At 69.0% G+C, this 55,946-nt stretch carries 59 protein-coding genes (2 of these 59 running past the window's edge); 33 read left to right on the top strand and 26 right to left on the bottom strand.

Annotated elements, in window-relative coordinates:
* From ABT313_RS05745 to ABT313_RS05735, 3 genes are all read left to right on the top strand, one after another.
* On the top strand, positions 1-733 hold the 3' end of the coding sequence (locus tag ABT313_RS05745) for an amino acid permease (protein ID WP_350849072.1). The gene continues 770 nt to the left of window position 1, outside the view; the window shows 733 of its 1,503 coding nt (coding positions 771-1,503); its start codon lies off the left edge, out of view; its stop codon occupies positions 731-733.
* Positions 734-958: 225 nt separating this feature from the next.
* Positions 959-3,721, top strand: coding sequence for a helix-turn-helix transcriptional regulator (locus tag ABT313_RS05740; protein WP_350849070.1), 2,763 nt, complete (start codon positions 959-961; stop codon positions 3,719-3,721).
* A complete protein-coding gene (locus ABT313_RS05735; RefSeq protein ID WP_350849068.1) occupies positions 3,722-3,952 on the top strand; it encodes an SCO4848 family membrane protein in 231 nt (76 codons plus the stop codon).
* On the opposite strand, the gene ABT313_RS05730 is transcribed toward ABT313_RS05735, so the two are convergent.
* Positions 3,924-4,718, bottom strand: coding sequence for a helix-turn-helix transcriptional regulator (locus ABT313_RS05730; protein WP_350849066.1), 795 nt, complete (start codon positions 4,716-4,718; stop codon positions 3,924-3,926). The genes ABT313_RS05735 and ABT313_RS05730 overlap by 29 nt on opposite strands.
* A 23-nt stretch (positions 4,719-4,741) precedes the next feature.
* Between ABT313_RS05730 and ABT313_RS05725 the strand changes: the two genes are divergently transcribed.
* Positions 4,742-5,569 (top strand): M55 family metallopeptidase, encoded by an 828-nt coding sequence (locus tag ABT313_RS05725; RefSeq protein ID WP_350849064.1) that lies wholly within the window; start codon positions 4,742-4,744, stop codon positions 5,567-5,569.
* Here the strand turns inward: ABT313_RS05725 and ABT313_RS05720 are convergent.
* Positions 5,544-6,278, bottom strand: coding sequence for an alpha/beta fold hydrolase (locus ABT313_RS05720; RefSeq protein ID WP_350849062.1), 735 nt, complete (start codon positions 6,276-6,278; stop codon positions 5,544-5,546). The genes ABT313_RS05725 and ABT313_RS05720 overlap by 26 nt on opposite strands.
* 54 nt (positions 6,279-6,332) lie before the next feature.
* Here ABT313_RS05720 and ABT313_RS05715 point away from each other — a divergent pair, with 54 nt between their 5' ends.
* Positions 6,333-6,743 (top strand): MarR family winged helix-turn-helix transcriptional regulator, encoded by a 411-nt coding sequence (locus ABT313_RS05715; protein ID WP_350849060.1) that lies wholly within the window; start codon positions 6,333-6,335, stop codon positions 6,741-6,743.
* Positions 6,744-6,787: 44 nt separating this feature from the next.
* Positions 6,788-7,210 carry a DUF2000 family protein gene (locus tag ABT313_RS05710; RefSeq protein WP_350849058.1) on the top strand — a complete coding sequence of 141 codons (423 nt, stop codon included), beginning with the start codon at positions 6,788-6,790 and terminating at the stop codon, positions 7,208-7,210.
* A 17-nt stretch (positions 7,211-7,227) separates the two neighbouring features.
* On the opposite strand, the gene ABT313_RS05705 is transcribed toward ABT313_RS05710, so the two are convergent.
* The 5 genes from ABT313_RS05705 to sdhC form a co-directional block, all read right to left on the bottom strand.
* Positions 7,228-8,391: a WD40/YVTN/BNR-like repeat-containing protein gene (locus ABT313_RS05705; RefSeq protein ID WP_350849056.1), complete on the bottom strand. Its 1,164-nt coding sequence runs from the start codon at positions 8,389-8,391 to the stop codon at positions 7,228-7,230.
* Between the two features lie 105 nt (positions 8,392-8,496).
* Positions 8,497-9,201: a succinate dehydrogenase iron-sulfur subunit gene (locus ABT313_RS05700; RefSeq protein ID WP_134105327.1), complete on the bottom strand. Its 705-nt coding sequence runs from the start codon at positions 9,199-9,201 to the stop codon at positions 8,497-8,499.
* Complete coding sequence (gene sdhA / locus ABT313_RS05695; protein WP_350849053.1) at positions 9,201-10,943, bottom strand: succinate dehydrogenase flavoprotein subunit; 1,743 nt, start codon at positions 10,941-10,943, stop codon at positions 9,201-9,203. The genes ABT313_RS05700 and sdhA overlap by 1 nt, the downstream gene beginning before the upstream one ends.
* A 7-nt stretch (positions 10,944-10,950) precedes the next feature.
* Positions 10,951-11,406, bottom strand: a complete 456-nt coding sequence (locus ABT313_RS05690) for a succinate dehydrogenase hydrophobic membrane anchor subunit (protein ID WP_350849051.1) — start codon at positions 11,404-11,406, stop codon at positions 10,951-10,953.
* Position 11,407: 1 nt separating this feature from the next.
* The gene (sdhC, locus tag ABT313_RS05685; RefSeq protein WP_134105324.1) at positions 11,408-11,785 is read right to left on the bottom strand and encodes a succinate dehydrogenase, cytochrome b556 subunit; all 378 of its coding nucleotides are present in this window, start codon (positions 11,783-11,785) and stop codon (positions 11,408-11,410) included.
* Positions 11,786-11,966: 181 nt separating this feature from the next.
* Between sdhC and ABT313_RS05680 the strand changes: the two genes are divergently transcribed.
* Positions 11,967-12,776, top strand: coding sequence for an MBL fold metallo-hydrolase (locus ABT313_RS05680; protein ID WP_350849049.1), 810 nt, complete (start codon positions 11,967-11,969; stop codon positions 12,774-12,776).
* A gap of 481 nt (positions 12,777-13,257) precedes the next feature.
* Here ABT313_RS05680 and ABT313_RS05675 read toward each other — a convergent pair whose 3' ends face one another.
* The 4 genes from ABT313_RS05675 to ABT313_RS05660 all read right to left on the bottom strand — a co-directional run bounded on the left by ABT313_RS05675 (position 13,258) and on the right by ABT313_RS05660 (position 16,472).
* Positions 13,258-14,487 carry a glycosyltransferase gene (locus ABT313_RS05675; RefSeq protein ID WP_350849047.1) on the bottom strand — a complete coding sequence of 410 codons (1,230 nt, stop codon included), beginning with the start codon at positions 14,485-14,487 and terminating at the stop codon, positions 13,258-13,260.
* Positions 14,484-15,596, bottom strand: coding sequence for a glycosyltransferase family 4 protein (locus tag ABT313_RS05670; RefSeq protein WP_350849045.1), 1,113 nt, complete (start codon positions 15,594-15,596; stop codon positions 14,484-14,486). Before ABT313_RS05670 ends, ABT313_RS05675 begins: the two co-directional genes overlap by 4 nt.
* Before the next feature lie 224 nt (positions 15,597-15,820).
* Positions 15,821-16,255, bottom strand: a complete 435-nt coding sequence (locus ABT313_RS05665; RefSeq protein WP_350849043.1) for a type II toxin-antitoxin system VapC family toxin — start codon at positions 16,253-16,255, stop codon at positions 15,821-15,823.
* A complete protein-coding gene (locus ABT313_RS05660) occupies positions 16,242-16,472 on the bottom strand; it encodes an AbrB/MazE/SpoVT family DNA-binding domain-containing protein (RefSeq protein ID WP_350849041.1) in 231 nt (76 codons plus the stop codon). The genes ABT313_RS05665 and ABT313_RS05660 overlap by 14 nt, the downstream gene beginning before the upstream one ends.
* A gap of 121 nt (positions 16,473-16,593) precedes the next feature.
* On the opposite strand from ABT313_RS05660, the gene ABT313_RS05655 reads away from it, so the two are divergent.
* A complete protein-coding gene (locus ABT313_RS05655) occupies positions 16,594-18,168 on the top strand; it encodes an acyl-CoA mutase large subunit family protein (RefSeq protein ID WP_350849039.1) in 1,575 nt (524 codons plus the stop codon).
* On the opposite strand, the gene ABT313_RS05650 is transcribed toward ABT313_RS05655, so the two are convergent.
* Together ABT313_RS05650 and ABT313_RS05645 are read right to left on the bottom strand one after the other, a co-directional pair.
* Positions 18,165-18,815, bottom strand: coding sequence for a GNAT family N-acetyltransferase (locus ABT313_RS05650; RefSeq protein WP_350849037.1), 651 nt, complete (start codon positions 18,813-18,815; stop codon positions 18,165-18,167). The two genes, ABT313_RS05655 and ABT313_RS05650, sit on opposite strands and share 4 nt — an antisense overlap.
* A 3-nt stretch (positions 18,816-18,818) precedes the next feature.
* Complete coding sequence (locus ABT313_RS05645) at positions 18,819-20,000, bottom strand: amidohydrolase (RefSeq protein ID WP_350849035.1); 1,182 nt, start codon at positions 19,998-20,000, stop codon at positions 18,819-18,821.
* 273 nt (positions 20,001-20,273) lie between these two features.
* On the opposite strand from ABT313_RS05645, the gene ABT313_RS05640 reads away from it, so the two are divergent.
* From ABT313_RS05640 to ABT313_RS05615, 6 genes are all read left to right on the top strand, one after another.
* Positions 20,274-21,353 (top strand): BMP family lipoprotein, encoded by a 1,080-nt coding sequence (locus ABT313_RS05640; protein ID WP_350849033.1) that lies wholly within the window; start codon positions 20,274-20,276, stop codon positions 21,351-21,353.
* Between the two features lie 118 nt (positions 21,354-21,471).
* Positions 21,472-23,022 carry an ABC transporter ATP-binding protein gene (locus ABT313_RS05635; RefSeq protein WP_350849031.1) on the top strand — a complete coding sequence of 517 codons (1,551 nt, stop codon included), beginning with the start codon at positions 21,472-21,474 and terminating at the stop codon, positions 23,020-23,022.
* Positions 23,023-24,228: an ABC transporter permease gene (locus tag ABT313_RS05630; RefSeq protein ID WP_350849028.1), complete on the top strand. Its 1,206-nt coding sequence runs from the start codon at positions 23,023-23,025 to the stop codon at positions 24,226-24,228.
* On the top strand, positions 24,225-25,514 hold the full coding sequence (locus ABT313_RS05625; protein ID WP_350849026.1) for an ABC transporter permease: 1,290 nt from the start codon (positions 24,225-24,227) through the stop codon (positions 25,512-25,514). Before ABT313_RS05630 ends, ABT313_RS05625 begins: the two co-directional genes overlap by 4 nt.
* Complete coding sequence (locus ABT313_RS05620) at positions 25,489-25,899, top strand: cytidine deaminase (RefSeq protein ID WP_350849024.1); 411 nt, start codon at positions 25,489-25,491, stop codon at positions 25,897-25,899. Before ABT313_RS05625 ends, ABT313_RS05620 begins: the two co-directional genes overlap by 26 nt.
* Positions 25,899-27,173, top strand: coding sequence for a thymidine phosphorylase (locus tag ABT313_RS05615; RefSeq protein ID WP_350849022.1), 1,275 nt, complete (start codon positions 25,899-25,901; stop codon positions 27,171-27,173). Before ABT313_RS05620 ends, ABT313_RS05615 begins: the two co-directional genes overlap by 1 nt.
* Here the strand turns inward: ABT313_RS05615 and ABT313_RS05610 are convergent.
* Together ABT313_RS05610 and ABT313_RS05605 are read right to left on the bottom strand one after the other, a co-directional pair.
* A complete protein-coding gene (locus ABT313_RS05610; RefSeq protein ID WP_350849020.1) occupies positions 27,170-27,841 on the bottom strand; it encodes a hypothetical protein in 672 nt (223 codons plus the stop codon). The genes ABT313_RS05615 and ABT313_RS05610 overlap by 4 nt on opposite strands.
* A 97-nt stretch (positions 27,842-27,938) precedes the next feature.
* Entirely contained in the window at positions 27,939-28,538 is a 600-nt protein-coding gene (locus tag ABT313_RS05605; protein WP_350849018.1) for a uridine kinase family protein, read from the bottom strand.
* A gap of 60 nt (positions 28,539-28,598) precedes the next feature.
* Between ABT313_RS05605 and ABT313_RS05600 the strand changes: the two genes are divergently transcribed.
* Entirely contained in the window at positions 28,599-29,027 is a 429-nt protein-coding gene (locus ABT313_RS05600) for a hypothetical protein (protein WP_350849016.1), read from the top strand.
* On the opposite strand, the gene ABT313_RS05595 is transcribed toward ABT313_RS05600, so the two are convergent.
* Positions 28,987-29,778, bottom strand: a complete 792-nt coding sequence (locus ABT313_RS05595; RefSeq protein ID WP_350849014.1) for a phosphotransferase — start codon at positions 29,776-29,778, stop codon at positions 28,987-28,989. The genes ABT313_RS05600 and ABT313_RS05595 overlap by 41 nt on opposite strands.
* A 6-nt stretch (positions 29,779-29,784) precedes the next feature.
* On the bottom strand, positions 29,785-30,750 hold the full coding sequence (locus tag ABT313_RS05590; RefSeq protein WP_350849012.1) for a sugar-binding transcriptional regulator: 966 nt from the start codon (positions 30,748-30,750) through the stop codon (positions 29,785-29,787).
* 91 nt (positions 30,751-30,841) lie between these two features.
* Here ABT313_RS05590 and ABT313_RS05585 point away from each other — a divergent pair, with 91 nt between their 5' ends.
* From ABT313_RS05585 to ABT313_RS05565, 5 genes are read left to right on the top strand one after another with little or no spacing between them, the layout of a single operon-like run.
* A complete protein-coding gene (locus tag ABT313_RS05585) occupies positions 30,842-32,221 on the top strand; it encodes an ABC transporter substrate-binding protein (protein WP_350849011.1) in 1,380 nt (459 codons plus the stop codon).
* A 12-nt stretch (positions 32,222-32,233) separates the two neighbouring features.
* On the top strand, positions 32,234-33,196 hold the full coding sequence (locus tag ABT313_RS05580) for a carbohydrate ABC transporter permease (RefSeq protein ID WP_350849009.1): 963 nt from the start codon (positions 32,234-32,236) through the stop codon (positions 33,194-33,196).
* Entirely contained in the window at positions 33,193-34,038 is an 846-nt protein-coding gene (locus tag ABT313_RS05575) for a carbohydrate ABC transporter permease (RefSeq protein WP_350849007.1), read from the top strand. The genes ABT313_RS05580 and ABT313_RS05575 overlap by 4 nt, the downstream gene beginning before the upstream one ends.
* A 44-nt stretch (positions 34,039-34,082) precedes the next feature.
* Positions 34,083-35,498: a mannitol dehydrogenase family protein gene (locus ABT313_RS05570; protein ID WP_350849005.1), complete on the top strand. Its 1,416-nt coding sequence runs from the start codon at positions 34,083-34,085 to the stop codon at positions 35,496-35,498.
* Between the two features lie 9 nt (positions 35,499-35,507).
* Positions 35,508-36,962: an FGGY family carbohydrate kinase gene (locus ABT313_RS05565; protein WP_350849003.1), complete on the top strand. Its 1,455-nt coding sequence runs from the start codon at positions 35,508-35,510 to the stop codon at positions 36,960-36,962.
* Between the two features lie 13 nt (positions 36,963-36,975).
* Here the strand turns inward: ABT313_RS05565 and ABT313_RS05560 are convergent, their stop codons facing one another.
* Positions 36,976-38,229: a sensor histidine kinase gene (locus ABT313_RS05560; RefSeq protein WP_350849001.1), complete on the bottom strand. Its 1,254-nt coding sequence runs from the start codon at positions 38,227-38,229 to the stop codon at positions 36,976-36,978.
* Entirely contained in the window at positions 38,226-38,918 is a 693-nt protein-coding gene (locus ABT313_RS05555; protein ID WP_350848999.1) for a response regulator transcription factor, read from the bottom strand. Before ABT313_RS05555 ends, ABT313_RS05560 begins: the two co-directional genes overlap by 4 nt.
* 125 nt (positions 38,919-39,043) lie before the next feature.
* On the opposite strand from ABT313_RS05555, the gene ABT313_RS05550 reads away from it, so the two are divergent.
* The 6 genes from ABT313_RS05550 to ABT313_RS05525 all read left to right on the top strand — a co-directional run bounded on the left by ABT313_RS05550 (position 39,044) and on the right by ABT313_RS05525 (position 43,506).
* Positions 39,044-39,241, top strand: coding sequence for a hypothetical protein (locus tag ABT313_RS05550; RefSeq protein WP_350848997.1), 198 nt, complete (start codon positions 39,044-39,046; stop codon positions 39,239-39,241).
* Complete coding sequence (locus tag ABT313_RS05545; RefSeq protein WP_350848995.1) at positions 39,238-40,221, top strand: AAA family ATPase; 984 nt, start codon at positions 39,238-39,240, stop codon at positions 40,219-40,221. Before ABT313_RS05550 ends, ABT313_RS05545 begins: the two co-directional genes overlap by 4 nt.
* Positions 40,218-41,141: a DUF58 domain-containing protein gene (locus ABT313_RS05540; protein ID WP_350848993.1), complete on the top strand. Its 924-nt coding sequence runs from the start codon at positions 40,218-40,220 to the stop codon at positions 41,139-41,141. The genes ABT313_RS05545 and ABT313_RS05540 overlap by 4 nt, the downstream gene beginning before the upstream one ends.
* The gene (locus ABT313_RS05535; protein ID WP_350848989.1) at positions 41,138-42,076 is read left to right on the top strand and encodes a VWA domain-containing protein; all 939 of its coding nucleotides are present in this window, start codon (positions 41,138-41,140) and stop codon (positions 42,074-42,076) included. The genes ABT313_RS05540 and ABT313_RS05535 overlap by 4 nt, the downstream gene beginning before the upstream one ends.
* A gap of 180 nt (positions 42,077-42,256) precedes the next feature.
* Positions 42,257-42,973 (top strand): S1C family serine protease, encoded by a 717-nt coding sequence (locus ABT313_RS05530; RefSeq protein WP_350848987.1) that lies wholly within the window; start codon positions 42,257-42,259, stop codon positions 42,971-42,973.
* Between the two features lie 35 nt (positions 42,974-43,008).
* Positions 43,009-43,506 (top strand): YkvA family protein, encoded by a 498-nt coding sequence (locus ABT313_RS05525; protein ID WP_350848985.1) that lies wholly within the window; start codon positions 43,009-43,011, stop codon positions 43,504-43,506.
* Between the two features lie 225 nt (positions 43,507-43,731).
* On the opposite strand, the gene ABT313_RS05520 is transcribed toward ABT313_RS05525, so the two are convergent.
* A complete protein-coding gene (locus ABT313_RS05520) occupies positions 43,732-44,475 on the bottom strand; it encodes a sulfite exporter TauE/SafE family protein (protein WP_350848983.1) in 744 nt (247 codons plus the stop codon).
* 82 nt (positions 44,476-44,557) lie between these two features.
* On the opposite strand from ABT313_RS05520, the gene ABT313_RS05515 reads away from it, so the two are divergent.
* Positions 44,558-45,433: a LysR family transcriptional regulator gene (locus ABT313_RS05515; protein WP_350848981.1), complete on the top strand. Its 876-nt coding sequence runs from the start codon at positions 44,558-44,560 to the stop codon at positions 45,431-45,433.
* On the opposite strand, the gene ABT313_RS05510 is transcribed toward ABT313_RS05515, so the two are convergent.
* The gene (locus ABT313_RS05510; protein WP_350848979.1) at positions 45,430-46,128 is read right to left on the bottom strand and encodes a TetR/AcrR family transcriptional regulator; all 699 of its coding nucleotides are present in this window, start codon (positions 46,126-46,128) and stop codon (positions 45,430-45,432) included. The two genes, ABT313_RS05515 and ABT313_RS05510, sit on opposite strands and share 4 nt — an antisense overlap.
* Positions 46,129-46,212: 84 nt before the next feature.
* Between ABT313_RS05510 and ABT313_RS05505 the strand changes: the two genes are divergently transcribed.
* The 4 genes from ABT313_RS05505 to pepN are packed head-to-tail and all read left to right on the top strand — an operon-like array spanning position 46,213 to position 50,125.
* Positions 46,213-46,749 carry an FAD-dependent oxidoreductase gene (locus ABT313_RS05505; protein ID WP_350848977.1) on the top strand — a complete coding sequence of 179 codons (537 nt, stop codon included), beginning with the start codon at positions 46,213-46,215 and terminating at the stop codon, positions 46,747-46,749.
* On the top strand, positions 46,647-47,288 hold the full coding sequence (locus ABT313_RS05500; RefSeq protein WP_350848975.1) for an FAD-dependent oxidoreductase: 642 nt from the start codon (positions 46,647-46,649) through the stop codon (positions 47,286-47,288). Before ABT313_RS05505 ends, ABT313_RS05500 begins: the two co-directional genes overlap by 103 nt.
* Positions 47,289-47,297: 9 nt before the next feature.
* Complete coding sequence (locus ABT313_RS05495; RefSeq protein WP_350848973.1) at positions 47,298-47,663, top strand: hypothetical protein; 366 nt, start codon at positions 47,298-47,300, stop codon at positions 47,661-47,663.
* A 29-nt stretch (positions 47,664-47,692) separates the two neighbouring features.
* The gene (gene pepN / locus ABT313_RS05490) at positions 47,693-50,125 is read left to right on the top strand and encodes an aminopeptidase N (RefSeq protein ID WP_350848971.1); all 2,433 of its coding nucleotides are present in this window, start codon (positions 47,693-47,695) and stop codon (positions 50,123-50,125) included.
* Between the two features lie 3 nt (positions 50,126-50,128).
* On the opposite strand, the gene ABT313_RS05485 is transcribed toward pepN, so the two are convergent.
* Complete coding sequence (locus tag ABT313_RS05485; RefSeq protein ID WP_350848969.1) at positions 50,129-50,668, bottom strand: RNA polymerase sigma factor; 540 nt, start codon at positions 50,666-50,668, stop codon at positions 50,129-50,131.
* Between the two features lie 52 nt (positions 50,669-50,720).
* Between ABT313_RS05485 and ABT313_RS05480 the strand changes: the two genes are divergently transcribed.
* The gene (locus tag ABT313_RS05480) at positions 50,721-51,731 is read left to right on the top strand and encodes a serine/threonine-protein kinase (protein ID WP_350848965.1); all 1,011 of its coding nucleotides are present in this window, start codon (positions 50,721-50,723) and stop codon (positions 51,729-51,731) included.
* 17 nt (positions 51,732-51,748) lie between these two features.
* Positions 51,749-52,342: a hypothetical protein gene (locus tag ABT313_RS05475; protein WP_350848963.1), complete on the top strand. Its 594-nt coding sequence runs from the start codon at positions 51,749-51,751 to the stop codon at positions 52,340-52,342.
* Positions 52,343-52,347: 5 nt separating this feature from the next.
* On the opposite strand, the gene ABT313_RS05470 is transcribed toward ABT313_RS05475, so the two are convergent.
* The 4 genes in view from ABT313_RS05470 to deoC are tightly spaced (at most 19 nt apart) and all read right to left on the bottom strand, a layout consistent with a single transcriptional unit that may run on beyond the window.
* Positions 52,348-53,361 (bottom strand): S66 family peptidase, encoded by a 1,014-nt coding sequence (locus ABT313_RS05470; protein WP_350848961.1) that lies wholly within the window; start codon positions 53,359-53,361, stop codon positions 52,348-52,350.
* Positions 53,362-53,364: 3 nt separating this feature from the next.
* On the bottom strand, positions 53,365-54,210 hold the full coding sequence (locus tag ABT313_RS05465; protein WP_350848959.1) for an aldehyde dehydrogenase family protein: 846 nt from the start codon (positions 54,208-54,210) through the stop codon (positions 53,365-53,367).
* 19 nt (positions 54,211-54,229) lie between these two features.
* A complete protein-coding gene (locus tag ABT313_RS05460) occupies positions 54,230-55,666 on the bottom strand; it encodes an aldehyde dehydrogenase family protein (RefSeq protein ID WP_350848957.1) in 1,437 nt (478 codons plus the stop codon).
* Positions 55,667-55,671: 5 nt separating this feature from the next.
* Positions 55,672-55,946, bottom strand: the end of a protein-coding gene (deoC, locus tag ABT313_RS05455) for a deoxyribose-phosphate aldolase (RefSeq protein ID WP_350848955.1). The gene runs 682 nt beyond the window's last position; the window shows 275 of its 957 coding nt (coding positions 683-957); its start codon lies beyond the right edge, outside the window; the stop codon is at positions 55,672-55,674.

The raw sequence follows: 55,946 nt of genomic DNA, 5'->3' as shown, positions 1-55,946 counted from the left end.
GTCGATCCTCGTGTCGTTGGCGGCCGGCTGGGTGCTGCTGATCGGCCTGACCTTCGCGATCCAGAACTACGACGGCGCGCTGCACAGCTCCACCGGGGTGCCGCCGGCGCAGATCTTCATCGACGCGGTCGGTGCGGTGACCGGCAAGATCCTGTTGCTGGTCGTGATCGGGGCGCAGCTGTTCTGCGGGATGTCGTCGGTGACGGCGAACTCGCGGATGATCTACGCGTTCTCCCGCGACGGCGCGCTGCCGGGCTCGAAGTTCTGGCACAAGATCAACCACCGCACCCGGACGCCTACCAACGCGATCTGGCTCGCCGCGGCCGGTGCGTTCGTCCTCGGCCTGCCGTACCTGTGGAACGCGACGGCGTACGCCGCCGTCACGTCGATCGCGGTGATCGGCCTCTACATCGCTTATGTCCTGCCCACGCTGCTTCGGCTCCTCCAGGGAGACCGCTTCCAGCCGGGTCCGTGGAACCTCGGCCGTTGGAGCCGGCCGATCGGCATCGTGGCGATCGTGTGGGTCGCGTTCATCACGGTCCTGTTCATGCTGCCGCAGGTCAGCCCGGTCACCGGTAGCACGTTCAACTACACGCCGATCGCGGTCCTGGTCGTGCTCGGCTTCGCGGCGGCGTACTGGTTCCTGTCCGCCCGCACCTGGTTCACCGGCCCCAAGGTCCAAGGCAGCGAGGAAGAACTGGCCGCCATCGAACGAGATCTCGAGTCCATCTAGTCCTGCTTTCAACCGCCTGTCGCGCAAGATCGCGGCAGGCGGTTGAACTTTGTCTACAAGCGCAGACCATCCGGTGCCGGGGCACGATCGTGCCGTTCTGACTGCTCGGATCTGGGCAAGAGTCGGTGACAGGATGGTGACCATCAACTTTCCGCATGTGACACTTGCCGTGTCGAACGGTCGTTTCCTGTGATAATCAACGAGGGGAATCCTTCGGGGAGCTAGATGACTGACGACGAACTGGTCGGGCGAGCAGGACTGGTTGAGCGTGCTACCAAGCAGCTCGAGACCAGCGGCAGTGTGCTGCTGTACGGTCCGACCGGTATCGGCAAGTCAGCTCTCGGCCGTGCCCTGGTCGCGGACCGCGGCCGAAAGGGCTGCCGGATTCTCAGCGCGGCCCCGTCCAACTCCGAGGCCGGCCTCCCGTACGTCACGCTCCTCGACCTGCTGTCCAACCAGCTCGAGTTCGCCTGGCAGGTGCTGCCGGACCACCTCCGCCAGCCGCTGGAGGTCGCGCTCCTGAAGGCGAGCGCGCCCGACACGGTGCGGGACGAGCTCGCCGTACGTCTCGCCGTACTGCACGTGCTTCGCCGGCTGGCCACGACCGGGCCGGTGCTCCTGGTCGTGGACGACATCCAGTGGGTGGACCCGTCCAGCCTTGAGGTGCTCACGTTCTGCGCGCGCCGGCTGTCCGAAGGAGTGCATCTGCTCGCGACCGAGCAGGTGGCCGACGGCGATCTGCCGATCATGGTCGACGCGTGCCCGGAGCCCGTGCTGCAGCTCGAGGTCCCGCCGTTGACCGAGCCGGACGTCCTCGCGCTGCTCCGCCAGCGCCTGTCGAGCCCGCTCCCGGTCCGCACCGCCCGCCGCATCTTCACCGCGAGCGCCGGCAACCCGTTCATGGCCCTCGAGCTCGGCCGCGCCGTACTGCGGCATCCGAAGAGCGTCTCGCCCAACGACCCGCTCCCCGTGTCGAGTCGCCTCAAGACGCTGCTCGGCGACCGCCTGTCCACGCTCGAGCCTGCCGCGCACGAGCTGCTCCTGCACGCCGCGTCGTCGCCGCGCCCGACTACCACCCAGCTCGCCCGGTCCCTCGACCGGCCGATCGAGGCCGACCTGGCCGAGGCCGAATCCCTCGGCCTGATCGACATCTCGGCCGAGCGGCTGCGCTTTACCCACCCGTTGCTCCGCGAGTTCGTGTACGCCGAGGCGACGTCGGCCGCCCGTCGTCAGGCGCACGCCCAGCTCGCCGCCGTGGTCGACGAGCCCGTCGAGAACGCGACCCACCGCGCTCTGGCCACCCAGGAGGCCGACCCGGAGCTGGCCGCCGCGATCGAAGAGGCCGCCACCGTCGCGGCCGGCCGTGGCGCGCCCGGTGCCGCCGCGACCCTGTGGCGGTTGAGCGCGGAGCGTACGCCGATCACGCGGCCGGACGACCGCGCCCGCCGTCTGACCCGGGCCTCCGACGACGCTGCAGCCGCTGGTCATCTGGCCGAGTCGGCCGACATGGCGCAGTTCGCCGTACAGGCCGCGACGAAGCCGGAGACGAAGGTGCCGGCGCTGTTGCTGAGCGCGGACGCGGTCTGGCCGGAGCGCGACCGCCGGGTCGAGCTGCTTGCGGAGGCCTTCGCCGCGGCGCAGGGCGACAAGCGGCTCGAGGCGCGGGTGCGGATCGAGCGCAGCCACAGTCATTACTTCGACCGCAGTCTGGACGACGCGCAGGAGGACGCCCGAGTCGCCGAGGCGCTGGCGCGTGAGGCTGGTGACACCGAGGCGATCGTCGACGCGCTGAGCGCCGCGAGCTCGGTGTTGTTCGCGCGTGATGCCGAGGAGTCCGCGGACGCCGTGCTCGAGCAGGCCGCCGAGTTGGCGAAGGGGCTGCCGCTCACCAAGACCGTGGTGAACGCGCTGCAGATGGCTGCGATGCGGGAGCTGTTCCGCGGGCGGACGGACGAGGCGATCGCCCGGATCACCGCGCTGGTCGACGACGTCCGCGACCACGGGGCGATGCGCTGGCTGGCGTCTGCGCTGATCTCGGCGACCGCGATCTACGAACGCAGCGGGCGCGGCGCGGACGCGCTGGCGGCCGGGCACGAGTGCTACCAGCTGATGCAGGACATCGGTGACGAGGCCGAGGTCGGCATGGTCATCGCCAGCCGCGCCGAGTGGGTCGGCGGTTCGGCGACCATGGGCCGGCAGCTCGCCGAGGCCGCGCTGGAAGGCGTGCGCCTGGTCGGGAACGACGAGTGGACCGGCCCGGCGCTCGCGAGCATCGGGCTGATGGCCGTGCTGACCGGCGATCCGCAGCGGGCAGTCGAGTCCTTCGACGCGATCGCGGAGTCGGGCGAGGCCGCGATGCCGTACGACCCGGCCGTGATCCCGTGGCACGCGGACTACGCGGAGGCGCTGGTCGCGGCCGGCCGGCTGGACGACGCGGCCGCACTGATCGCCGAGATCCGGACCCGCGCCGAGAACCTCGACCGTGAAGTGATCATGATCGGCCTGGCCCGCTCCGAGGCCCTGCTGATCGCCAAGCAGGGCGACCCGGCCGCGGCCCTGGACCTGCTGGAGAAGACGATCAGTACGGCGGGCGACCGGGTCTACCCGCTCGACCTCGCCCGCTGCGAGCTCACCCGCGGCCGGGTCGCCCGGCAGGCTCGTCGCCGCTCGGTCGCGCGGACCGCTTTTCTGGACGCGATCGAGCAGTTCGAGGCGTACGGCGCTCCCGCCTGGCGCGAGGTGGCCGAGACCGAGCTGGCCCGCCTCGACGTACCGAGCCGGAGCCGGCAGCCGTCGGAGCTGACGGACAACGAGCAGCAGATCGTCTCGATGGTCCGCGACGGCTCGACGAACCGCGAGATCGCCGCGGCGCTGTACCTGTCGGTGAAGGCGGTCGAGTCCCAGCTGACCCGCCTGTACCGGCGCTTCGGGGTCGCCAACCGCACCCAGCTGCTCCGGACGGTGGACCGCCCTGGTCACAATGGCTAGGTGAAACTCGAACGGAAACATGCGTTGGTCCTGCTCGCGATCGCGGCCTGGAACGTCATCACCTATCTGCGGTTCATCAAGGCGCTGATCGACACCGAGGGTCGCCCGACCGGGTACTACGTGGCGCACACGATCCTGGTCATCGTGAACCTGCTGATCGCCGTAATGCTCGGCACCTGGGGTGTGCGCGCGTACAAGGCGGCTAAGGCTTCACAAAGCTCGCCGGTGTGACACCGAGCAGTTTCCGGAAGTGCCGGTTGAGATGTGACTGGTCGTAGAACCCGGCCAGCGTCGCCACCTCGGCGGCCGGATGCCCGTCGAGCAGGTACCGCCGGGCGAGATCGACCCGCCTGCCGGTGAGGTACCGGTGCGGCGGCATGCCGTACTCGCGGCTGAACGCCCGCACCAGATGCGCCGGATGCGCATGGACCACCTTGGCCGCGTCCTCCAGCGTGATCCCGTCGGTCACCTTCGAGTCCAGCAGTTCACGCAGCTTGGCGGCCACGCCGGAGTCGGAGCGATCCGGTGGAGCGACCACGCTGCGCAGTAGGTGCTGCGACAGCCGTTCCTCGATCAGCGTCAGCCGGCTCTGCGCCTCCAGATCCTCCTTGCCGTCACGGAGCACTCCGTGCAGTTGATGGATCCGATGCCTGAGCAGCGGGTCGACGTACTCCGGTTGATCGACGGCCGCGCCGATCAGATGGTCGCCGCCGAGCCGATCAGGCGCCAGATACAGGACCCGCTTCCGGAACCCCTGCGGCAGGACCGACCGCCCGTCGTGCGGTACATGCGGCGGCAACAGCGAGACCTGCGCCTGGGCCAGACCGTGCTCCCGGTGGTCCAGGTCGTACCGGACCGCGCCTTCGTCGACGATCAGCACCGTCCACGCATCGTGGGTGTGCGTCGGGTACGCATGCGACGGGAAATGGGCATGCAACACCTCGACGACCCCGGCCAGCCCAGGCCGCCACGCCCGGACCACGGCGCCGCTGCTCATAGTCAGAACATACGCTTCTGGGCGTGAAGGTTTATGTCAGTGCGGATATGGAAGGCATCACCGGGCTGGTTGACGCGGAGGACGTGCAGCCGCCGGGGCGGGACTACGAACGTAGCCGGGTGATGATGACGGAGGACGTGAACGCGGCCATCCGTGGTGCGTACGCCGCCGGCGCGACCGCCGTGCTGGTCAACGACGCGCACGGCCCGATGCGCAATCTGCTCCCGGACCTTCTCGATCCGCGCGCCCGCCTGATCAAGGGTCGTCCGAAGCCGATGGGCATGATCGAGGGCCTGTCGCCTGAGTACGACGCCGTGCTGTGCATCGGCTTCCACGCTCGCGCCGGTGTGCTCGGCGTACTGAGCCACAGCTTCATGGGGCACGAGATCGAGGACATCTGGCTCGACGACCGCCCGACCGGCGAGATCGGCCTGCTGCACGCGGCGGCAGCGGCGTACGGCGTACCCGTTGCTCTGCTGACCGGTGACGACGCTGCCTGCGACGAGACGAAGGCGTGGGACCCGACGGTCGCCACCGTCCCGGTCAAGTTCGCCAAGGACCGCTTCGCGGCTCAACTGGTCCCGGTTGCCGAGGCGCGCGAGGCCATCGAGACCACCGCGACGCAGGCTCTGGCCAACCTGCCGGCACCGTCCGACGACCACGCAGGCCACCGCCTGACGGTCCGCTGGCAGTCGGCGTCCGTTGCTCTGCACCTGGCCGCCATCCCGGGCGTCGAGCGACACGACGACCGCACGGTGACCGTCCAAGGCGACATGATCCAGCTCTACCGCCTCTTCAACCTGTTCCTGCGCGTCTGCACAGCCGTCACCTCGAACCCGCCGTACTGCTGAGGACCTTCAGGAGGAGGTCGGGGCTCTCCAGCTGGGGGAGGTGGCCGGTGTTCTCGAGGAGTTCGAAGGTGGCGCCGGGGATGGCATCGGCGTAAGCGCGGCCGTAGGTGGGATCACCGATGCGGTCGCTGTCGCCCCAGATGACCGTGGTCGGGATGGTGATCGCGGCCAGGCGGGCCTCGAGCGTGGGGTCCTCCATCGTTGCGGCATAGACGGCCAGGGCCGCTCGGTTGCCGGCTAGTTGAGCCTGGGCTTCCGGGGGCAAGGCGCTCGGATCGATGCGGAAGGCGTCGGGGTTGTAGTAGCTGAGATCAGCCAGTTCGGGGAACGTCAACGAGAAGAAGTCGGCGACCGGATGGCCGGGGACCTGCAGGCCGACGCCGTCGACGATCACCAGCTCGGTGACCCGGGGCGAGTCGAGCAGGGCGAGCTCGGCCGCGATCCAGCCGCCGATCGAGTTGCCGATCACCAGCACGTTCTCGAGCCCGAGCCGGTCGAGCAGGCCGGCGTACGCCGCGGCAAGTCCGGCGATCGTGGTGAGGTCGTCGGGCCGCGGGGTCCCGCCGAAGCCGGGATGGGTGGGTACGACGACGTGGGCGGGCAGCTCGGCCGCCAGGCGGACGCCGAAGGGCGCGACGGTCTGCGGACCGCCACCCCCGTGAAGTAACAGGACTGGCCGGCCGCTGCCGTGCTCCTCGAAGATCTGCATATAAGGAACCTTAGATCAGTATCCTTATATAAACAACCTGCTATTGTGACCGCCGTGGAGCCTTCCGTGCAGGACATCGGGATCGCGGTCAAGCGGTTGCAGTGGCGTCATCACACCGAGGCGAGCAAGCGGCTCGCCGAGCTCGACGTCTCGCTGCCGCAATGGGACGTGCTCCGCCGGCTGCACGAGGCCCCGGACGCGTCGCTCCACGACCTCGCCCAGCGCACGTTCCAGACCGATCAGTCGATGGGCTCGCTGGCCACCCGGATGATCGCCCGCGGCCTGATCGAGCGCGTCGATGGCCGCGGCCGCGCCGTACGCCACGCGCTGACCCCGGAGGGCGAGCGCATCCGCCGAGCCGGCGGCAAGATCCTCGAGTCCGTCCTCACCGAGTCGCTCAGCCCGTTGAGTGCGGCCGAGCGGGCGACCCTGCACAAACTGCTGACGAAGGCCGGAGAGGCTTAAAACCTACAAGACCGTCGGCGCGGTCGCGGGTGAGGATCGGTTCTGTGGATGAGCCGATCAGATTTGATACGAAGATCGCCGTGCTGTTGCGCGACGATCTGGCGGTGTGGCAGCGGTTGAACGTGACCGCGTTCCTGGTCAGCGGGATCGCGGCGACGCACCCGGAGGTCGTGGGTGAGCCCTACGAAGATGCCGACGGGACCGGCTACCTGCCGATGTTCCGGCAGCCGGTGCTGGTGTTCGAGGGCAGCAAGGAGTTCATGGCGACGGCCCACGAGCGCGCGCTCCGCCGCGAGATCGAGCACACGGTCTTCACCCAGGATTTGTTTGCCACAGGCAATGACCGCGACAATCGCGCGGCGGTGAAGGCGGTGTCGACCGCTGATCTCGACCTGGTCGGGATAGCCTGCTACGGGCCGAAGAACGCGGTCGACAAGGTGCTCAAGGGCGCCGCCATGCACCACTGAGATACCGCACAGCTCGACTAGCGAGGCGCGAACTTCGTCCAGGTGGCGCCCTCGTCGGTGCTCAGCACTACCTCCGTCGTACGCCGCTTCGGCACTTCGAACCCGTACATCAAGTGCTCGTCCCCGGCGAGATCCGCCAGGTCACCCGGGTACCCGCGGTCGAGATCGGCCGCGCCGTCCCGCACCCGGTACAGCCGCGGCCGGTCGTTCAGCCGGCCACCGAGCATCATCGCCGTACCGTCGTCGAACGCGAGCGGCGGCGTGTTCAGGCTCTGCGGCGGGTGCTGGACGAGCGTCCAGGTCGCCCCGCGGTCGTTCGAGATGCGCATCTTCGAGACCGCCTGCCCGCTGTCGCCGACGATGACCGACGTCGTCACCACGGTTTGCCCGTCCGGGCTGACCGCGAGCTTCCCGAGTTGGTTGCGGTTGTCGAGCGCCTGCGACTGCCAGCTCTTCCCGCCGTTGTCGGTCCACAGGATGTCGGTCCGCCCGACCCCGGACAGCACCCAGCACCGCCCGCTCGTGTCGCAGACCGGCGACCGGGTGCCACGGGTGTCGAGCATCCGGACCGAGGACTCCTTGGGGTTCACCACCACGATCCGCCCCGGCACGACCTGGTCGGTCAGGATCTCGCCGGGCTCGAACGTCGACGTGGACAGCCGGTACCGCAGCCGGGTGAGCACCGGGCCGTCGTACGTCATCCGGAACATCATCGTGGTGTCCCCGGTGAGCGTGCCCTCGCGCGGCGGGGCGACCGCGATCGCGTCGTCGCCGGTCGACAGCGTCGCGTACGGGACCGGCCACTCCGGCGAGGTCGCGCGGGCGCCGTCGCGATCGAGTACGGCGGCGTACCGGCAGTTCGGGCCGCTCGCACAGTCGGACCAGCCGGCCGCCCAGCGGTTCCGCGTCACCATCGTCATCGACAGCACCTGCGCCCGCTCGGCGTTCACTACGGCCGTCCCGGGCCGCCCGGCGGACGCGGGCTCGATGGCCACCGGCCCCGAGTTGGCGTCGATCCGGTGTGAGACCCAGAGCACGCTCGTCGCGACCACGGACAGCACGGCGGCCAGTACGCCGAGCACAAGCAGCGGCGGCCTGCTCCGGGGGATGCCGCAGCGCTCCAACGCGTCGACCAGCCGGGGGTAGTAGCGGTCGACGTACTCACGAACGCGCTGCTGCACAATCACCCCCCGGGCTGACGAGCAGCCTCTGTCCTCGCGAGGGCAGAGGCTGCGTGGCTCTCGAATTGGCCGGGTCAGAGTTTATGCGACCGCCGGGGCGACCGATCACACCCGGCGGAAGATGAGTGCGCGCTTCACTTCCTGGATGGCCTTGGTGACCTCGATGCCGCGGGGGCAGGCGTCGGTGCAGTTGAAGGTGGTCCGGCAGCGCCAGACGCCTTCCTTGTCGTTGAGGATCTCCAGCCGCTGCTCGGTGCCCTCGTCACGGCTGTCGAAGATGAACCGGTGCGCGCCGACGATCGCCTGCGGGCCGAAGTACTGGCCGTCGGACCAGAACACCGGGCAGGACGTCGTGCACGCGGCGCACAGGATGCACTTCGTGGTGTCGTCGAACCGGTCCCGGTCGGCCTGGGACTGGATCCGCTCCCGGGTCGGCTCGTGACCGCTGGTGACCAGGAACGGCATCACCGCGCGGTACGCCTCGAAGAACGGGTCCATGTCGACGACCAGGTCCTTGAGCACCGTCAGGCCCTTGATCGGCTCGACGGTGATCTCCTTGTCCGGGTTCAGGTCCTTGATCAGCGTCTTGCAGGCCAGCCGGTTCCGGCCGTTGATCCGCATCGCATCCGAGCCGCACACCCCGTGCGCGCAGGACCGGCGGAACGTCAGCGTGCCGTCCTGCTCCCACTTGATCTTGTGCAGCGCGTCCAGCACCCGGTCGGTCGGCTGCAGCGTGACCGAGTACGTCTTCCACTCGGCCTCGTCGACGACCTCGGGGTTGTACCGCAGGATCTTGACCTTGACGTCCATCAGTACTTGCGCTCCATCGGCTTGTAACGGGTCTGGACGACCGGTTTGTAGTCGAGCCGGATCGTCTCGTTGCCGTCGGCATCTACCTCGCGGTACGCCATCGTGTGCCGCATGAAGTTGACGTCGTCGCGGGTCGCGTAGTCCTCGCGGAAGTGCCCGCCGCGGGACTCCTTGCGCTCCAGCGCCGACACCACCAGGACCTCGGCCAGATCGATCAGGAAGCCGAGCTCGACCGCCTCGAGCAGGTCGGTGTTGAACCGCTTGCCCTTGTCCTGGACGGCGACGTTCGCGAACCGCAGCTTGAGCGCCTCGATGTCGACCAGCGCCTGCTTGAGCGAGCCCTCGGTCCGGTACACCTGCGCGTTCAGGTCCATCGTCGCCTGCAGGTCGGACCGGATCGCCGCGATCCGCTCCTCGCCGGTCGAGTTGCGCAGGCCCTCGACGAGCTCCACGACGTACTTCTCCGGCTCCGCGGGGAGCTCCTCGAAGACCGCGGTCTCGGCGTACTCCGCGGCCGCGATACCGGCCCGCCGGCCGAACACGTTGATGTCGAGCAGCGAGTTCGTGCCGAGGCGGTTCGCGCCGTGCACCGAGACGCAGGCGACCTCGCCGGCGGCGTACAGGCCCGGGATCACGTCGTCGTTGTTGGCCAGCGCCTCGCCCTTGATGTTGGTCGGGATGCCGCCCATCGCGTAGTGCGCGGTCGGGAACACCGGGATCTGCTCGGTGTAGGGCTCCACGCCCAGGTACGTGCGCGCGAACTCGGTGATGTCCGGCAGCTTCGCGTCGATATGCGCGGGCTCGAGGTGAGTCAGGTCGAGCATCACGTAGGCGCCGTCCGGACCGCAGCCGCGGCCCTCGCGTACCTCGTTGGCCATCGCGCGGGCGACCATGTCCCGCGGCGCCAGGTCCTTCACGGTCGGTGCGTACCGCTCCATGAACCGCTCGTTGTCCTTGTTCCGCAGGATGCCGCCCTCACCGCGGGCCGCCTCCGACAGCAGTACGCCGAGACCCGCCAGGCCGGTCGGGTGGAACTGGAAGAACTCCATGTCCTCCAGCGGCAGGCCCTTGCGCCAGACGATGCCCATGCCGTCGCCGGTCAGCGTGTGCGCGTTGGACGTCGTACGGAAGACCTTGCCGAAGCCGCCGGACGCGAAGATCACGGACTTGGCCGAGAACACGTGCAGCTCGCCGGTGGCCAGCTCGTACGCGACCACGCCGCTCGCCTTGCCGTCGGTCATCAGCAGGTCGAGAACGTAGTACTCGTTGAAGAATTCGACGTTCTGCTTGATGCACTGCTGGTACAGCGTCTGCAGGATCATGTGACCGGTCCGGTCGGCCGCGAAGCAGGACCGCCGGACGACGGCCTCGCCGTGGTTGCGGGTGTGGCCGCCGAAGAACCGCTGGTCGATCTTGCCCTCGGCGGTCCGGTTGAACGGCAGGCCCATCTTCTCCAGGTCGAGGACCGCGTCGACGGCCTCGCGGCACATCACCTCGGCCGCGTCCTGGTCGACCAGGAAGTCTCCGCCCTTGACCGTGTCGAAGGTGTGCCACTCCCAGTTGTCCTCCTCGACGTTGGCCAGCGCGGCGCACATGCCGCCCTGGGCCGCGCCGGTGTGCGACCGGGTCGGGTAGAGCTTGGTGAGTACGGCGGTCCGGGTCCGCTTGCTCGACTCGAGAGCGGCCCGCATTCCCGCGCCGCCCGCGCCGACGATGATGACGTCGTACTGATGGACCTGCATGACTTCCTTACTTACAGACAGACAATGTGGAGTTGGGGTCGAGGCACGGGTCGAAGGTGAAGATCACCAGGGTGCCGAGGACGACGATCACCAGCGCCGCCGTGATCAGCAGCGCCTTCAGCCAGAACCGGGTCTGGTCCTTCTCGGCGTAGTCGTTGATGATCGTGCGCAGCCCGTTCGAGCCGTGCAGCATCGCCAGCCACAGCATCAGCAGGTCCCACACCTGCCAGAGCGGGTTGGCCCACTTGCCGGCCACGAAGCCGAAGTCCAGCGCGGTGATCCCGCCGCCGAGCATCAGGTTCACGAACAGGTGCCCGAGCACGAGGATGACGAGGGCGAGCCCGGACAGCCGCATGAACAGCCAGCTGTACAGCTCGAAGTTGGTCTGGCCGGAGCGGTTCCGGCCGCCGCCCTTCAGGTTGCGGGCCCGGGAGCTGCTGCGTGGCTGGGCGATCTCGCTCATCTCAGCCTCCGAACACGTGGGTCAGATGGCGGATGACGAACGGGACGAACAGCACGACCCAGATCACGCCGACGCCGATCATCAACTGGCGCTGGTACCGCGGGCCCTTGGCCCAGAAGTCGATCAGGATCAGCCGGATGCCGTTGAAGGCGTGGAACAGGATCGCCGCCACCAGCCCGACCTCGAGCAGGCCGACGACCGGGTTCTTGTAGGTGCCGATGACCTCGTTGTACGCGTGCGGCGAGACCCTGACCAGGGCGGTGTCCAGCACGTGCACCAGCAGGAAGAAGAAGATGCCGACACCGGTGATGCGGTGTGCGACCCACGACCACATGCCCTCCCGGCCGCGGTACAGCGTGCCGGCTGGTTTGCTGGGCACCAGATCCTCCTCGTCGAGAACGCCAGGTCGTCTTGATGCTAGACCCGCTGGATGAGGTGAAATGTCCTGACAGATGTGACATCGATCGCGACCGATGTGATCTCGGTCGCGTCCAGCCTTGACTTCAACCGAGCTTGAACCCATTGGCTTGCGGCACATCAGAACCGAGGGGAGAACTACAGTGAGTTTCTGGATCTGCGCGACCTGTGCGGTCGAGCATTCCGAGCAGGTCGAGGTGTGTGCGATCTGTGCGGACGAGCGGCAGTGGGTGCCTGCCGATGGGCAGCACTGGACCACGCTCGAGGAGCTGGCCGGGACCGAGGTGACCATCGACGAAGTCGAGCCGAACCTGTACGGCGTCCGCTCGAAGCCGCCGGTCGGCATCGGGCAGCAGTCGATGCTGGTCGTCACCGACGGGGGCAACCTGCTCTGGGACCCGATCGGGTACCTCGACGACGACGCCGTCCGCCGGGTCCGCTCGTACGGCGAGGTGGTCGGGATCATCGCCAGCCATCCGCACATGTACGGCGTCCAGGTCGAATGGAGTCACCGGCTCGGCGACGTACCGGTGTATGTCGCGGAGGCCGACAAGGAATGGGTCGCCCGCCAGGACCCGGTGATCCGGACCTGGTCGGGCAAGCTGACGCCGCTACCCGGAGTGACCGTTCTCCAACCCGGCGGTCACTTCCCAGGCAGCGCGGTCGTGCACTGGCAGAACGGTGCCGAGGGCAAGGGTGTGATCCTGTCCGGCGACACGATCTTCGCCAACCCCGACCGCACGTCGGTGAGCTTCATGCGCAGCTACCCGAACCGCATCCCGCTGTCCGGCGCGGTCGTCGACCGGGTCGCCCGCTCCCTCGACCCCTACGAGTACGACCGCCTCTACAACAACTTCGGCGCCTCGATCCCGGTCGACGCCAAAGCCGTCGTACGCCGCTCCGCGGACCGCCACGCAGCCTGGGTCCGCGGCGACTACGACCACCTGACCTGATCCACGAGCAGATCTTCAACGAAGCGATAGGGAAAAGACCAACAAAAGGAAAGAAGAAACAAGAGGAGGAAAGAAGAAGATATAGAGAGGTGGCTGACTTCCGCGGTCAGCCGTGAGGATCTGCCCGCGCGACGCGGCCCGCCGACGGCCGCCCCGCCTGCTCGCGTCATCCACAGCCCGCCGAGTCGTGGCGAACGGTTCTCACCCCGAACGCCGAGTCGTGGATCACGGCAGATTCTCACAACCGTTCTCCACGACTCGGCGATCGGACGACTTGCGGCTGACCGCTGGGGCCAGCCACATCTCTAAATGTCTTTTCTTTCCTGGTCTTTCCTTCAATCTCTTCCCTGAGGGGTCGCCCGAGACCTCTGAATAAATCCTCAGTCAGCCGGTCACCGAAGCGAGCCACCACTCCAGAACTCTTCTCTTCTTCTTTGGTCGTTTCGTCGAGAGCTCTGCGCTGGGGTTCTGGGTTGTTTTTCTAGGCGGCGATGCGGGTCTGGCTGAGGCGGTGGTGGAGGGTGAGCATGCGGTTGACGCAGGTCTGCCATTCGTAGCGTTCGGCGCGGTGGCGGGCGGCGGCTCGGCGGCCGGGGACGTTCGCCAGGGCCAGGACTGCGTCGGCCAGGGCGGACGGGTTGGCTGCCTCCCAGCGGCCGCAGGTTTCGTCGACGAGTTCGCGGGCGCCGCCGGTGTTCGCGGTGACGACCGGCGTACCGGCGGCGAGAGCCTCCAGGACCGCCAGGCCGAAGGTCTCGCCGGGGCAGACGGACAGCGCGATGTCGGCCTCGGCGAGATGCCTGGCCAGGGTCTGGCGACCGTCGACGTACCCGTGGAAGGTGATCGGCGCGGATCCGGCGATCTCGATCAGCTCGTCCAGGTGCGGGCCCGTGCCGTACACGTCCATCTGGAGCTTCACGCCGCGGCGGTGCAGCTCGACCGCGGTGGCGACCGCGAGGTGCGGGCTCTTCTCCCGTGACAGCCGGCCGGCGTGGACCAGCTTGAGTACGCCGTCGTCGACCGGCTTGGCCCGGGACGGGTGGAAGGTCTCCAGGTCAACCCCGAGCGGGATCCGGACCAGCGGCGTCGTCACTTCGTCGAACTCCGCGGCCGCGTAGCGGGATGTGACCACCACGGCGTCGTACGTGCGGCTGAGGATCCGGTAGAGCGCGGCCACGGTCGCGACCACGTGGAGTTGGCTGGCCTTCACACCCTCGGCCCGGCGCTGGACGCTCTCACCGGTCCAGCGGCTCGTGCGCTGGCTGACTTCGCCGAGCATCCGGCCGGGACGCAGTACGTCGTGGCCGCCGAGCTGCCCGGGACGGGCCGAGCCCAGCGCCAGCATCGCGTCCAGGCGCTCATGGCTGAACAGGATCGTGCCGATGTCGTTGCGCCGGGCCCAGCGCGCGACCGGGAGCAGCGTCGACTTGTCCGAGATCTCGACCGTGGTCGGCCCGAACTTCTTCAGTACGTCGATCACGTTCCACGGGTTCGTGATGAGGCGGTACCCGCCGCTCACCTTCGGCGCCTTCACCCGGACCACCGTGCCGAACTCGGTCTCGGCGATCTCGTCGCGCTCGCCCGGCGTGATCACGATCCGCTCGGCGCCGGCCTCGACGTACCCGCGGCCGATCTGCTCGATCGCGGTCCGCATGCCGCCGGAGGTCGGTCCGACGAAGTTCGCCAGTTGGGCGATCCGCAGCCCCGTCACGCGACCCGCCGGATCGCCGCTGCCTCACGCAGGACCTCGGCGTAGTGCCGGTCGACCAGGTCGTCGACCACCGCCGGCCAGGTCCGGGACTGGACGCGTTCCAGGCCACTGGCCGCCATCCGGCTGCGTGCGGCCGGGTGGTCCAGCATGATCTTCACCTGGTCGCGCAGCGATCCGGCCCGGCCGGGCTCGAACAGCAGGCCGTTCTCACCCGGGTGGATCAGGTCCAGCGGTCCGCCCGCGGCCGGGCCGACGGTCGCCACGCCGGAGGCCTGCGCCTCCTGGATCGTCTGGCAGAACGTCTCGTGCTCACCGGTGTGCACGAACACGTCCAGCCCGGCGAAGATCGCGGCCAGGTCGGCGCCGCGGCGCATCCCGAGGAAGGTTGCCGTCGGCAACGCGTTCTCCAGCGAGGCGCGGTCCGGGCCGTCGCCGACGACGACGATCCGGCAGTCCAGGTCGGTCAGCTCGGCGAGTCGGCGGACCTTCTTCTCCGCGGCCAGGCGGCCGACGTACCCGACGATCGGCTTGCCGTCGGGGGAGATCTCGCGGCGCCACTGCTCGTCGCGGTTCGACGGGTCGAACAGGTCGAGGTTTACGCCGCGGCCCCACCGGTACACCCGCGGTACGCCGCGCTGCACCAGCGCGTCGACGGCCGAGGTCGAGGGCGCCAGGGTGCGATCGGCACGCGAGTGCGTGCGGCTCACCCAGCGCCAGATGCCGCGGTCGGCGGCGGCGTACCAGGGGTACTGGCGGGCGAAGCCGGCGATATCGGTCTGGAAGATCGCGACCGTCGGCAGCCCGAGCTTGCGGGCCGCGCGCAGGCCGTACGCGCCGATGATGAACGGCGAGGCGAGGTGCACGAGGTCCGGCTTGAAGTCGGCCATCGCGCGCTCGATCGACGGGTCCGGCAGGCCGACCGGGTATTCCTTGTAGCCGGGCGTCCGGAAGCTGCGGGCGCGGATCACCGGTACGTCGCCGTACGCGTCCGGGCCTGGTCCGGGGGCGATGATCAGCAGTGCGTGCCCACGGGCGCGCAGCCGGTCGGCGACATGGCGAGCCGTGTTCGCCACGCCATTGATCTGCGGCAGGAAAGTCTCGGCCACCATCACGATTCGCACACCTCGAAGGTTCCTCACCGTGCATGAACCCTGGGCGACGCTCTCGTGACACGGCGTCGATGCCCTGTCGACACCTGCAGAGATTTGAAGTGTCCTTCAGGTTGCCACCGGGCTGTGCTTGGTTAGTCGCATGCGAACTCTGGGGATCGTTGCACACCAGACGTCCTGCAAGACCAGTCGACCGCCTCGCGGGAGAGGTCTTTCGGTCCGAGTCAGGGGGCGATGAGCCGAACAGTCGGAAAGTAGGTGAGATAGCGGTTGGCGTCGCGCGTGAGAAGACGGTGTCCGGCGATCGCGGCGTGGGCGCCGATGTAGAAGTCGGCGAGTGGCGAGCGGCGAGATCCTCCACGACGGCGGTAGTCGAGGTACGCCTTCCCGGCCAGGAATCCGGCGTCGAACGGCAAGGGCTCGCGTCGCAGCTCAGCCTCGGCCAGGACCTCGTCGAGTTCCTCGACGGAGTCGAAGTCGACCGACACCTCGGCGTACACGATCGGGTTGATCACGAGTGGCCCTTCGTCGCCTGCTTGCGCGAGGGCGTCTTCCGACCAGTCGGCCCATTTCGGATCGTCGGTGGTGAGATCGAGAATGACGCAGGCGTCGACGAGTGTCGCCGGTGGCCGGACCAGCGACAGGTCAGTCCTCGCCACGGAGCAGTTCCATGATCTTGTCGGTGCTCATCCCGCTCGTGCCGCGACCACGCAGCCGTGCGGCCGTGCGGCGGCCGTGCGACCGGTTCGACTTCGCGCGAACCAATTGCACGGCGTTTCCGCGAACGACGAACTCCACCTCGTCGCCTTCGTGCAGCCCGAGGTGCTCGCGGATCTCTACCGGCACTGTCAGTTGGCCCTTCGATCGTAGTTTCATCCCGCCCCTCCTCGAGTTGGAATCCAACGAGTAGGAATCATACCGCGGTTTCGGTGAGGGTGCTCGATGTCACGGAGCTGGTGCATACCAGTGCGGTGGTGGTTCGGAATACCGTGGGGGGATGAGTCATCGCAGCGAGTCGGGGTTCGAGTTCGATCCGGTGTATGGGCCGCTGGACGGGTTCGACCCGGCGGCGAAGCTGGGGGAGCCGGGCGAGTTCCCTTACACCCGGGGCGTGTACCCGACGATGTACACGCGGCGGCCGTGGACGATGCGGCAGTACGCCGGGTTCGGGACCGCGGCCGAGTCGAACCAGCGGTACCACCAGCTGATCGACCACGGGACCATGGGCCTGTCGGTCGCGTTCGACCTGCCGACCCAGATGGGCTACGACTCCGATGCGACGATCGCGCACGGCGAGGTCGGCAAGGTCGGGGTGGCGATCGACTCGATCGACGACATGCGGGTGCTGTTCGACAAGATCCCGCTGGACCAGGTGTCGACCTCGATGACGATCAACGCGCCCGGGTCGGTGCTTCTGCTGCTGTACCAGTTGGTCGCCGAGGAGCAGGGCGTGTCCGCGGACAAGCTCACCGGCACGATCCAGAACGACGTACTGAAGGAGTACATCGCCCGCGGGACCTACATCTACCCGCCGAAGGAGTCGCTGCGGCTGATCAGCGACATCTTCGCGTACTGCCACGCGGAGCTGCCGCGGTGGAACACGATCTCGATCTCCGGCTACCACATGGCCGAGGCGGGGGCGACGCCTGCGCAGGAGATCGCCTTCACCCTGGCGAACGGGATCGAGTACGTCCGCGCCGCCGTTGCCTCGGGGCTCGACGTGGACGAGTTCGCGCCGCGGCTCTCGTTCTTCTTCGTCGCGCGGACGACGCTGCTGGAGGAGGTCGCGAAGTTCCGTGCGGCCCGGCGGATCTGGGCGCGGGTGATGCGGGATTCGTTCGGCGCCCGCAACCCCAAGTCGTTGATGCTGCGCTTCCACACCCAGACGGCCGGCGTCCAGCTGACCGCGCAGCAGCCTGAGGTCAACCTGGTCCGCGTCGCGATCCAAGGACTGGCCGCGGTCCTCGGCGGGACCCAGTCGCTGCACACGAACTCGTACGACGAAGCGATCGCGCTGCCGACCGAGAAGGCGGCCCGCCTCGCGCTGCGTACGCAACAGGTCCTCGCGTACGAGACCGACGTCACCGCCACGGTCGACCCGTTCGCGGGCTCGTACGTCGTCGAGTCGCTCACCGACGAGGTCGAGTCCGCCGCGGTGGAGCTGATGGACCAGGTCGAGGAGTACGGCGGCGCCGTCGCCGCGATCGAGAAGGGCTTCCAGAAGCAGGAGATCGAGCGGTCGGCGTACCAGATCGCCCAGGAGATCGACTCGGTCGAGCGCGTGGTCGTGGGGATGAACAAGTTCAAGATCGCCGCGGAGGAGCCGTACGAGCCGCTCCGCGTCGACCCCACCATCGAGGCCCAGCAGACCGCCCGCCTGGCAGACCTGCGGGCGACCCGCGACCAGGCCGCCGTCGTCGAGGCCCTGGCCGCCCTGAAGAAAGCTGCCCAAGGCAACGACAACTGCCTCTATCCGATGAAGGAAGCCCTGAAAGCCCGAGCCACCGTAGGCGAGGTCTGCAACACCCTCCGCGAAGTCTGGGGCGTCTACGTCCCCGCCGACACCTTCTAGCCGGACGACAAAGGCAGGTAGGTCTGGCAGGCCTCGGTGTTGTGGAGGTGGATGTCGTCTCGGCGGTGCTTCGCCCAGTTGTCCCGGGTTAGGCGCCAGCGGTTCAGGAGACCGGGTTCGCCGAGGCGGGTGGCCCAGTCGGAGCCGTTCGGTTCGTAGCCGAGCGCCCTGGAGATCGCGTTCGAGCCATGGTTGTCCACGAAGGCGTCGCTGCTCGCCTCCTTCGCCCCGAGGCCCTCGAAGGCAAGGTGCAGGATCGCGGCGCGCATCTCACGCCCGAGGCCACGACCGCGCTCGTCGCTGGACAGCCACGAGAAGCTCGTGACCGTGCCGAGGCCGGCGAAGTCCAGGCCGATCAGGTCCTGCATCCCGACCGGCCGCCCGTCCACGACCACCACGAAGTACAGCCGCCAGGCGTCGGCCTCGACCTTCCCTCGTCCGCGCCAGATCGCCCGCATCCACTTGGCCACCCGCTGGTCCGGATCCGGCTCGTAGAGCGAGATCGGATCGTCGTACGGCGGCGGGTCCGCATGCGTCTTCCCCGCTCGCACCACCTCCGCCAGCTCACCCAGCAGCTCGTCGGTCGCCCCGCGCAACTCCAGCCTCGGCGTACTGACCCGCACGTCAAGCAGCGGATAACTCGTCATGCGCTAATCCAACAACGCGACCGAGGTCAGGACTGTGGTGCCCAGGGTGATGGCTTCCTCGGAGGGGCTGAAGCCGGGGGTGTGGAGGTCGGCGGCGGTTTCCGAGGAGGGGTGGCGGACGCCGAGGCGGGCCATGGCGCCCGGGACGTGTTCGAGGTACCAGGCGAAGTCCTCGCCGCCGAGGGACTGGTCCGTAGGCGCGATCGCGCTCGAGCCGAGGGTCTGGTGTACGGCGTTCTGCAGGACCCCGATCGCGGTCGTGTCGTTCATCACGGGCGGTACGCCGTGGGTGACCTCGGTGTCGACGTCCACGCCGTACGGGCGGACGAGCTGTTCGGCCAGCGACGGGATCAGCTCCTCGGCCAGACGCCAGGCGTTGACGTCGAGGCAGCGCAGCGTCCCCTCGGCCTCGCCGCGTGAGGGGATCGCGTTGGCGGCCGAGCCCGACGTGATCCGGCCCCAGACGAGCGACATGCCGGCGCGCGGGTCCACCCGCCGCGACAGCGCAGCGGGGAGCTCCGACACCAGGGTCGCGAGCGCGTAGACAAGGTCCGCAGTCAGGTGCGGACGCGACGTGTGACCACCCGGCCCGGTCAGCCGCACCAGGATCCGGTCGGCGGCCGCGGTCAGCGCACCGACCCGCAGCCCGACCTGGCCCACCTGCAGCCGCGGATCACAATGCAGCCCATAAATACGGCGGACCCCGTCGAGTCCGCCGGCTGCGATGACGCCGAGCGCTCCGCCCGGCATCACTTCCTCCGCGGGCTGGAAGATCACCCGCACCCGCCGGTCCAGCTGCCCGTCCCGCGCCATCCCGGCCAGCACCAGCGCCGCACCCAGCAGAGCCGACGTGTGTACGTCGTGACCGCACGCGTGCGCCACTCCGTCGATCGTCGACCGCCAGGGTGCGTCCACGCCGTCCGGCACCGGCAGCGCGTCGATGTCCGCCCGCAGCGCGACACACGAGTCACCGGCGCCGATGTCGCAGATCAGGCCGGTCCCGGTCGGCAGCACCCGCGGGGACAGCCCGGCCTTGATCAGCTGCTTCTCGAGGAGCTCGGTCGTCCGCACCTCGTGCCACCCCAGCTCCGGGTGCGCGTGCAGATCCCGCCGTACGTCGACCATCTCCTCGCGTACCGCCTCGACCCGGGCGAGGACGTCCGCGACCAGCAACTGATGACTCATGCCGCGATTGTGCACCAGAGTCGGGCGAAGACCCACCGTGACGACCACGGACCGTGAGAGCCGCCACGGAGCGTGCATACCGTGACATGGGTGGCGCAGCCCGTGACCGTACCGGAGAAGTTGTCGAAATGTGACGAGAATGCCGGTCACTTTCCGGTATCGAGGCCTGCGCGACGTTCAAAGAATGACGGGGCGCGCCCTATAGTCTGCGGATGCGGCACGTGGGGGAAGGCGTGCCGGGCAAAGATATCTGGTCGACGAAGGAGACGTCCGGTGAAGAAGTACGTGCGGGGAACGGCGATCGTGGGCGTGCTGACGCTCGCCGTCGCCGCTTGTGGCAGCAAGCCGACCGACAGCAGCTCGAGCGGCAGCGACGCCAACAAGAACTTCAAGGCCTGCATGGTCTCCGACTCGGGGGGCTTCGACGACAAGTCGTTCAACCAGACCTCCTACAAGGGTCTGCAGGACGCGGTCAAGGAGAAGGGCCTCACCGAGGTCAAGGCCGAGTCGAAGTCTGACAACGACTACACGACCAACATGACCGCGATGGTCAGCGCCAAGTGCAACGTCATCGTCGCCGTCGGGTTCAAGCTCGAGGACGCCACCGAGGCGGCCGCCAAGGCGAACCCGAACATCAAGTTCGCGATCGTCGACTCCGCACCGAAGGCGCCCATCGCCAACCTGAAGCCGCTGCTGTTCAACACCGCGCAGTCCAGCTTCCAGGCCGGCTACCTGGCCGCCGCGATGACGCAGTCCGGCAAGGTCGGCACCTTCGGCGGTCTGCAGATCCCGACCGTGACGATCTTCATGGACGGCTTCGCCCAGGGCGTGCGGTACTACAACACGCAGAAGGGCAAGAACGTCCAGGTCCTCGGCTGGGACGACCAGAAGCAGAAGGGTCTGTTCACCGGCGACTTCGAGGACAAGGCCAAGGGCCAGAACAACGCGCAGAACCTGATCACCCAGGGCGCGGACGTGCTGTTCCCGGTCGCCGGTCCGTCGGGTCTGGGCGGTCTGCAGGCGGCCAAGGCCAGCAACGGCAAGGTCAACGCGATCTGGGTCGACACCGACGGCTGCATCAGCGCCGAGGAGTACTGCTCGGTCCTGATGAGCAGCGTCGAGAAGGGCATGGACGTCGCCGTGAAGGACGCGGTGATCTCGGTCGTCGACAACAAGTTCGACAACACCCAGTTCACCGGCACCCTGCAGAACGGCGGTACGGCGATCGCGCCGTTCCACGACTTCGACAGCAAGGTCCCGGCGGACGTGAAGTCCGAGCTGGACACGATCAAGGCCGACATCATCAGCGGCAAGATCACGATCGAGTCGAAGGTACAGCCGAAGGCGTCCTGATCGATCGCGCATCCGCGTAGTACGGTGCGAGCCAGGAAGGCAACGGACCCACCGGTCCAGCCCTCCTGGCTCGCGGTATGAAGAGCCTGGCTCGCCGTCTGAAGGGGAGGCTGCCCGCATGCATCTCGAGCTGTCCGGCCTGACCAAGAGCTTCGGCTCGCTGGTTGCCAACGACCACATCGACCTGGTGATCGAGCCGGGCGAGATCCACTGCCTGCTCGGCGAGAACGGAGCCGGCAAGAGCACGCTGATGAACATGCTCTACGGGCTGCTGCAGCCCGACGAGGGCGAGATCCTGATCGACGGCGAGAAGGTGAGGATCACCTCGCCGAGCGACGCGATCAAGCACGGGATCGGGATGGTGCACCAGCACTTCATGCTCGTCCCGGTGTTCACCGTCGCCGAGAACATCATGCTCGGCCGGGAGAACACCCGGGCCGGCGGCATCCTGGACCGGAAGAAGGCCGACGCCCTGGTCACCGAGCTGTCCGACCGGTACGGCTTCGAGGTCGACCCGGAGGCGCTGGTCGAGGACATCCCGGTCGGCGTACAGCAGCGGGTGGAGATCATCAAGGCGCTCAGCAACGACGCCCGGGTGCTGATCCTGGACGAGCCGACCGCGGTGCTGACCCCGGCCGAGATCGACGAGCTGATCGGCGTGATGCGCCAGCTCAAGGAGAACGGCACGTCGATCGTCTTCATCACCCACAAGCTCAAAGAGGTCAAGGCGATCGCGGACAAGATCACCGTGATCCGCCGCGGCAAGGTGGTCGGCCAGGCCGAGCCGTCGGAGACCGAGGAGCAGTTGGCCGAGCTGATGGTCGGCCGGGCGGTCGACCTGGTCGTCGACAAGGAGCCGGCCCAGCCGAAGGACGTCGTACTGCGGGTCGAGGGGCTGACCGTGATCGACGAGCGCGGGTTCACCGCCGTCGACGACGTGGACCTCGAGGTCCGGGCCGGCGAGATCCTCGCGGTGGCCGGTGTCCAGGGCAACGGTCAGACCGAGCTGGCGGAGGCGCTGCTGGGGCTGATCCAGATCGCGGCCGGGAGGATCTCGCTGGACGGCGAGGACCTGACCGGCAGATCGACCAGACAGCGGCTGGAGGCCGGTATCGGGTACGTCCCGGAGGACCGCGCCCACGACGGCTTCGTCGGCTCGTTCACGGTCGCCGAGAACCTGATCCTCGACCTGTTCCGCAAGGCGCCGTTCGGCAACGGGCTGGCGCTGCGGACCGACGAGATCGACAAGAACGCCGAGGCCCGGGTCGAGGAGTTCGACATCCGCACCCAGAGCATCGACCTGCCGGTGTCGTCGCTGTCCGGCGGCAACCAGCAGAAGGTCGTACTCGCCCGCGAGCTGTCCCGGCCGCTGAAACTGCTGGTCGCCTCGCAACCGACCCGTGGTGTCGACGTCGGCTCGATCGAGTTCCTGCACAGCCGGATCGTCGAGGAGCGCGACAACGGCACCGCCGTCCTGATCGTGTCCACCGAGCTGGACGAGATCGCCGCCCTGACCGACCGGGTCGCGGTGATGTACCGCGGCAAGGTGGTCGGCGTCGTACCGGCCGACACCCCGCGCGACGAGCTCGGCCTGATGATGGCCGGCGCCTCCAAGTCCGAGGCGCACGACGTCGCGATCGAGAACCCGACCACGTTGGGAACCATCTAGATGAGTACAGAGGCAAACGTCGAGCCGGCTCCCGCCGCGCCCGTACCGGCGAAGGAACCGCAGCGCTCCGGCCTGCCGTCGTGGGCGATCCAGGGCCTGGTCTCGCTGAGCGCGATCGTGCTGGCGCTGGTGGTCGGCGCGATCCTGATCATCGTCAGCGACGACCAGGTGAAGACCGCGATGGGGTACTTCGGCGCCGCGCCGATGGACACCATCTCCGCGGCCGCGAGCGCCGTCGGCGAGGCCTACAAGGCGCTCGCCCTCGGTGCGTTCGGCTCGGTCACCGCGATCACCGAATCGTTGACCCAGGCAACGCCGCTGATCTGCGGTGGCCTCGCGGTCTCACTGGCGTTCCGCACCGGGCTGTTCAACATCGGCGCGCAGGGTCAGCTGATCGCCGGCGCGATCCTCGCGGCGTACGTCGGGTTCGCCTGGCACCTGCCGCCCGGTCTGCACCTGATCGTGGCGATCCTCGCCGGACTGCTCGGCGGCGCGCTGTGGGGCGGTGTCGTCGGGTTGCTGAAGGCCCGAACCGGCGCGCACGAGGTGATCGTGACGATCATGCTCAACTACGTCGCGATCTATCTGCTCGCCTGGCTGCTGACCACCTCGGCGTTCCAGCGGCCCGGGCGGACCGACCCGATCTCGCCGATCGTCGACTCGAACGCGCAGTACCCGCAGTTCGGCGACACCCGGCTGCACGGCGGCTTCATCCTCTCGGTGCTGGCCGCGATCTTCGTCTGGTGGTTGCTGAACCGCTCGACGATCGGCTTCGAGCTGCGCGCCGTCGGTGCGAACGCCGACGCCTCGCGGACGGCGGGGATGTCGGTCGGCCGCGCGTACATCATCGCGATGGTCGTCGCCGGCGCGCTCGCCGGTCTGGCCGGGACCCAGCAGGTGCTCGGGACCGACCTGCCGCTGACCGACGGTGTCGCGGCATCGGTCGGCTTCGACGCGATCACGGTCGCGCTGCTCGGCCGCGGCACACCGCTCGGCACGGTCCTGGCCGGGCTGTTGTTCGGCGCCCTGAACGCGGGCGGTCTGCAGATGCAGCTGATCACGCAGACCCCGTTGACGCTGACCACGGTCCTGCAGGCCGTGATCGTGCTGTTCGTGGCGGCCCCGGCTCTGGTGCGCTCGATCTTCCGGTTCCTGCCCAAGGATCGCGGCGCCGGCGCCGTCCTCGCGAAAGGCTGGAACGGATGACCGAGACGACTCCCGACGCGGTGCCCGCGGCACCTGCGAAACCGCACGTCATCGAGGCGCCGGCCGATCGGACCCGCCGGTTGCGGGTCGGCGGCCTGATGCTGGTGTTCGCGCTGATCGGGCTGATCCTGGCGATCTTCACCAAGAGCGGCAAAGCGACGTTCCAGCTGGTCTCCGGCGATCTGCAGAACAACCTGCTGCACGTGCCCGCGCAGGTGGTCGGGCTGCTGCTCGGCATCGTCGGCGTGGCCTCGGCCGCGGCGTACATCGTCCGCCGGGTGCCGCAGCGGTACGCCGGTTGGCTGGCTGCCCTGCTCGGCATCTGCTTCATCGGCGCGTTCCTGTGCTGGGCGGCCGCGGGCAAGACGTTCCCGCTGGCGAACCAGTTCCAGGGCACGCTGAACTTCGCGACCCCGCTGATCCTCGGCGCGCTCGCCGGTGTGCTGTCCGAGCGGGCCGGTGTCATCAACATCGCGATCGAAGGTCAGTTCCTGACCGGCGCGTTCACCGCGGCTGTCGTGTCCAGTACGACGGGTAGCGCCGCGGCCGCGCTGATCGCGGCGGCGGCGACCGGTGTGCTGATGGCTGCGCTGCTCGCGGTGTTCTCGATCAAGTACCTGGTCAACCAGGTCGTGCTCGGGGTCGTGCTGGTGGTCTTCGCGACCGGTATCACCGGGTTCCTCTTCGACGAGTTCCTGCAACCCGACGCGAACAAGCTGAACACGCCGGAAGTGCTGTCGGCGGTGAAGATCCCCGGTCTGGCCAGCATCCCGTTCTTCGGCCCGATCCTGTTCAACCAGACGATCCTGGTGTACCTGACCTATCTCGCGGTCGCGGTCGTCACGTTCGTGCTGTTCCAGACCCGGTGGGGCCTGCGGATCCGCGCGGTCGGCGAGCACCCGAAGGCCGCCGACACGGTCGGCATCAACGTCAAGCGGATCCGGTACTCCGCGGTCCTCTCGGCCGGCATCCTGGCCGGGCTCGGCGGCGCGTTCTTCACCGTCGGGTACGCCGGTTCGTTCTCGAAGGAGATGACCGCGGGCAACGGGTTCATCGCCCTCGCCGCACTGATCATGGGCCGCTGGCACCCGATCGGCGCGACGGTCGCGGCCCTGTTCTTCGGCTTCGCCACCCAGTTGCAGTCCCAACTCCAGATCATCCAAACCCCGATCCCCGGCGAACTGCTCCTGATGGCCCCCTACCTGGCCACGATCATCGCGGTAGCCGGCCTGGTAGGCAGAGTGAGAGCCCCAAAGGCCGATGGCGAACCCTACGTCACCGAGTGAGATCGACTGGCCGGCCTTGCGCGCGCTGGCCGTCGAGGTCATGCAGCGGGCCTATGCGCCGTACTCCGGGTTTGCTGTGGGGGCGGCGGCTCTGGTGGACGACGGGCGGGTTGTTGCTGGGTGCAACGTGGAGAACGCGTCGTACGGGTTGACGTTGTGTGCGGAGTGCGGGCTGGTATCGGAGCTGCACCGGACCGGTGGTGGGCGGCTGGTGGCGTTCAGTTGTGTGGATCACCACGGGGATCTGCTGACGCCGTGCGGGCGGTGCCGGCAGTTGCTGTATGAGAACGGCGGGCCGGGGCTGCTCCTGGAGACGCCGACCGGACCGCGGCCGTTGCGTGAGTTGCTGCCCGACGCGTTCGGGCCGGAGGACTTGGAGAACTGATGAGTTTCGACGCGGTGGATGTCATCCGGGCCAAGCGGGACAAGGGTGAGCTGAGCGACGGGCAGATCGACTGGGTGATCGACGCCTACACCAAGGGTGACGTCGCCGACGAGCAGATGTCCGCGCTCGCGATGGCGATCCTGCTGAACGGGATGAACCGGCGCGAGATCGCCCGCTGGACCGCGGCGATGATCGCGTCCGGCGAGCGGATGGACTTCGGCAAGCTGTCCCGGCCGACCGCGGACAAGCACTCGACCGGCGGCGTCGGCGACAAGATCACGTTGCCGCTGGCACCTTTGGTCGCGGCGTGCGGGATCGCCGTACCGCAGCTGTCGGGCCGGGGCCTCGGCCACACCGGCGGCACCCTGGACAAGCTGGAGTCGATCCCCGGCTGGCGCGCCGCGCTGTCGAACGACGAACTGATGCAGCAGTTGGAGGACGTCGGCGCGGTGATCTGCGCCGCCGGCGACGGTCTGGCTCCGGCCGACAAGAAGCTGTATGCGCTGCGTGACGTGACCGGCACGGTCGAGGCGATCCCGCTGATCGCCAGCTCGATCATGAGCAAGAAGATTGCCGAGGGAACCGGAGCGCTGGTGCTGGACGTGAAGGTCGGCTCCGGCGCGTTCATGAAGGATCTGGCCGACGCCCGTGAGCTCGCCGAGACCATGGTTGCGCTGGGCACCGATGCCGGCGTGAAGACCGTTGCCTTGCTCACCGACATGTCGGTCCCGCTCGGCCTGACCGCGGGTAACGCCCTCGAGGTCCGTGAATCGGTCGAGGTACTGGCCGGCGGCGGTCCCGCCGACGTCGTCGAGCTGACCGTTGCCCTGGCCAAGGAGATGCTCGCGGCGGCCGGCGTCACCGACGTCGACCCGGCCGGGAAGCTCAACGACGGTACGGCGATGGACGCGTGGCGCGCGATGATCGCGGCCCAGGGCGGCGACCCGTCCGCGGAGCTGCCGGTCGCGCCGGAGCAGCACGTCGTACCGGCTCCTGCGTCGGGCACGCTGTCCAAGCTCGATGCCCTGGCGGTCGGTGTGGCCGCGTGGCGGCTCGGGGCCGGCCGGGCGCGCAAGGAGGATCCGGTGTCCGCGGTCGCCGGCGTCGAGATGCACGCGAAGCCGGGCGATCAGGTGCAGGAAGGTCAGCCGCTCTTGACCCTGCACACTGATGACGCGAGCCGGATCGACCGTGCGCTGGAGTCGCTGGTCGATGCGGTGGCTGTCGCGGACTCCTACGTGCCAGGTCCGTTGGTGATCGACAGGATCGGCTAGCTCGACGTTGCGGTGAGGCGGGCTCGCTGTTCCTTCGCGAGTGACGTGACGAGTGCGGTGTCCGGGGTGAGATTGCTGCCCGGGGCACCTACCTCGCGGACGCTGATCTCGACGACCATCGGCCCGACGGCGAGGCTGACCTCGGCGACGGCGGTGGACTGGGAGGTGCCGCCGTCGAACTCGACCCGGGCGTCGGACAGCCCACCGGGGAAGTTGAACGGGTTGTCGTGGGTGTCCTGGCTCCAGAAGCCCTTCTGGAGGGCTGCTGCCTTGGCGGCCGAGCCCGTCTTGAACAACTGCAGGGTGAAGCGCTTCTTGTTGTCCGGGCTCAGCCGGGACGCGCGGTACCCCTCGGCGAAGGTCGCGTTCAGCAGCAGGGCGCGGTCCAGCGCCGGGTCGGCCGACCAGGTGTTCAGGAAGCCGGTCGCGGTGAACGGGCCGGTGGCGTTGGCGCGCGGGTCCGCGAGGTACCCGCGAGGCAGTACGGCGAGGCCGGCGAGCGAGCCCTTCTCCTTCTGGGCTGTGCCCGACAGCGAATGCTTGGCTGCGGGGGTCTCGGCGGCGGTGGCTGACGCGCCGTTCTCGCTGCCGCAGGCACTCACGGTCAGCAACGCAGCGGCTACTACAACGGCAGCGCCTACGGCTTGACTCCGCGCAGTCCGCGTCACGGTCCCTCTCCGTCCAGCTACTCGCCCCCGAGCGCATCCGGCAGTTCCGGGGTCGATGCCATCAGAAGTTGGTTAACTCCAGGCAAACAGTCTTGTTTTATTGGGACGTGGACGGCGTGAGAAGCGTCTCGATCCGGCGGCGGGCGGCCTTCGGGTGGAGCGGTTCGCAGCCGGCCTCGACGCAGCGCCGGACGACGACGGGGTCGTCGCGGAGCAGCAGGAGTCCGCGCCGGAGCAGAGTGAGCGGAGGTTTGCGGCGCTCGCGGAGGTCGCGCTGGAAGCGGCGGAAGAACGTCACGAGCCGGTGGTGACGGACGCAGATCGCCGCGGCGAGCAGGTCGCGATCGCGGAGCGCGCCGACGATCTGGTCGGCGAAGATGCCCTCAGCAACGATCAGCGCGGAGCCCTCGGTGGTGACGGGCCGGTGACCGACGGTGCCGTCGGCGGCGATGTCGTAGATCGGGAGGTCCGCGGCGCCCGTCGTACACAGTTGCTCGAGTGCCGCGACGGCCCGTTCGCCGTCCCACGACCGTGGGTCGTCCCAATCGACGATCCCGAGCGGGGACCGCGGCATCGCCTCGTCGTCCCCGTCCCGATAGAAGTCGTCCAGCCGCACCACCGGCAACCCCACCAACTCCGCCAGCCGCGACTTCCCCGCCCCCGAAGGCCCAGCCAGCAACACCACCCGTGAACGCACCGCCCCATTCTCCGCCAGTTCCTGCAGTAACAGCGAATCCCCGCCCCGCGATATCCAGACGTGCCGAAGATGAAGCTGGGCGCCGCCGTGTACGCGCTGGTCGCGGTTGGGTGGCTCGCGTCTGCCGTCGTGCTGGTCGTCCGGCCATTCGGGGCGTACGCCGACGCCGAGCGATGGTTTCAGATCGCCACCGCGATCGTGTTCGCGCTCAACGGCGTGCTGTTCGCGGTCGGCGCGGTGACGCGCCGCGGACTGGCAGGTCGTACCGGGCCGTGGATCTGCCGCAACGGCTGGGTCCTGGTCGCCGGCCTGGTCGTCGTCATGTTCGTGCTGTCGCTGCTGACCGACGCCGAAGGCATCTCGCCGTTCCCGACGGCTACGGGGCTCTTCATCCCGCACTGGGTCAACCGGCTGAAGGAGAAGTACGACGAGGGCGTGGCGGAAGCGGTCAGAGAAGGGCCCGGCGAAGCTCGGCCGCCGCTTGGGTGAACCACTCGTTGGTGCGGTTGGTGAGTTCGGATTCGCCGGTGGTCCAGCGTTGGTGGAACCAGGGGTGGCCGGATTCGGCGCCGTGGCGGACGTAGGCCATGCACCAGATGTGGTTGTCGGCGGCGGCGTCGACCAGGCGGAGGCGGTCGGGATCGGTGAGGCCGTAGGCGTCGGCGAAGCGGCGGAGGCGGGTGAAGGAACGGCCCCGGCGTACGTCGTGGATGTCTGCCTTGGGGCGGAGCGGCGCCCACAAACGGACCGCGGTTGCGACATCCCAGAGGGGTGAGCCGGGCCCGGCGAGGTCGAAGTCGATCAGGGCGGCCGCGACGCCGTTGCGGAAGACCACGTTGTCCAGGTTCGGATCGTTGTGGCTGATCAGCCCGGTGACGTACGCCGACGGCACCGGCTCGGCCCACTCCAGCCCGACCGGCCGGAAGTCCGCCACAGCCTGGTGGTAGTCGCGCAGCAGGTGCGCGACGCTGTCCAGCGCCTCGTCCGTCATCGACCAGCCCGGGTACGGCGTGGTGACGGTCTCGCCAGGCAGGTACGACAACACTTCCCGGCCTTGCGAGTCGATCCCGAGCAACCGCGGCGCGCCCTCGAACCCGACCCGCTCCAGGTGTTCGAGCAGGGCATGCGTGGCCTGGCTGCTGGGGCGCAGCGGGCGACGGACGGTGTTCCCGACCCGCACGACCAGCCCACGGTTCGCAGTACCGCCGAGCAGCTGGGTCTCAACCTCGGGCGAAGGCATCGCGGGTCAGTGTGTCTCGTTCAGCAGGGCCTTCGCCAGGGGTGCGTGGGTAACGATCCCGTTGACCAGCCCGCTGCGTACGGCGGCGCGCACCGCGGCCACCTTCGCCAGCCCGTACGGAATCGCGATCACCTCGTCGATCTTGTTCATCTGCTCGGCGTTGATCGCGATCACCCGCTCGGTGACGCGGCTCTGCACGGGCTCGCCGTTCGCGTCGACGAACACCCCGGAGATGTCGGCGACCACGCCGCGCTTCTCCAGCTGCTCACAGGCCTTCTCGTCCATCGCGTCGTACAGCGTCGACTGCCCGGCCGCCCATGAGCCGAGCCCGACCACGGCCTTGCTGACCGAGTCGAAGTGGCTGATCGCCTCCGCCACCTCCGGCTGCTGCCGCAACGTCCGCGCGGTCACGGCGTCAGGCACGACCAGCGGCGCATAGAACAGGTACGCCGGTCCGCCCGACAACCGCGCCGTGTGGCGCACCAGCTCGACCGAGTTCGCCTCGACATCCGGTCGGGTGAGCGCACCGGTGAGTTGGACGACCGGCACGGGGGCGAGGGTCGTCAGCTGCTCGGTCATCGCCGTCACCGCGCGAGCCCAGGCGAGACCGAGGACGTCCTCCGCGGTGACGATCTCCGACAACAGATCCGCGGCCGCTTTGCCGAGCTGGGTCCGCAGAGCGGGCTCGTCGACCTCCGGCGTGTCGACCACGATCGCCCGCCGCAGGCCGAGCGCCTCCTGCAGCTGGACCGACAGCTCCAGGTCGATGGCCCCGGGGTGGCTGATCTCGATCCGCACCAGCCCGCTGCTGCGCGCTTGGTCGAGCAACCGCGCGACTTTGAACCGGCTGAGCCGGAACTCGTCCGCGATCTCCACCTTCGATCGCCCGTCGACGTAGTACCGCCGCGCGATCGAGGCGGTCAGCACCAGCTGCGCCGGCCCGAAGGACTCCATCAAAGCCTCCCCGCTCATATGAGCACCATCGGACCCAAGTGTTGCACAGACCCTTGACAGGTCAAGTCCCTTCCTAGTTCACTCATCCTGTGAGCGGACGCTTGCTCAAATGAGCGGAGGAGCGCTAGTGGCCGGACGAAGGCTTGTGGCGGTAGGGATCGCGCTGGCGTTGAGCGCGGCCAGCGGGTGCGCCGGCTGGGGCGGTGGCGCCGGCGGCGGCGACAGCGCCGACAGCATCAACGTGCTGATGGTGAACAACCCGCAGATGGTCGACCTGCAGAAACTCACTGCGGACAACTTCACCAAGCAGACCGGCATCCACGTGAACTTCACCGTGCTCCCGGAGAACGACGTCCGGGACAAGATCAGCCAGGAGTTCTCCAGCCAGGCCGGTCAGTACGACGTGGCGTCGGTCAGCAACTTCGAGATCCCGATCTATGCCAAGAGCAAGTGGATCGCCCCGCTGTCGGACTACATCGCCAAGGATCCGTCGTTCGACCAGGACGACATCCTCAAGCCGATGACCCAGTCGATGACCGCGGACGACGGCAAGATCTACGGCGAACCGTTCTACGGCGAGTCGTCGTTCCTCATGTACCGCAAGGACATCCTGGCCGCCAAGGGCGTCGAGATGCCGGCCAAGCCGACCTGGCAGCAGGTCGCGGACATCGCCGCCGAGGTCGACAACGCCCAGCCCGGCATGCGCGGCATCTGCCTGCGCGGGCAGCCCGGCTGGGGTCAGCTGTTCGCCCCGCTCACCACGGTCGTGAACACCTTCGGCGGCACCTGGTTCACCCAGGACTGGCAGGCCCAGGTCAACGCGCCCGCGTTCACCGAGGCGACCAAGTTCTACGTCGATCTCGTCCGCGCGCACGGCGAGGCCGGCGCACCGCAGGCCGGCTTCACCGAGTGCCTGAACAACACCATCCAGAGCAACGTCGCGATGTGGTACGACGCGACCTCGGCGGCCGGCTCGCTCGAGGCGCCGAACTCGCCCGTGAAGGGCAAGATGGGCTACGCGCCGGCGCCGGTCGTGAAGACCGACAGCTCCGGCTGGCTGTACGCGTGGGCCTGGGGCATCCAGGAAGCCTCGAAGAAGAAGGACAACGCCTGGAAGTTCATCTCCTGGGCTTCCGGCAAGGACTACGAGAAGCTCGTCGGCGAGAAGGTTGGCTGGTCCAACGTTCCGGCCGGTAAGCGCGCGTCGACGTACGAGATCCCGGAGTACGTGAAGGAGGCGTCGGCGTTCGCCGAGCCGACGAAGTCGGCGATCGAGAACGCCGATCCGAACAACCCGGGCACCCAGCCGCGGCCTGCACCGGGGATCCAGTTCGTCGACATCCCGGAGTTCCCGGACCTCGGGACCCAGGTCAGTCAGGACGTGAGCTCGGCGATCGCCGGGCGGATGAGCGTCGACAAGGCTTTGAAACGCGGGCAGACGCTCGCCGACGACGTCGCCGAGCGGTACCGCTCGCGCGCAGCGAAGTGAGGGGTGCGGCTCATGTCTGTTGACGCCAAGAAGCCGACTGCGGTCAAGTCCGAGCGGCGGGCGGCGCCGCCCGGCTCGGAGGGCACGATCATGCGCAAGGCCGGCGACTGGGCCCGGCGCGGACCGTTGCTGCCGGCCCTGGTGTTCATGATCATCGTGACCCAGTTGCCGTTCGTGGTCACGATCATCGTGTCGTTCATGAACTGGAACGCCTACTACCCCGACGAGCGCGGGTTCGCCGGGATCGACAACTTCCGCCGGGTGCTGACCGACGTGAACACCCGGCACGCGATCTGGGTGACGATCCTGCTGACCGCGGGCGTCGTGCTGATCAGCCTCGTGCTCGGTCTGCTGATCGCACTGCTGCTCGACCGCAAGTTCCGCGGCCGCGGCGCGGTCCGGACGATGATGATCACGCCGTTCCTGGTCGTGCCGGTCGCCGCCGCGCTGCTGTGGAAGCACGCGCTGTACAACCCGACGTACGGCCTGTTCAACGGCGTACTGAAGTGGATCTTCGGTGACAACGCGCCGCAGCCGGACTGGATCAGCAACCAGCCGTTGTGGTCGATCATCTTCGCGCTGGTCTGGCAGTGGACGCCGTTCATGATGCTGATCCTGCTGGCCGGTCTGCAGAGCCGCCCGCTCGACGTGATCGAGGCGGCCGGCATCGACGGCGCGAACCAGTGGGAGATCTTCCGCTACATGACGCTCCCGCACCTGCGGCAGTACCTCGAGCTGTCGGCACTGCTCGGCTCGATCTACGTCGTACAGAACTTCGACGCGGTCTTCACGATCACGTCCGGCGGTCTCGGTACGGCGAACCTCCCGTACACGATCTACCAGACGTTCTACACCGCACACGACTACGGCCGGGCCTCGGCCGCCGGCGTCATCGTGGTGATCGGCACCATCGCGATCGCGACGTTCGCGCTCCGGTCGGTGTCCACGCTGTTCCGAGAGGAGACCGGTCGATGAGCGGCCAAGTCACGATGGTGAAGGGCCATAACCGGCGCGGTGGTAGTTGGGCGCTGAGTGGGCTGGCCTGGATCGTCGGCATCCTGTTCGTGCTGCCGGTGCTGTGGATGCTGCTGACGTCGTTCCACTCCGAGGAGAACGCGGCGAAGAACCCGCCGGACATCGCGGCGCCGCTGACGCTCGACGGCTACCGCTCGTTCTTCGACACCGGACCGTGGCCGTCGATCGCGAACTCGCTGACCGCGAGCATCCTGTCCACGGTGCTGGTGATCCTGCTCGCGTTCCCGGCGGCGTACGCGCTGTCGATCCGGCCGGTGAAGAAGTGGACCGACGTGCTGTTCTTCTTCCTGTCCACGAAGATGCTGCCGGTGGTGGCCGGCCTGCTGCCGATCTACCTGTTCGCGCAGTCGGTCGGGTTCCTGGACAACATCTGGCTGCTGATCATCCTGTACACCTCGATGAACCTGCCGATCGCGGTCTGGATGCTGCGCAGCTTCCTGTCCGAGGTGCCGGTCGAGATCCTCGAGGCTGCCTCCGTCGACGGGGCGTCGCTGACCCGCACACTGCGGTCCGTGGTCGCACCGGTCGTCACACCGGGTATCGCCTCGGCCGCGCTGATCTGCTTCATCTTCAGCTGGAACGAGCTGCTCTTTGCCCGAGTGCTGACCGGCACAGTGGCGCAGACCGCGCCGGTGTTCTTGACTGGGTTCGTGACCAGCCAAGGATTGTTCCTCGCCAAAGTCTGTGCCGCGTCGATCGTGGTGTCGCTGCCGGTGCTGATCGCCGGTTTCGCCGCACAGGACAAACTCGTCCAGGGTCTGTCGCTGGGGGCGGTCAAGTGAAGTTGTCTGCCGCGGCTCTCGATGCCCTGGGCAATGACGTTGGTGTGCCTTCCTACGACCGCACGGCGGTGACGCCGGGGATCGTGCACTTCGGGGTCGGCGGGTTCCACCGGGCGCACCAGGCGATGTATCTGGACCGGCTGATGAATGACGGCAAGGCGCTGGACTGGGGCATCGTCGGCGTCGGGGTGCTGCCCCAGGACCGGCGGATGTACGACGTCCTGCCGGCGCAGGACCACCTGTACACGCTGGTCGTCAAGCATCCCGACGGCACCCTCGAACCTCGGGTGATCGGCTCGATCGTCGGATACCTGTTCGCGCCGGACGATCCGAACGCCGTGCTGGCTCGGATGGTCGACCCGGCGACGCGGATCGTGTCCCTGACGATCACCGAGGGCGGGTACCACGTGAACCAGGTGACGGGCGAGCTGGACGCGTCCGACCCCGCGCTGGCGGCGGACCTGGAGCCGGGGGCGACGCCGGGGAGCGCGTTCGGGTTCATCGTCGAGGCGCTGCGGCTGCGCCGGGAGGCCGGCGTACCGCCGTTCACGGTGATGTCGTGCGACAACATCCCGGGCAACGGGCACGTCGCGCGCAAGATGATCGCGGGTTTCGCGCGGCTGAAGGATCCGGCGATCGCGGACTTCCTGGAGACCGAGGTGCGGTTCCCGAACTGCATGGTCGACCGGATCACGCCGGTGACGACGGACGCGGACCGGGAGGCGCTGGCCGAGCGGTTCGGGGTCGAGGACGGCTGGCCGGTGGTGTGCGAGCCGTTCACGCAGTGGGTGCTCGAGGACGACTTCGGCCTGGGCCGGCCGCCGTACGAGGATGTCGGCGTACAGATCGTCGAGGACGTCGAGCCGTACGAGCTGATGAAGCTGCGGCTGCTGAACGCCTCGCACCAGGCGCTGTGCTACCTCGGGTATCTGGACGGCTATCGGTACGCCCACGAGGTGTGTCAGGACAAGCTGTTCGTCGATTTCCTGCTCGGCTACATGGACGACGAAGGTACGCCGACGCTGCCGCCGGTGCCGGGTGTCGATCTTGACCGCTACAAGCATCAGCTGATCGAGCGGTTCGCGAACCCGGAGGTGCGGGACACGCTGGCGCGGCTGTGCGCGGAGAGCTCGGACCGGATCCCGAAGTGGTTGCTGCCGGTGGTGCGCGAGCAGTTGGCGGCCGACCGGGAGATCAAGCGCTCGGTTCTGGTCGTGGCGTCGTGGGCCCGGTACGCCGAGGGCACGGACGAGCAGGGCGGCGCGATCGAGGTCGTCGACCGGCTGCGGGACCGGCTGGTCGAGCGGGCGCAGCACAACCGGGCGGATCCACTGGTGTTCATTTCGGACCCGGATCTGTTCGGTGATCTCGCGTCGGACGAGCGGTTCGTCACGCAGTACGAGGCCGCGCTGAAGTCGCTCCACGAGATCGGTGCGCGCGCCACGCTCGAAGCCCTGTAGCGTCGGAGCATGACTGAGCTGAGGCTGGTGGCCGGGGTGGACTGCTCCACCCAGGCGACCAAGGTTCTGGTGTGTGACGCCGAGACCGGCGCGGTGGTGCGCGAGGGGCGGGCGCCGCACCCGGACGCTACCCAGGTGGACCCCGCCGAGTGGTGGAAGGCGTGGGAGATCGCGTCCGACGGCCTGCTGGACGGCGTACAGGCGATCGCGGTGGGCGGCCAGCAACACGGCATGGTCCTGCTGGACGAGTCCGGCGAGGTGGTCCACCCCGCCGTCCTCTGGAACGACACCAGCTCGGCCGACGCCACAACCGAACTGATCGCCGAACTAGGCGGCGCCGACGCCTGGGCCGAAGCAATCGGCTCCGTTCCCGTCCCCAGCTTCACCGTCACCAAACTCCGCTGGCTCCGCGACGAAGCCGCCGGCGCGGATGGTGGGGAGACAGCCGCCATGCGACGGGAGGCGGCTCGACGGGCGGCGGCGGTGGTCTTGCCGCACGACTGGGTGACGCATCAGTTGGCGGCTGGCCGGCGGGGGATCGATGGGATTACCACCGATCGCGGGGACGCGTCGGGGACCGGGTGGTGGTCGGCGGCGACGAACAGTTATCGCACGGATCTGGTGGAGCTTGCGTTTGGGCGGCAGTTGGCGCTTCCGCGGGTTGCCGGGCCCGGGGAGGTTGTGGGTGAGACTGCATTCGGTGCCGTGATCGGTGCGGGGACCGGCGACAACGCGGCGGCAGCGCTGGGGCTCGACCTGCAGCCCGGTGATGTTGCTGTCTCACTCGGCACCAGCGGTACGGCGTTCGCGCGTTCGGCCAACCCGACCGCTGACCCGACCGGCCTGGTCGCGGGTTTCGCGGACGCGACCGGTGAGTACCTCCCGCTCGTCTGCACACTGAACGCGGCCCGCGTGATGTCCGCGACCGCGACCATGCTCGGCCTCGACCTGGCCGAGTTCGACGAGGCCGCGATCACCTCGCCCGGCAGCGACGGCCTGGTGCTGCTCCCGTTCCTGGACGGCGAGCGTACGCCGGACCTCCCGCACTCCACCGGCCTGGTCTACGGCCTCACCCGCGCAACCATGCAGCCGGCGACCATGGCCCGCGCTGCGGTCGAGGGCCTCCTCTGCGGCCTCGCCGACGCCGTCGACGCCCTCCGCGCCCAGGGCCTCCCGGTCCGCCGGGTCCTCCTGCTGGGCGGCGGCGCCCGCTCCCGCTCCGTACAAGCCCTCGCCCCGGCCCTCCTGGGTGCCGAGGTCGTCCTCCCCGAACCAGCCGAGTACGTCGCGCTCGGCGCCGCCCGCCAAGCCGCCTGGGCCCTCACCGGCGAGCTGCCGACCTGGCAGATCCCCGTCGGCAAGCCCGAACCGGCGATCACCCTCGATGCCGCGAAGATCCGCGCGAACTACGAGCAGGTCCTCACGAACACCCGCCCGCTCCTGTCCCAGCCCTACAACCGCTGAGCCGCGCCGAGCGTCAGCGCCGGGGACCGAGGGGGTCCCCGGCGGGTGGGGTCGGGGCGCGGCCGGAGGCGTCGGTGAGGGAGCGTTCGGGCAGCCAGATCACGAACGTGCTGCCGATCCCGAGCTCCGAGTGCAGCGCGACGGTCCCGCCGTGGGACTCGGCGATCTGGCGGACGATCGCTAGCCCCAGCCCGGCCCGCCGCTGACCACTCGAGGGTACTGTCGCCGGCGCCTGCCGTTGACCGGCCCGGAAGAACCGGTCGAAGACCCGGTCGGCGTCGTCGGCCGCGATGCCGGGCCCTTCGTCGCGGACCGCGATCCACGCCCAGCCGTTGCGGCTGCCGACCGCCAGCACGAGTTCACTCCCGCCGCGGGCCAGCCGGACCGCGTTCGAGAGCAGATTGTCGACGGCCCGACGCAGCGCCGACGCGTCCCCGGCCGCGATCGGTCCCGGCGCGAGCCGCAGTACGACGTGGAGCTCGCGATCCGCAGCGAGCAGTTCGTACTCCTCGGCCGCCTCGCCCGCGATCGCGGCGAGATCCACATCGGCATCCACGAACGCCGGCGACGACCGCCGCGCCGATGCCAGCAGGTCCTCGACCAACCGCGTCATCCGCGCGATCGCCCGGCTCACGATCGCGGTCGCCTGGGCCCGGTCCTCCGGCGGCGTGTCGTCGTGCGCGAGTACGGCGTCGACGTTCGCCTGGATGACCGCGAGCGGATTGCGCAGCTCGTGCGACGCGTCGTCGACGAGCTGGCGCTGCGCCACGAAGGCCGACTCCAGCCGGCCGAGCATGCCGTCGACGGTGTCGGCCAGGTTCCGCAGCTCGTCGCGCGGGCCGCCGAGGGCGATCCGACGGGACAGGTCGGTTGCGGAGATCTCCTGGGCCGTCGCCGTGATCCGGCGCACCGGGCGCAGCGCCCGGCCCGACAGCCACCACCCGGTGCCGAGACTGACCAGGAACAGTCCCGCCATTCCGACGGCCGAGTAGTTCCGCAGGCTCTCCAGTGTCTGGTAATTCACCGCGGACTGCAGGCTGGAGATCTCCGCGGCCTGGATGACCTGGCCGTCCTTGAGATGGATCTTGCCTTCGTGATCCGTGTAGTACTTCTTGACCTCGATCTGGTTGAGCGGTTTCGCATCGAGGATCTGCTCCAGCGCGAGATACACCCCGCCGAGCAGCAACGCCGACAGCGCTATCAGTACGGCGGAGTACGTCAGGGTGAGCCGGAACCGGATCGTCTGGGCCCAGGTCGGGAGTCTCATTCCTCACCTCGCAGCCGGTAACCGCGGCCGATGACGGTCTCCAGGACCGGCTCCTCACCGTCCTGCGTGAGCTTTCGACGCAACGTCCCGACGGTCACCCGGACGCTCTGGGTGAACGGATCGGCGTTCTCGTCCCAGACGTGCTCGAGTAGTTCCTCGGCCGAGACGACATGACCGGGACGCGACATCAGATACCGCAGTACGCCGAACTCCTTCAACGTCAGCGTCAGCTCACGCCCGGAGCGGGTCGCTAGGTGCCGGGACGAGTCGAGCACGAGCTCACCGACATGCAACTGCGTCGTGCCGTTGGTGACATCTCGCCGCAGCAATGCCCTGATCCGGGCCAGCAGCTCGACCAACGCGAACGGCTTGGTCAGGTAGTCGTCCGCACCTTCGTCGAGGCCGCGAACCCGGTCGGCCAGCGAGGCACGCGCGGTCAGCATCAGCACTCGCAGCTCCCGTCCCGATGCCACCTCGATCTCGCCCCGCCGGACCGCCCGGCACAGGTCGAGTCCGCTGGTGTCCGGCAGCGTGATGTCGAGGATCGCCAGGTCGTACGCCGTGGTCGCGAGCTTCTCGACCGCTTCCGCGCCGGTCGTCGCCGCGTCGACGGCGTACCCGGCCCGGCCGAGTCCGGAGCGCAGCGCACTGACCAGCCCTTCCTCGTCCTCCACCACCAGTAGTCGCACGCGTCAAAGGTAGCCGGGGGAGCGTGAACCGCCGGTGTGCGCTTTCGGTGCGCTTTCGCTCCGCTTTCCGGTCGTTTTCGCGGCCGCTTGATGAGCTGTGGCCAACCTGATCGAAGGAGATCCCGATGAAGAAGCTCATCCTTGGTACGGCGGTGGTGGCCGCGGCGCTCGGGGCCGGCGGGGTGGCGTACGCCGCGACGAACGATCCCGCACCGGAGCAGGGATATGTGACGGTCGAGGACGGAGCGAGCACTCCGGCCCCGGCGCCGTCGTCGACGGACTGCCCGGAGAAGGACGGCCAGAACCCGAGCGGGAACGCATGACCTCGGCCCCGCTCGAGCATGCGTTGTTCGAGGTGAAGAAGGTCGTCGTCGGCCAGGACCACCTGGTCGAGCGGATGCTGGTCGGATTGCTTGCCCGCGGCCACTGTCTGCTCGAAGGCGTGCCCGGGGTGGCGAAGACACTGGCCGTGCGGACGCTGGCAGAGGTGATCGGCGGCCGGTTCGCGCGGCTGCAGTTCACTCCGGACCTGGTGCCCGGCGACATCACCGGCACCCGGATCTGGCGGCCGTCGACGGAAGGTTTCGACACCGAGCTCGGCCCGGTGTTCGCCAACCTCGTCCTCGCGGACGAGATCAACCGCGCGCCGGCGAAGGTCCAGTCCGCGCTCCTGGAGGCGATGGCCGAACACCAGGTCAGCATCGGCGGTACGTCGTACCGGCTGCCCGAGCCGTTCCTCGTCCTCGCCACCCAGAACCCGATCGAGTCCGACGGCGTGTACGCGTTGCCGGAGGCGCAACGGGACCGGTTCCTGCTGAAGATCACGGTCGACTACCCGTCGCCGTTGGAGGAGCTGACGATCCTGCAGCGGATGAGCGCGCACCGGCCGCACGCCGGCGCCGTACTCACGCCGGAGCAGGTCGTTCAGTTGCAGGAGGCAACGGATGACGTCTTCGTGCACAACGCGGTCGCGGAGTACGTCGTCCGCCTCGTGCACGCGACCCGGGCACCCGAGCAGTACGGGATCCATGACCTGGCCGGGGTTCTGGACTTCGGCGCCAGCCCCCGGGCGACGCTGGGTCTGGTCGCCGCCGGGCGGGCGCTGGCGCTGCTTCGCGGGCGGGACTATGTGTTGCCGGCCGACGTGTACGACGTGGCGCTCGACGTGATGGCGCATCGGTTGGTGCTGACGTTCGACGCGCTGGCCGACGGGGTCGATCCGCGGTCGGTGATCGCCCGCATACTGCAAACGATCCAGCAGCCACACGTGGTGCCCGCCGACGACGACGTCACCGCGGCATGACCGACCTCCTCGCGGGGCGCGAGCGGGCGTTACGGTCACTGGAGCTGTCCGTGAAGCGCAAGCTGGAAGGGTTCCTGCACGGCGAGATCACCGGTCTGCGCAGCGGCCTCGGCAGTGAACCGAACGAGGCGCGACCGTACCAGCCCGGCCAGGACGACGTACGGCGGATGGACTGGAACGTCACCGCCCGCTCCCTCGAGCCGCACGTCCGCGCACCGCTCGCCGAACGCGAACTGGAGACCTGGGCCCTGCTCGACGCCTCCGCCAGCATGGACTTCGGTACCGCACTCAGCGAGAAACGCGATGTCGCGGTCGCGATCGTCGGCGCGCTCGGACTCCTCGCCGATCGTCCCGGCAACCGCCTGGGTGTTCGCGTTGCCCTCGGCAACGACCTTCGCCGGCTGCCGGCCGCGGCCGGCAGGCTCCAGCTCCGGCATACGATCCGGGCCTTGCTCACACTGCCCAGACCTGAACCCGGCGCCGTTCCGCGAACGGATCTGGGGCAGGCGGTCAGTCGCCTCGACCGGGAACATCCGCGACCAGGTCTACGCGTGATCGTTTCGGACTTCCACGAAACCAACTGGACGGACCCGCTCCGGCGGCTGACCGCCCGGCACGAGGTCATCGCCGTCGAGGTCCTCGACCCGCGCGAACTCGAGCTCCCCGAGGTCGGCCTGCTCACCCTTGTCGACCCCGAGACCGGCCGCCGCCGCGAGATCCAGACCGCGAACCACACCCTCCGCCGTCGCTATGCCGAGGCGATGACGGCGCACCGCGACCACACCGCCCAGGCGATCCGCTCGGCCGGCGCTGCACACCTGGTGTTGCGCACCGACGCCGACTGGGTCCGCGACGTCGCATCCTTCGCCACCGCCCGTCGCCGGGCCGGTGCCCGCTCCGTGAGAACTGGTGTCAGATGAGATTCGAGCAACCCCTGTGGCTCTGGCTGCTGGTGCTGGTCGCCGCCCTCGTGGCGGCGTACCTGGTCGCCCAGCGGCGCCGGACGAAGTACGCCGTCCGGTTCGCGACCCTCCCGATGCTGGAGAAGGTCGCCCCGAAGCGGCCCGGCTGGCGCCGGCACGCGCCGGCCGCGGCCTTTCTCGCGGCACTGACGGTGCTGACGATCGCGATCGCGCGGCCGGTCGCCGACATCCGCGTGCCGCGGGAGCGGGCGACCGTGCTGGTCGCGATGGACGTGTCGAACTCGATGGCGGCCACCGATGTGGCGCCGAACCGGTTCGAGGTGGCGAAGCAGGCGGCGGTGCAGTTCGTGCAGGAGCTGCCGGCGAAGTTCAACGTCGGTCTCGTGTCGTTCGCTCGTACGGCGAACGTCGTGGCGGCGCCGAGCACGGATCATCAGGCGACCGTGGACGCGATCAACGGGCTGCAGCTGAACGACAGTACGGCGATCGGGGACGCCGTACTCACCAGCCTGCAAGCGGTCCGGACGATCGATCCCGACGATCCGCCGCCAAGTCGGATCGTGCTGCTGTCCGACGGCGGCAACACCTCCGGCCGCCCGATCGACGAAGCTGCCGAGGCGGCATCCCAGGCCGGTGTGCCGGTGTCGACGATCGCCTACGGCACGCCCGACGGCACCGTGAACCTCGACGGCCGCGACATCCCGGTCCCGGCCGACACCGAGGCCCTCCAGGAGCTGGCCGAGGCCACGGCCGGAACCTTCTACCAGGCCGAGAGCGACGACCAGTTGCGCGACGTGTACTCCGACCTCCAGTCCTCCATCGGCTGGACCACAGAACCCCGCGAGATCACCAACCTGGTCGCCGGAGCCGCCCTGGCCGCGGCCCTGCTCGCGGCCATCGCCTCCCTTCTCTGGTTCTCCCGCCTCCCGTAAGGAGCCCCCATGCCACCCCACCTGGGCCACCCTTTCCGAGGCCCCGACTACCTCCCCGGGCCACCTCCCGCCGACCCCGTCACCCCGGTCACCGCCGCGGCACCCCCCTCTCCGACGGCGGCACCTCAGATCGGGGTGACGGCCGCCCCACCTAAAGCAGTCCGCCGGCGGGGAGGCTTGGTGGTCGGCACGCTTGTGCTCTCCATCGCCGCAGGCGGGCTTGCCGGCGCTCTGACCGGTTCGCGGGAACCGGGGCCGGCGGATCTCCCGCAGGTGGCAGCGCCACCGGCTGCGGCTCAGGGTTCGATTTCGGCTGCTGCGGCAAGCGTGCTTCCGGGAGTGGTGTCGGTGCGGGCCGGCCGGGCGACCGGCTCCGGCTTCGCCGTGGACCAACAGGGGCATGTGGTGACGAACGCACACGTGGTGGAAGGAGCGGGTGATGTCTCGCTGGTGCTCTCGAACGGCCGCACGGTCGACGCGACCGTTCTCGGATCCGACCCGGACAACGACCTCGCCGTACTCCAAGTCTCTACGACCGACGCCGCGGGACTGCGTGCGCTCACGCTCGGCAGGTCCGCGCAGTTGCGGGTCGGTGACCCGGTGCTCGCGGTCGGATCCCCGCTCGGCCTGGAAGGAACGGTGACGGCCGGCATCGTCAGCGCCCTCGACCGGCAGGCCCGCTTCGGCGACAACAACACCCGCCAGTCCGCGATCCAGACCGACGCGGCGATCAACCCGGGCAATTCGGGCGGTCCGCTCGTCAACGCCGCCGGTCAGGTCGTCGGCGTCAACACCGCCATCGCGACCCTGGGCAGCTCCCGCTCCGGCAACATCGGCATCGGTTTCGCGATCCCGGTCGACCGGATGACCACGATCGTCGAAGACCTGCTCGACTGACCGCTACCCAGCACCCCACCCCCTACAGTTGATGGATGGCGTACTTCGGTGGGTTTCTCGGGCTGATCGGGCTGTTGACCCTGATCTTCCGGGACGGGGACGTGGCCGGGATACCCGCGGCACTGGTCGGCGGCGTACTGCTCGTGGCGGGCGTGGCGCTCGGCGCGTTCGGCGTCGTACGGCGGCGTCGCATCCGCCGGCGCAAGATCGCGAACGGCGAGCCGGTCCCGGTCGGTGACATCTTCCAGCGGGCCCGCGCCCTGCCGCGGCTTTTGCGCGACGTCCGTCAGGGCGCGTACGCCGACCTGCCGAAGAGCCGGCCGTTCATCTGGGTGCTGGCGCTGGTCTATCTGATCTCGCCGATCGACATCCTGCCTGACGTGCTGCCGCTGCTCGGTGTCACCGACGATGCCGGCGTGGCCGTCTGGCTGCTCACCAGCGTGTCGACGGCCACCGGCCTCTACCTCAACCGCGAGCGTGAGCGTCAGCGCCTGGGCAATCGTGACCTCGGCACCGGTGGACCCACGCACTGATGTCGGCCGTCGCCTCCTCGGGATGCTCGTAGGCGAACAGCTGCAAGGAATCCGTCGGGGTCGAGGGATGGGCTAGGCGGTCAGCGGCTTCCATGAGCTGATGAGCGGCCGCCACTACCCGAGCGGCCTGCTCGCGTGCCACGGCCGGATCCTCCAGCGTGACCGCAGCGGCCGCCAGGTCGGCGACTTCGCAAGCCTGGTAGGCCATTGCCAGCTGCGCGCGGTTCATCCGAACGCCCGCACGAAGAAGACAGCGGTCATCGCGACCGCGGTCGTCAGCACCAGGACGCGCAGCGCGGTCGGCGGCAGCCGGCGTACGACGTGGGCGCCGAAGTAGCCACCGACGACAGCGCCGGCAAGCAGGACGACCAGGCGGACCGGCTGGGACAGTACGTCGGCAGCGAAGATGAAGATCACGGCAGCGGTCAGGTAGACGGCCGCGACCTGGATGACGCGCAGCGGGTTCCCGCGGGCCGGGTCGAGTGAGGTCGTCGCGGTCCAGAACGCGAGCATCATCAGCCCGACCGCGCCGCCGAAGTACCCGCCGTAGATCGCCAGCAGGAACTGGCCGGCCAGGATCGCCGCCGGTCCCGGTTGTCCCAGCCGCAGCGCGGCGGTCAGCCGTCGGCCGAAGGCGAGGACGACGGTCGCGAACGCCAGCAACCACGGCACCGCCGCGTCGAAAGATGCCGAGGGCAACCACAGGAGCAGCCCGGCGCCGATCGCGCCGCCGCAGACACTGGCGACTGTCAGTCGTGCCGGCGACGGATGGGCGAGGCCCTCGAACTCCCGCCGGTAGACCCACGCACTCGTGGCGTTGCCAGGCAGCAGCGCGACGGTCGTGGTCGCATTCGCGGTAACCGGCGGCACGCCGGCCGCGACCAGCGCGGTGAGTGCCACGAAGCTCCCGCCACCGCCGACCGCATTCAGCGCGCCGGCGGCGACACCGGCCAGAAGGATCAGCAGCACCCTTCGAGGATCAGGGCTGCAAGCGCCTTCCACAATGCGCGATCTCCGTAGCCAGCCTCAGGCTGGGACGTAGGCTGAGTGCATGCGGTACGACCTCGACGATCTCCGGCTCTTCACCAACGTCGCGGCAGAGGGCTCGATCACTGCCGGCGCGCGGGTGATGCACCTCAGTCTGCCTTCGGCCAGCGCACGGGTCAGAGCGCTTGAAACGCAGGCCGGCGTACCGTTGCTGATCCGCGAGCGGCGGGGTGTCCGGCTGACTCCCGCGGGCGCCACGCTGGCCCGGCATGCGCGCGAGGTGCTCGCCGAGACGACCCGGCTGGACAGCGCGGTCGCGTCGTACGCCGTCTCCAGGGCCGCCCCGGTCCGGCTCGTCGCGGGCGGTTCGGCGATGCATCAACTCGTCCCGGTCGCGCTCGCCACGTTCCTCCGCGAGCACCCGGAGTACGACGTCAATGTGAGCGAGCGGCGTACCGTCCGCAGCGTCCGGCTGCTCGCCGCCGGGGAGGCCGACCTCGGCGTGATCCTCGACGACGAGCCGACGTCGCTGCGGACCGAACCGCTCGCCGACGACTCCCTGGTCGTCATCGGCCAGGCCGGCGGCACCCTCACCGGCCGCACCTCGATCGCGTACGCCGAAGTTGCCGAGCACCCGCTGGTCGGGCTCGACCGCAATTCCCCGCTCACGCAATGGATGGACGACCGCCTCGGCCCGCACGCCCCGGCGCCGCGCTACCGCACCGTTGTACCGACCCTGCACACGCTGATCACCCTGGCGGCTGCCGGGGCCGGACTGGCGATCGTCCCGCGCCGGGCTGTCGACGCGATCGCCGCGTTGGACATCTGCCCGCTGCAGGACGCGTGGTCGACCCGCGCACATCTCCTTTGCTACGCCGCCGACGCCCCTGAGTCGGCGCACCTGTTGGCCCGTCACCTGCACGCGGCCGCCGGTCACTAGCCGCGCAGACTGCTCCGGATGCCTTCCAGCAGGTAGGTCAGGCCGAGCTCGAACACCTCGTCGGCCTGCAGATGCGGCGCGTCGTGGACCCACTCCTTCATCGCGGGATAGTTACCGGTGGCGAACATACGCAGCAGGTACGGCGCTGTCGCATGCTGCCACTCCCTTTGGTCGAGGCCGCTGGCGCGCTGGGCCCGACGCTCGGCGACCTCCTTGCGGACCGCGCCGATCACGTAGACGTTCACCGTCGCAAGCGCGCCGGTGACGGCGGCGAGATCGTCGAGCCCGGTGGCACGCAGAGCGGTCAGGGACGCTTCGCCGTGGGCAAGGGTCGCCGGACCGACATGCGGCCGGCCGCCGAGCAGCTCCGCGAACCACTCGTGCCGCAGGGCAACGCCGCGGATCCCGGTCGCGATCGAGCGGAGGACGGCATCCCAGGTCTCTCCGGCGGGTGCCGGCACCTCGGCATACGCCGCGTCGACCATCAGTGTGAGCAGCTCGTCCTTGGTGTCGACGTACCGATAGAGGCGCATCGGGCCGGCGTCGAGCGCGCCGGCGACCTTCCGCAAGGACACGGCGTCGAGGCCCGAGCCGTCGGCCAGCTCGATCGCGGCCCGCACGATCCGCCGCCGGCTGAGCGGGCTCGGCGCCTGCCGCTCGGACGGCTCCGGGCGATCCCAGATCAGGTCTGTCATCTCACACCCTCCATGGCCGGAACGATACACCGGCTCGCTCTGATACAGTGTATCGAAAGCTACGGCGTATCGGAGGAGTTCATGATGATCGCGATCATCGGCGGCGGCCCAGGCGGCCTCACGCTCGCGCGGATCCTGCACGTCCACGGCATCGACTCCGTCGTGTTCGAGCGCGACGCGTCCGGCGGCGCCCGCAGCCAGGGCAGCATGCTCGACCTGCACACCGACACCGGCCAGGCCGCGCTCCAGGCCGCCGGGCTCGAGCGGGAGTTCCTTGCGGCGGCTCGCGGCGAGGGGCAGGACCTGCGGATGCTGGACCACACCGGCACGATGCTGCTCCAGGAGGACACCCCCGACGACGCGCCGATGCTGCGCCCGGAGATCGACCGCGCCGACCTGCGGGACATCCTGCTGGCCTCACTCCCTGCGGGGACGGTCCGCTGGGGGAGCGCCCTCACCCATGCGGAAGCACGCGACGGCGGTCATCTCCTGCATTTCGTCGACGGGAGTACGGCGAGGTGCGACCTGCTCGTCGGCGCGACGGCGCGAACTCCCGGGTCCGCCCGCTGCTCACCGACGTCGAGCCGGCGTACTCGGGCAAGGTCGTGGTGCAGAGCTTGATCCGCGACGCCGATCGCACCCAGCCCGAGCTGGCCGAGATGGTTGGTCGCGGCAACTACTGGGCCTTCGGCCCGGACCGGATGCTGGGCGCGCAGCGCAACGGCAACGGCGTGGTCCAGGTCAGCGTGTCGATCTATGGCCCGTCCGACATGGACCCGGCGGTAGCGACCGGCCTACCGGACGAGTGGGCTCCGCAGTTCCGGCGATTACTGGCCGCTTGTGACGAGCCGTTCGTCGTGCGCCCGGCGTACCTGCTGCCCGTCGGTCTGACCTGGCCGCGCCGATCGGGGGTGACCCTGCTCGGGGACGCGGCGCACCTGATGCCGTCGCACGGTGAGGGCGCTAACCAGGCCATGCGCGACGCCGCCGAGCTCGCGCAGGCGATCGCCGCGCATCCGGACGACCTGGACGCCGCGCTCGCGCAGTACGAGCCGGCCATGTTCAAGCGCACCGCCGAGGTCGCGGAGAGATCCGCGGAGGTCGCAAAGATGATGACTGGCCCCGATGCCGCCCAAAAGGTGCTCGCGTTCTTCAGCTAGCGTGCAGGTATGGACGAGGTCGGCATTCCGCTGCAGGCGTTCGGTGCGTTGCTGCACAGCCAGAACATCGGCATGGTGTGCCGGGCGCTGAACATGTACCAGGTGGCCGCGGCGTACACGCAGGTCAGCGGCGGCAACCCGCTCGAGCCGATGGCCGACCAGGTGCGTGGGGTCGCTCGCGAGATCCTGTCCCGGCCGCCGGCTGAAGCGGATGAAGATTTCCGGGCCGGCTTCGATCACGTGAGCGCGTTGAACGTGCTGACCGTGCTGGCCGAGCCTGCGGATGCCGAGCTGATCGCAGCCGTGCTCGAGAACACGACGAACGACGAGATTCGCGCAGTGGCGAAGCTGGCGGCGGCGACCGCTCACGCTTAGTGTCCCTGAGCCGGGATAGCGTGCTCGTCATGCGCGCGCTGACAGTAGAAGAGGCCCGGCAACGGGCGGCAGACCTGGACTTGAGGTCGTACGAGGTCGCGTTCGACCTCACCGGCTCGGGGGACACGTTCGCCACGACCAGCCGGATCCGCTTCGGGGCCACGAGCAGCACGACTTGGGTCGACGTGAAACCCGAGCGGCTGATCAGCGTCGTACTCAACGGCGCGGTGCTCGATGTCGGTGCGCTCGACGGCGGCCGCTTCCCGCTCACCGGGCTGACGGCCGAGAACGAGCTCGTCGTGACTGCCGAGCTCAAGTACTCCGCGGACGGCGAGGGCCTGGTGCGCTCAGTCGACGCCGCCGACGGGCGCGTCTACACCTACGGCATGTCGTCGCTGGAGTCCGCCCCGCGCTACTTCCCCTGCTTCGACCAGCCCGACCTCAAAGCGCCGTACACGATGACGGTGAAGTGCCCGGAGGACTGGGTCGTCCTCGGCAACGGCGCCGCCACGCGGACCGCGCCAGGGGAGTGGGTGCTCGCCGAGACCAAGCCGCTGTCGACGTACTTCGTCACGCTCGTCGCCGGCCCGTACCACCTGATCCGCAGCGAGTACGACGGGATCCCGCTCGGGCTTGCCTGCAGGCAATCGCTGCAGGAGCACCTGGACCGCGACGCCGAGGACCTGTTCCGGTCCACGCGGGAGGCCTTCGACGCGTATCACGGGATGTTCCGGCAGCGGTACCCGTTCGGCGTGTACTGGCAGGCGTTCGTGCCGGACTTCAACCTCGGTGCGATGGAGAACCCGGGCTGTGTCACGGTCTCCGACGACTTCGTGTTCCGCGGCCCGGTGACCGAGGCCGAACGCAGTACCCGCTCGCGCGTGCTTGTGCACGAGATGGCGCATATGTGGTTCGGTGACCTGGTCACGATGAAGTGGTGGAACGACATGTGGCTGAACGAGTCGTTCGCCGAATACATGGCGCACCGGGTGTCGGAGGACGCGACCAGCTACGGCGGCAACTGGACGGATTTCGCGTTCGTTCGCAAGTGGTGGGGGCTGCAGACGGACCAGAGCAGCTCGACGCATCCGGTCGCGCCCGACAGCCTGAAGGATGCGCAGCAGTCACTCGACGACTTCGACGGGATCTCTTACGCCAAGGGCGCGGCGGTCCTCAAGCAGCTCGCGAAGTATCTCGGCGACGACGTGTTCCTCAAGGGAGTCAACGCGCATCTCGAGGCCCACGAGTACGGGAACGCGGAGCTGGGTGAGCTCATCGCGAAGCTGACCGAGGCCGGCGCGCAGGACCTGGATGCGTGGTCGGAGCAGTGGCTGCGGACCTCGGGCCTGGACACGATCACGGTCGAACGGACGGACACCGGAGTCATTCTGCATCGCAAGAGCCCCGATGACTCGCGCCGGCTGCACAAACTGAGCGTCGGCGGGTACGCCGCGGACGGATCGGCGACCTCGACCGATGTGGTGCTGTCCGGCGACTCCGTGGAAGTTGCGCTGAGCAACGATGTGGTGGTGGCGGACGCGCACGACGACACCTGGGCGAAGATCCGGCTGGACGCCGTCAGCCTGACGAATCTGCCGCAGGTGCTGCCGAAGATCGCGGACAGCACTACCCGTGCGGTGGTGTGGAACTCGATCCGGGACTCGGTCGCGGATGCGGAGCTGGATCCCCGGCGGGCGCTCGAGCTGTTCATCGCCGCGCTTCCGGACGAGGACAGCGATATCGCGGTCGGCTCGTTGACGCCGTGGCTGGAGGGGCGGGTGCTCGGCCGCTACCTGGACTACGAGCAGCACCGCGGGCCGGTGGCCGATGCCCTCGGCAACAAGCTGGCGACCACCGCGCCGGGGAGTAGCTTGCAGCTGATTGTCGCCCGGACGTTCGTCGCGACCACGGACGATGCTGAGCTGCTGAGTTCCTGGCTGAACGGCCGCGGTCCGGAGGGTCTGGTGGTCGACGCGGATCTGCGCTGGGCGATCGTGCTGCGGCTGGTCCGTCTCGGCGCGTTCGGTGCGGCCGAGATCGACGCCGAGCTGGTCCGGGACAAGTCGACGGAAGGCGTGACGCACGCCGCCCGCTGCCGCGCGGCTCTGCCCGACGGCAAGGAGGCGGCCTGGACCCGGATCATGACCGACCCGGCGGTCGGCGTACAGGAGCTGCTCGCCACCGCGGAAGGGTTCTGGCATCCGTCCCAGAGCGCCGTCACCGCGCCGTACGTGCGGCGGTTCTTCACCGACCTCCCGCGGACCGCGGAGATCCGGTCCGGCATGGTCGTCGGCCTGACCGCGAGCCGGCTCGCCCCGAAGTACGCGATCGACGAGCAGTTGATCGCACCGGCCGAGGCGCTGATCGCGGACCAGAGCGTGGCCCCGGCGATCCGACGGCAGACCGCCAACTTCCTCGACGACCTGCGCCGGGCCGTGGCGGTGCGCCAGGCCTTCGGCTGAGGTCTAGCGGACGGTGAGACGTTCCGCGACGGCCTTGCGGGCCTGGTGGATCCGCGCCTTGACGGTCCCGAGTGGTACGTCGAGCTCGTCGGCGATCTCGGCGTACGACAGCGCGCCGAGATCGCGTAGCACCAGCGGCTGGACGAGCTGCGGGTGGCTGGACTCGAGCGCCTCGAGGGCCTCCAGCAGGTCCAGGCGGGAACCGGCGATCACCGACGTGGTGCGCGGGTCGACCGACTCCGGCAGCACCTCGGCGGACTGCTCGACCGAGCGGCGCTTCAGCGACCGGTAGGTCTGGCGGGCCTGGTTGGTGGCCACGATCGTCACCCAGCCGGCGAAGCTGCCGGTGCCCTTGAAGGTGTGCACCTTGTTCGCGACCTGCAGCAGCGTGTCCTGGACCGCCTCCTCGGCGTCCTCGCGGTACGGCAGGAATTTCGCCACCCGCCGCTGCACCTGCGGGCGGATGGCCTGCAGAAGTTGTGGAATCACCGACTGGTCTCCCGCCGCCGCGCGGACCGCCAGTTCTTCCAACTCCTCCGTCATGCTCCCCCTTTTGAGCCCCGTTTGAGCTCGGTTGTGGTCGACAATAGCCCGGATGGATGTCATCGGGCGGTACCGGTTACGGGACAAGATCGGCGCTGGTGCGTTCGCGACCGTCTGGCGGGGGTACGACGACGACCTGGATGTCGACGTCGCCGTCAAGGTCCTCGCGGACAACTGGGCGTCGCGGGCCGACGTGCGCGAACGGTTCCTGTCCGAGGCACGGCTGATGCGCCGGATCAGCAGCGACCGGGTCGTCCGGGTCTTCGACCTGGGCAAGCTCGACGACGGCCGCCCGTACTTCGTGATGGACTACATCGGCGGTGGCACGCTCGGCGACGTACTCCGCCAGGGCCCGCTCGACGCCGTCGACGCGCTGTGGTGGGGCGCGGACCTGGCCCGTGCCGTGGCGGCGCTGCACAGCGAGGGCGTCGTACACCGCGATGTCACCCCGGCGAACCTGCTGCTCCGGCCGGGCGACGAGTCCGGCGGCGGCACCCACCGGATCGTGCTCGCCGACCTGGGCCTGGCGAAACGGGCTGCGGAGGCGTCCGGGCTCACGCAGGCCGTCGGTACGCCGTCGTACATGGCGCCCGAGCAGGGTCGCGGCGACGGCGGCTTCGACGAGCGAGCGGACATCTACGCGATCGGCGCGGTGACGTACGCGCTGATCACCGGGCACCCGCCGTACGTCGCGGGCTCGATCGGCGAGGTGCTCAACCGGGACCCGGATCTGCCGCCGCCGAGCCTGCGCCCGGTGCTGCACGAGTCGGTCGGTCCGCTCGACGACATCTTCGGTCGGGCGCTGGCTTATCGCGTCGACGACCGCTGGGAGCGCGCGGACACGCTGGCCGAGCGGCTCGAGGCGGAGGCGTACCGGCTCGAGCAGGAGGCCCCACTGCGTGCCGAGGAGCGGACCGAGATCACCGACGAGGCCCTGGACACCACGGTCGCGACGGACCCGCCGGTCCGACGCCGTCGCCGGACGCGGATGTGGTTCCTGCTCGCGTTGCCGGTCGTCTTCGTGGCAGCGGGTGTCGGCGGCTGGTTCCTCTTCGGGAGATAACTTCATAGAGTAGTTTTATGGCTACTCTCTGCAGTCTCGTGGTGACTCTTGCCTTGCTGACTCCGACCCAGCCCATAGCCAGTTACGCCTGCCGCGCGGACACCAAGTTCGGCCGGCACACCCTCTCCCTACGCCAAGCCGTGAATGCGACCGCGCCGGCGACCGTCCGGCCGAACACGCGTTTCACCGTGGCCGTCGACCTGCAGCCGGGGACGCTCCCCAGCGAGGTCAAGGGCTTCAAGCTCCAGGAGGTCCGCGACCTCGCCCTCCGCATCCCGATCCCCGCCAACACGTCCTACGTCAGCGCGAAGCTGTCCGGCGGCTCAGGGCTCAACTCGACCCCGACCGTGCAGCTGGACGGGAACACCGCGGTCGTCAGAGTCGCCGGGCCGATCCCCGGCGGCGCGAGCTACCAACTGCCGACCCTCAGCGTCCGCCTCAAGTCCGGCCGCGCCGGCACGACGATTGAGACCAAGCTCAAAGGCACCAGCTACGACGACCCCGGCCTCACGCTGCAGGCCAAGATCAAGTGGAAGTTCCTCTCCACCACTGCACCGGTCGCCTGCTACCCGGACCCGAACCCGGCTCTCACCAGCACGCGGGTTCAGTAGACCGTTCAGTAGACGACCGTGATCCGTTCAGCGGCCGGGTCGATCCGGACCTGGCCGCCGTACGGCAGCACGAACTGCGGATCGGTGTGCCCGATGTCCAGGCCCTTCACGACCAGGGCGGTCGGGTTGTACTCCGCGAGCGCCCGGTCGACGGCGAGGTACTGGCCGGTGACGTACTCGAAGGACTGCTGCGGCGTCAGTTCCTGGAAAAGCGACGAGGACTTCGGGCGGCCCCACAGGACCGCGTCGAAGCGCTCGAGCAGGCCGCGCTCGCCGAGGTTGCGGAGCATCCGGTAGACCGCCTCGGCCGTCGGCATCTCCTCGCTGGTCTCGCCGAAGAACACCCCGCCGTACGACGCGGTCGGCAACATCCAGCGGTTCACGGCCAGTTGCCAGTCGAGGATCTCGATGCAGCCGCCCCAGAGCTTGCCGCTGACCGTCTGCGTCCCGCTCCACGTCCACCCGGTGCCGGGGAACAGCGGCGGCTCGGTCTCGAGGTTCGCCGGGACCGCCCAGTCGTGGTCGACGTCGGTCCACCCCTCGGCCGGCCTCAGGTCGAACTCGCCGCCGGTGAACATTGCCGCCCGCAACGACCGCTCGGTGTCCGGGTGCAGCGCGCCACCGCGGCCGAACTGCACCATCACGCTGCCGCCGTGGAAGGCCGGCAAACCCAGTGTGTGCAGGAAGTTCAGCAGGTTGGTGTTGTCGCTGTACCCGAAGAACGGCTTCGGGTCTGCCAGGAACACGGCCGGGTCCAAGTACTTCATCACGGTGACCTGGTCGTCACCGCCGATGCTCGCGAACACCGCGCGGATCGACGGATCCGACCACGCCTCGTGCAGATCGTCGGCGCGCTCCTCCGGCGTCGACTGGAGCTTGCGGGTCGTCGGATACTCGACCGGCTCCAGCCCGAAGTCGTCACGCAGCCGGCGCAGCCCCAGGTCGTACGGCCCGGGAAAGATCTCCGGCAGCCCTCGGGACGGCGAAACGATCGCGACCCGGTCACCAGGCTTCAGCAAGACTCAGACTCCGATCGGGTGCCAGACGGTCTTCAGCTCCAGGTACTGCGTGAGCCGGGACAGGCCCTGATCCGCAGACCAGTCCTCCTCGGCGGGACGGCGTACCCGCTTGAGGTTGTCGGCGGCGGCGATCTCGAGCTGGGTCGCCTCTTCGGGATCGACGATCCCGCACAGGTCGATCGCGTTGACGTCCATGTGCGAGGCCAGCCACGGGCCGACCTCGGAGGCCGAACCGGTGAGGATGTTGACCACCCCACCCGGCAGGTCGGAGGTCGCCATCACCTCGCCCAGCGTGATAGCCGGCAGCGGCCGCTCGAAGGACGAGACCGCGACCACCGTGTTGCCGGAGACGATCGCCGGCGCGATCACGCTGGTCAGACCGAGCAGGCTGGAGTCCTGCGGCGCGAGCACCGCGACCACACCGGTTGCCTCAGGCAACGAGAAGTCGAAGTACGGTCCGGCGACCGGGTTGCTGGAGCCGACCACCTGGGCGAGCTTGTCGGCCCACCCGGCGTACCAGACCCAGCGGTCGATCGACTCGTCCACGACCGCACGGGCCTTGGAGATCGACAGCCCTTCGGAGGCGGCCACCTCGGTGCTGAACTGCTGGTGCCGGCCTTCCATCACCTCGGCGATCCGGTACAGCACCTGGCCCCGGTTGTACGCCGTCCGCGCATGCCAGCCGGCGAACGCCTTGCGGGCCGCGACCACGGCGTCCCGGGCGTCCTTGCGGGACGCCTGCGACGCGTTCGCCAGGAACTTGCCCTTGGCATCGGTCACGACGTACGACCGGCCGGACTCGCTGCGCGGGAAGGCGCCGCCGACGTACAGCTTGTAGGTCTTTCGCACCTCGAGCCTCGGGGTCTCTTTAGTGGGCAAGGTAGGCCTCCAGACCGTGGCGACCGCCCTCGCGGCCGTAGCCCGACTCCTTGTACCCGCCGAACGGCGAGGCCGGGTCGAAGCGGTTGAACGTGTTCGCCCAGACCACGCCGGCGCGCAGCTGGTTCGCCATCCAGAGGATCCGCGATCCCTTGTCGGTCCAGATCCCGGCGGACAGGCCGAACGGCGTGTTGTTCGCCTTCTCGACCGCCTCCTGCGGAGTGCGGAAGGTCAGCACCGACAGCACCGGGCCGAAGATCTCCTCGCGGGCGATCCGGTGCGCCTGCGACACCCCGGTGAAGACGGTCGGCGGGAACCAGTAGCCGTTGGCCGGCAGCTCGCACTCCGGCGACCAGCGCTCGGCGCCCTCGTCCTCGCCGATCTGCGACAGCTCGCGGATCTTGGCCAGCTGGGCTGCCGAGTTGATCGCGCCGATGTCGGTGTTCTTGTCCAGCGGGTCGCCGACGCGCAGCGTGCCCATCCGGCGCTTCAGCCGCGCGAGCACCTCGTCGTACACGCTCTCCTGGACCAGGAGCCGCGAGCCCGCGCAGCAGACGTGGCCCTGGTTGAAGAAGATGCCGTTGACGATGCCCTCGATGGTCTGGTCGATCGGCGCGTCCTCGAAGACGATGTTGGCCGCCTTGCCGCCGAGCTCCAAGGTCACCGCCTTGTGCGTGCCCGCGACCGACTTGGCGATCGCCCGGCCGACCTCGGTCGAACCCGTGAACGCGACCTTGTCGACGCCCTCGTGCTCGACCAGCGCCTGCCCGGTCCGGCCGGCGCCGGTGACGATGTTGACCACGCCCGGCGGCAGATCGGCCTGCTGGCAGATCTCCGCGAACGCCAGCGCGGTCAGCGGAGTCGTCTCGGCCGGCTTCAGTACGACGGTGTTGCCGGCCGCCAGCGCCGGCGCGATCTTCCACGCCAGCATCAGCATCGGGAAGTTCCACGGGATCACCTGGCCCGCGACACCCCACGGCTGCGGGTCGTCGCCGACACCGGCGTACTCGAGCTTGTCCGCCCAGCCCGCGTAGTAGAAGAAGTGCGCGGCCACCAACGGGATGTCGACGTCGCGGGACTCCCGGATCGGCTTGCCGTTGTCGAGCGACTCCAGCACCGCCAGCTCACGCGAACGCTCCTGGATCAGCCGCGCGATCCGGAACAGGTACTTCGCCCGGTCCTTGCCGCTCATCGGGCCCCAGACCTTCTCGAAGGCCTTCCGGGCCGCCTTCACGGCCTTGTCCACATCGGCCGGTCCGGCCTCGCTGACCTCGGCCAGTACCTCTTCGGAGGCAGGGGACACGGTCTTGAACGGCTTGCCGTCCCCTGCGTCGGTGAACTGCCCGTTGATGAACAGTCCGTACGACGACTTGATGTCGACGATCGCCCGCGATTCCGGGGCCGGTGCGTACTCGAATCTGCTCATGCCTGTCAGTCCAAGGTGAAGTAGTCGGGGCCGGGGTAGTACCCGGTGGCCAGCTTGGTGCGTTGCATCAGCAGGTCGTTCAGCAGGCTGGAGGCGCCGAAGCGGAACAGCTCCGGGTCCAGCCAGTCCGGTCCGGCGGTCTCGTTGACCATGACCAGGTACTTGATCGCGTCCTTCGCGGTCCGGATCCCGCCGGCCGGCTTGACGCCGATGTGCAGCCCGGTGGCCTCGTGGTAGTCGCGGACGGCTTCCAGCATCACCAGGGTGACCGGCAGCGTCG

The sequence above is a fragment of the Kribbella sp. NPDC000426 genome, assembly GCF_040300265.1.
Taxonomy (GTDB): Bacteria; Actinomycetota; Actinomycetes; order Propionibacteriales; family Kribbellaceae; genus Kribbella.
The sequence above is the reverse complement of the archived record's forward strand: the minus strand, read 5'-3'. Positions and strand labels throughout refer to the sequence as shown.

Coding starts and splice junctions, on each gene's coding strand:
- pepN (WP_350848971.1), top strand. CDS start 47,693: ATGCGCGCGCTGACAGTAGAAGAGGCCCGGCAACGGGCGGCAGACCTG.
- ABT313_RS05635 (WP_350849031.1), top strand. CDS start 21,472: ATGCATCTCGAGCTGTCCGGCCTGACCAAGAGCTTCGGCTCGCTGGTT.
- ABT313_RS05620 (WP_350849024.1), top strand. CDS start 25,489: ATGGCGAACCCTACGTCACCGAGTGAGATCGACTGGCCGGCCTTGCGC.
- ABT313_RS05670 (WP_350849045.1), bottom strand. CDS start 15,596: ATGGTGGCCGAGACTTTCCTGCCGCAGATCAATGGCGTGGCGAACACG.
- ABT313_RS05625 (WP_350849026.1), top strand. CDS start 24,225: ATGACCGAGACGACTCCCGACGCGGTGCCCGCGGCACCTGCGAAACCG.
- ABT313_RS05700 (WP_134105327.1), bottom strand. CDS start 9,201: ATGGACGTCAAGGTCAAGATCCTGCGGTACAACCCCGAGGTCGTCGAC.
- ABT313_RS05575 (WP_350849007.1), top strand. CDS start 33,193: ATGAGCGGCCAAGTCACGATGGTGAAGGGCCATAACCGGCGCGGTGGT.
- ABT313_RS05460 (WP_350848957.1), bottom strand. CDS start 55,666: ATGAGCAGATTCGAGTACGCACCGGCCCCGGAATCGCGGGCGATCGTC.
- ABT313_RS05505 (WP_350848977.1), top strand. CDS start 46,213: ATGATCGCGATCATCGGCGGCGGCCCAGGCGGCCTCACGCTCGCGCGG.
- ABT313_RS05730 (WP_350849066.1), bottom strand. CDS start 4,718: ATGAGCAGCGGCGCCGTGGTCCGGGCGTGGCGGCCTGGGCTGGCCGGG.
- ABT313_RS05550 (WP_350848997.1), top strand. CDS start 39,044: ATGAAGAAGCTCATCCTTGGTACGGCGGTGGTGGCCGCGGCGCTCGGG.
- ABT313_RS05560 (WP_350849001.1), bottom strand. CDS start 38,229: ATGAGACTCCCGACCTGGGCCCAGACGATCCGGTTCCGGCTCACCCTG.
- ABT313_RS05475 (WP_350848963.1), top strand. CDS start 51,749: ATGGCTACTCTCTGCAGTCTCGTGGTGACTCTTGCCTTGCTGACTCCG.
- ABT313_RS05580 (WP_350849009.1), top strand. CDS start 32,234: ATGTCTGTTGACGCCAAGAAGCCGACTGCGGTCAAGTCCGAGCGGCGG.
- ABT313_RS05645 (WP_350849035.1), bottom strand. CDS start 20,000: ATGAGTCATCAGTTGCTGGTCGCGGACGTCCTCGCCCGGGTCGAGGCG.
- sdhA (WP_350849053.1), bottom strand. CDS start 10,943: ATGCAGGTCCATCAGTACGACGTCATCATCGTCGGCGCGGGCGGCGCG.
- ABT313_RS05740 (WP_350849070.1), top strand. CDS start 959: ATGACTGACGACGAACTGGTCGGGCGAGCAGGACTGGTTGAGCGTGCT.
- ABT313_RS05540 (WP_350848993.1), top strand. CDS start 40,218: ATGACCGACCTCCTCGCGGGGCGCGAGCGGGCGTTACGGTCACTGGAG.
- ABT313_RS05630 (WP_350849028.1), top strand. CDS start 23,023: ATGAGTACAGAGGCAAACGTCGAGCCGGCTCCCGCCGCGCCCGTACCG.
- ABT313_RS05535 (WP_350848989.1), top strand. CDS start 41,138: ATGAGATTCGAGCAACCCCTGTGGCTCTGGCTGCTGGTGCTGGTCGCC.
- ABT313_RS05545 (WP_350848995.1), top strand. CDS start 39,238: ATGACCTCGGCCCCGCTCGAGCATGCGTTGTTCGAGGTGAAGAAGGTC.
- ABT313_RS05565 (WP_350849003.1), top strand. CDS start 35,508: ATGACTGAGCTGAGGCTGGTGGCCGGGGTGGACTGCTCCACCCAGGCG.
- ABT313_RS05595 (WP_350849014.1), bottom strand. CDS start 29,778: ATGCCTTCGCCCGAGGTTGAGACCCAGCTGCTCGGCGGTACTGCGAAC.
- ABT313_RS05660 (WP_350849041.1), bottom strand. CDS start 16,472: ATGAAACTACGATCGAAGGGCCAACTGACAGTGCCGGTAGAGATCCGC.
- ABT313_RS05655 (WP_350849039.1), top strand. CDS start 16,594: ATGAGTCATCGCAGCGAGTCGGGGTTCGAGTTCGATCCGGTGTATGGG.
- ABT313_RS05690 (WP_350849051.1), bottom strand. CDS start 11,406: ATGAGCGAGATCGCCCAGCCACGCAGCAGCTCCCGGGCCCGCAACCTG.
- ABT313_RS05485 (WP_350848969.1), bottom strand. CDS start 50,668: ATGACGGAGGAGTTGGAAGAACTGGCGGTCCGCGCGGCGGCGGGAGAC.
- ABT313_RS05615 (WP_350849022.1), top strand. CDS start 25,899: ATGAGTTTCGACGCGGTGGATGTCATCCGGGCCAAGCGGGACAAGGGT.
- ABT313_RS05590 (WP_350849012.1), bottom strand. CDS start 30,750: ATGAGCGGGGAGGCTTTGATGGAGTCCTTCGGGCCGGCGCAGCTGGTG.
- ABT313_RS05720 (WP_350849062.1), bottom strand. CDS start 6,278: ATGCAGATCTTCGAGGAGCACGGCAGCGGCCGGCCAGTCCTGTTACTT.
- ABT313_RS05650 (WP_350849037.1), bottom strand. CDS start 18,815: ATGACGAGTTATCCGCTGCTTGACGTGCGGGTCAGTACGCCGAGGCTG.
- ABT313_RS05515 (WP_350848981.1), top strand. CDS start 44,558: ATGCGGTACGACCTCGACGATCTCCGGCTCTTCACCAACGTCGCGGCA.
- ABT313_RS05525 (WP_350848985.1), top strand. CDS start 43,009: ATGGCGTACTTCGGTGGGTTTCTCGGGCTGATCGGGCTGTTGACCCTG.
- ABT313_RS05495 (WP_350848973.1), top strand. CDS start 47,298: ATGGACGAGGTCGGCATTCCGCTGCAGGCGTTCGGTGCGTTGCTGCAC.
- ABT313_RS05480 (WP_350848965.1), top strand. CDS start 50,721: ATGGATGTCATCGGGCGGTACCGGTTACGGGACAAGATCGGCGCTGGT.
- ABT313_RS05585 (WP_350849011.1), top strand. CDS start 30,842: ATGAGCGGAGGAGCGCTAGTGGCCGGACGAAGGCTTGTGGCGGTAGGG.
- ABT313_RS05510 (WP_350848979.1), bottom strand. CDS start 46,128: ATGACAGACCTGATCTGGGATCGCCCGGAGCCGTCCGAGCGGCAGGCG.